This is a genomic window from uncultured Selenomonas sp. (genome assembly GCF_963528755.1).
GTDB lineage: Bacteria > Bacillota > Negativicutes > Selenomonadales > Selenomonadaceae > Selenomonas.
In genome coordinates this window covers 170,794-228,464 of record NZ_CAURXA010000003.1, presented here as the reverse complement: position 1 = coordinate 228,464, position 57,671 = coordinate 170,794, and the positions used below count along the sequence as shown (strand labels likewise).

The 57,671-nt window shown below is 60.5% G+C and carries 39 protein-coding genes, 1 pseudogene and 1 riboswitch (2 of these 41 only partly in view); of the genes and pseudogenes, 35 read left to right on the top strand and 5 right to left on the bottom strand.

Going from position 1 to position 57,671, the window contains the following annotated elements; translation table 11 throughout:
• The 5 genes from RWS31_RS04970 to RWS31_RS04950 form a co-directional block, all read left to right on the top strand.
• A protein-coding gene (locus RWS31_RS04970) for a D-alanyl-D-alanine carboxypeptidase family protein (protein WP_314596493.1) crosses the window boundary here: on the top strand, nucleotides 1–141 show its final stretch. 990 nt of this gene lie to the left of the window's left edge; the window shows 141 of its 1,131 coding nt (coding positions 991–1,131); its start codon lies beyond the left edge, outside the window; its stop codon occupies nucleotides 139–141.
• Between the two features lie 67 nt (nucleotides 142–208).
• Nucleotides 209–1,372 carry a YibE/F family protein gene (locus RWS31_RS04965; RefSeq protein WP_314596492.1) on the top strand — a complete coding sequence of 388 codons (1,164 nt, stop codon included), beginning with the start codon at nucleotides 209–211 and terminating at the stop codon, nucleotides 1,370–1,372.
• A gap of 11 nt (nucleotides 1,373–1,383) precedes the next feature.
• Nucleotides 1,384–1,815 carry a PaaI family thioesterase gene (locus RWS31_RS04960; RefSeq protein ID WP_294176722.1) on the top strand — a complete coding sequence of 144 codons (432 nt, stop codon included), beginning with the start codon at nucleotides 1,384–1,386 and terminating at the stop codon, nucleotides 1,813–1,815.
• A gap of 94 nt (nucleotides 1,816–1,909) precedes the next feature.
• On the top strand, nucleotides 1,910–3,049 hold the full coding sequence (locus RWS31_RS04955; RefSeq protein WP_314596491.1) for a hypothetical protein: 1,140 nt from the start codon (nucleotides 1,910–1,912) through the stop codon (nucleotides 3,047–3,049).
• A 108-nt stretch (nucleotides 3,050–3,157) separates the two neighbouring features.
• Entirely contained in the window at nucleotides 3,158–4,618 is a 1,461-nt protein-coding gene (locus RWS31_RS04950; protein WP_314596490.1) for a nicotinate phosphoribosyltransferase, read from the top strand.
• A gap of 46 nt (nucleotides 4,619–4,664) precedes the next feature.
• Here the strand turns inward: RWS31_RS04950 and RWS31_RS04945 are convergent, their stop codons facing one another.
• Entirely contained in the window at nucleotides 4,665–4,976 is a 312-nt protein-coding gene (locus RWS31_RS04945; RefSeq protein ID WP_314596489.1) for a type II toxin-antitoxin system RelE/ParE family toxin, read from the bottom strand.
• 2 nt (nucleotides 4,977–4,978) lie between these two features.
• Nucleotides 4,979–5,260 carry a type II toxin-antitoxin system Phd/YefM family antitoxin gene (locus tag RWS31_RS04940; protein ID WP_009645837.1) on the bottom strand — a complete coding sequence of 94 codons (282 nt, stop codon included), beginning with the start codon at nucleotides 5,258–5,260 and terminating at the stop codon, nucleotides 4,979–4,981.
• Between the two features lie 182 nt (nucleotides 5,261–5,442).
• A riboswitch (cobalamin riboswitch) is annotated at nucleotides 5,443–5,618 on the top strand.
• Between RWS31_RS04940 and RWS31_RS04935 the strand changes: the two genes are divergently transcribed.
• From RWS31_RS04935 to RWS31_RS04875, 13 genes are all read left to right on the top strand, one after another.
• Nucleotides 5,576–5,794 carry a hypothetical protein gene (locus RWS31_RS04935; RefSeq protein ID WP_314596488.1) on the top strand — a complete coding sequence of 73 codons (219 nt, stop codon included), beginning with the start codon at nucleotides 5,576–5,578 and terminating at the stop codon, nucleotides 5,792–5,794. (Overlaps the previous riboswitch by 43 nt.)
• Nucleotides 5,795–5,932: 138 nt before the next feature.
• Nucleotides 5,933–7,342: a DASS family sodium-coupled anion symporter gene (locus RWS31_RS04930; protein WP_314596487.1), complete on the top strand. Its 1,410-nt coding sequence runs from the start codon at nucleotides 5,933–5,935 to the stop codon at nucleotides 7,340–7,342.
• A 131-nt stretch (nucleotides 7,343–7,473) separates the two neighbouring features.
• Nucleotides 7,474–8,772: a PepSY-associated TM helix domain-containing protein gene (locus tag RWS31_RS04925; RefSeq protein ID WP_314596486.1), complete on the top strand. Its 1,299-nt coding sequence runs from the start codon at nucleotides 7,474–7,476 to the stop codon at nucleotides 8,770–8,772.
• A gap of 31 nt (nucleotides 8,773–8,803) precedes the next feature.
• Entirely contained in the window at nucleotides 8,804–9,739 is a 936-nt protein-coding gene (locus RWS31_RS04920; protein WP_314596485.1) for an ABC transporter permease, read from the top strand.
• 1 nt (nucleotide 9,740) lies between these two features.
• The gene (locus RWS31_RS04915; RefSeq protein WP_314596484.1) at nucleotides 9,741–10,586 is read left to right on the top strand and encodes an ABC transporter permease; all 846 of its coding nucleotides are present in this window, start codon (nucleotides 9,741–9,743) and stop codon (nucleotides 10,584–10,586) included.
• Nucleotides 10,583–11,398, top strand: coding sequence for an ABC transporter ATP-binding protein (locus RWS31_RS04910; RefSeq protein WP_314596483.1), 816 nt, complete (start codon nucleotides 10,583–10,585; stop codon nucleotides 11,396–11,398). Before RWS31_RS04915 ends, RWS31_RS04910 begins: the two co-directional genes overlap by 4 nt.
• Entirely contained in the window at nucleotides 11,395–12,156 is a 762-nt protein-coding gene (locus RWS31_RS04905) for a dipeptide/oligopeptide/nickel ABC transporter ATP-binding protein (RefSeq protein WP_314596482.1), read from the top strand. Before RWS31_RS04910 ends, RWS31_RS04905 begins: the two co-directional genes overlap by 4 nt.
• A gap of 212 nt (nucleotides 12,157–12,368) precedes the next feature.
• Nucleotides 12,369–13,880 (top strand): ABC transporter substrate-binding protein, encoded by a 1,512-nt coding sequence (locus tag RWS31_RS04900; protein WP_314596481.1) that lies wholly within the window; start codon nucleotides 12,369–12,371, stop codon nucleotides 13,878–13,880.
• Nucleotides 13,881–13,915: 35 nt separating this feature from the next.
• Nucleotides 13,916–15,241 carry an S-layer homology domain-containing protein gene (locus RWS31_RS04895; RefSeq protein ID WP_314596480.1) on the top strand — a complete coding sequence of 442 codons (1,326 nt, stop codon included), beginning with the start codon at nucleotides 13,916–13,918 and terminating at the stop codon, nucleotides 15,239–15,241.
• A gap of 156 nt (nucleotides 15,242–15,397) precedes the next feature.
• Nucleotides 15,398–16,471 carry a Fic family protein gene (locus tag RWS31_RS04890; RefSeq protein ID WP_314596479.1) on the top strand — a complete coding sequence of 358 codons (1,074 nt, stop codon included), beginning with the start codon at nucleotides 15,398–15,400 and terminating at the stop codon, nucleotides 16,469–16,471.
• 30 nt (nucleotides 16,472–16,501) lie between these two features.
• The gene (locus RWS31_RS04885) at nucleotides 16,502–18,040 is read left to right on the top strand and encodes an HD domain-containing protein (protein ID WP_314596478.1); all 1,539 of its coding nucleotides are present in this window, start codon (nucleotides 16,502–16,504) and stop codon (nucleotides 18,038–18,040) included.
• Nucleotides 18,041–18,052: 12 nt separating this feature from the next.
• On the top strand, nucleotides 18,053–20,074 hold the full coding sequence (gene ppk1 / locus RWS31_RS04880) for a polyphosphate kinase 1 (protein WP_314596477.1): 2,022 nt from the start codon (nucleotides 18,053–18,055) through the stop codon (nucleotides 20,072–20,074).
• Nucleotides 20,075–20,183: 109 nt separating this feature from the next.
• Entirely contained in the window at nucleotides 20,184–24,509 is a 4,326-nt protein-coding gene (locus RWS31_RS04875) for an autotransporter subunit beta (RefSeq protein ID WP_314596476.1), read from the top strand.
• 276 nt (nucleotides 24,510–24,785) lie between these two features.
• On the opposite strand, the gene RWS31_RS04870 is transcribed toward RWS31_RS04875, so the two are convergent.
• From RWS31_RS04870 to RWS31_RS04860, 3 genes are all read right to left on the bottom strand, one after another.
• Nucleotides 24,786–25,712 carry an MBL fold metallo-hydrolase gene (locus RWS31_RS04870; protein ID WP_399553735.1) on the bottom strand — a complete coding sequence of 309 codons (927 nt, stop codon included), beginning with the start codon at nucleotides 25,710–25,712 and terminating at the stop codon, nucleotides 24,786–24,788.
• A complete protein-coding gene (locus RWS31_RS04865; protein WP_314596475.1) occupies nucleotides 25,709–26,560 on the bottom strand; it encodes a hypothetical protein in 852 nt (283 codons plus the stop codon). Before RWS31_RS04865 ends, RWS31_RS04870 begins: the two co-directional genes overlap by 4 nt.
• A gap of 225 nt (nucleotides 26,561–26,785) precedes the next feature.
• Nucleotides 26,786–27,460, bottom strand: a complete 675-nt coding sequence (locus tag RWS31_RS04860; protein ID WP_314596474.1) for a uracil-DNA glycosylase — start codon at nucleotides 27,458–27,460, stop codon at nucleotides 26,786–26,788.
• A gap of 154 nt (nucleotides 27,461–27,614) precedes the next feature.
• On the opposite strand from RWS31_RS04860, the gene RWS31_RS04855 reads away from it, so the two are divergent.
• The 17 genes and pseudogenes from RWS31_RS04855 to RWS31_RS04775 all read left to right on the top strand — a co-directional run.
• Nucleotides 27,615–29,828, top strand: coding sequence for a GGDEF domain-containing protein (locus RWS31_RS04855; protein ID WP_314596473.1), 2,214 nt, complete (start codon nucleotides 27,615–27,617; stop codon nucleotides 29,826–29,828).
• Nucleotides 29,810–31,156 carry a tetratricopeptide repeat protein gene (locus RWS31_RS04850; protein ID WP_314596472.1) on the top strand — a complete coding sequence of 449 codons (1,347 nt, stop codon included), beginning with the start codon at nucleotides 29,810–29,812 and terminating at the stop codon, nucleotides 31,154–31,156. The genes RWS31_RS04855 and RWS31_RS04850 overlap by 19 nt, the downstream gene beginning before the upstream one ends.
• 915 nt (nucleotides 31,157–32,071) lie before the next feature.
• Nucleotides 32,072–33,886, top strand: a complete 1,815-nt coding sequence (locus tag RWS31_RS04845; RefSeq protein WP_314596471.1) for a ShlB/FhaC/HecB family hemolysin secretion/activation protein — start codon at nucleotides 32,072–32,074, stop codon at nucleotides 33,884–33,886.
• A gap of 157 nt (nucleotides 33,887–34,043) precedes the next feature.
• The gene (locus tag RWS31_RS04840; RefSeq protein ID WP_314596470.1) at nucleotides 34,044–44,744 is read left to right on the top strand and encodes a filamentous hemagglutinin N-terminal domain-containing protein; all 10,701 of its coding nucleotides are present in this window, start codon (nucleotides 34,044–34,046) and stop codon (nucleotides 44,742–44,744) included.
• 298 nt (nucleotides 44,745–45,042) lie between these two features.
• Nucleotides 45,043–45,309, top strand: coding sequence for an AbrB/MazE/SpoVT family DNA-binding domain-containing protein (locus RWS31_RS04835; protein ID WP_314596469.1), 267 nt, complete (start codon nucleotides 45,043–45,045; stop codon nucleotides 45,307–45,309).
• Nucleotides 45,306–45,707: a putative toxin-antitoxin system toxin component, PIN family gene (locus RWS31_RS04830; RefSeq protein ID WP_314596468.1), complete on the top strand. Its 402-nt coding sequence runs from the start codon at nucleotides 45,306–45,308 to the stop codon at nucleotides 45,705–45,707. Before RWS31_RS04835 ends, RWS31_RS04830 begins: the two co-directional genes overlap by 4 nt.
• 257 nt (nucleotides 45,708–45,964) lie before the next feature.
• Nucleotides 45,965–47,200 (top strand): S-layer homology domain-containing protein, encoded by a 1,236-nt coding sequence (locus RWS31_RS04825; protein ID WP_314596467.1) that lies wholly within the window; start codon nucleotides 45,965–45,967, stop codon nucleotides 47,198–47,200.
• A 265-nt stretch (nucleotides 47,201–47,465) separates the two neighbouring features.
• Nucleotides 47,466–50,102: a calcium-translocating P-type ATPase, PMCA-type gene (locus RWS31_RS04820; RefSeq protein ID WP_314596466.1), complete on the top strand. Its 2,637-nt coding sequence runs from the start codon at nucleotides 47,466–47,468 to the stop codon at nucleotides 50,100–50,102.
• Nucleotides 50,103–50,174: 72 nt separating this feature from the next.
• Nucleotides 50,175–50,723, top strand: a pseudogene (locus RWS31_RS11035) (TerD family protein); the annotation flags it as partial.
• 1,096 nt (nucleotides 50,724–51,819) lie between these two features.
• Nucleotides 51,820–52,425, top strand: a complete 606-nt coding sequence (locus RWS31_RS04810) for a TerD family protein (RefSeq protein ID WP_006192729.1) — start codon at nucleotides 51,820–51,822, stop codon at nucleotides 52,423–52,425.
• A gap of 156 nt (nucleotides 52,426–52,581) precedes the next feature.
• Complete coding sequence (locus RWS31_RS04805) at nucleotides 52,582–53,160, top strand: TerD family protein (protein ID WP_264918008.1); 579 nt, start codon at nucleotides 52,582–52,584, stop codon at nucleotides 53,158–53,160.
• 107 nt (nucleotides 53,161–53,267) lie between these two features.
• Nucleotides 53,268–53,957 (top strand): TIGR00266 family protein, encoded by a 690-nt coding sequence (locus tag RWS31_RS04800; protein ID WP_006192732.1) that lies wholly within the window; start codon nucleotides 53,268–53,270, stop codon nucleotides 53,955–53,957.
• 1 nt (nucleotide 53,958) lies between these two features.
• On the top strand, nucleotides 53,959–54,543 hold the full coding sequence (locus RWS31_RS04795; protein WP_265070494.1) for a TerD family protein: 585 nt from the start codon (nucleotides 53,959–53,961) through the stop codon (nucleotides 54,541–54,543).
• Between the two features lie 141 nt (nucleotides 54,544–54,684).
• Nucleotides 54,685–55,566 (top strand): TerD family protein, encoded by an 882-nt coding sequence (locus RWS31_RS04790; protein ID WP_314596464.1) that lies wholly within the window; start codon nucleotides 54,685–54,687, stop codon nucleotides 55,564–55,566.
• A gap of 51 nt (nucleotides 55,567–55,617) precedes the next feature.
• Nucleotides 55,618–56,622 (top strand): HpcH/HpaI aldolase/citrate lyase family protein, encoded by a 1,005-nt coding sequence (locus RWS31_RS04785; RefSeq protein WP_314596463.1) that lies wholly within the window; start codon nucleotides 55,618–55,620, stop codon nucleotides 56,620–56,622.
• A gap of 12 nt (nucleotides 56,623–56,634) precedes the next feature.
• On the top strand, nucleotides 56,635–57,651 hold the full coding sequence (locus tag RWS31_RS04780) for an ATP-grasp domain-containing protein (protein WP_314596462.1): 1,017 nt from the start codon (nucleotides 56,635–56,637) through the stop codon (nucleotides 57,649–57,651).
• Between the two features lie 10 nt (nucleotides 57,652–57,661).
• Nucleotides 57,662–57,671: the start of a phosphoribosyltransferase domain-containing protein gene (locus tag RWS31_RS04775; RefSeq protein ID WP_314596461.1), read on the top strand. It continues 1,115 nt past the right edge of the window; only the first 10 of its 1,125 coding nucleotides appear in the window; its start codon is at nucleotides 57,662–57,664; the stop codon falls past the right edge of the window.

Here is a 57,671-nt window from a genome sequence, read left to right as displayed (position 1 = left end):
GAGGGCGACCGCGTCGGCGATCTCGTCGTTTCCCACGGCGGCAAGGAGCTTACGCGCATCCCGCTGCGCGCAGAAAAGAGCGTCGGCAGAGGGCTGAGCATCGAGGGGCTTTGGGCGTATGTCCTCGGGCTGTTTGCGTGAGGGGAACGCACAGTCTATCTCTTCTCTATAGAAAGTTCAACACGATAAACCACCTTAGGAGACCACTATGAAAATCCAGCCGCAGCCGCGCCGTTTGGGCGCATTCCTTTCTTTTTGCTTTCTCATTGCCCTCGCCCTCTACGGGCTTTTCCACCTGCCGGGCGGAGAGGGGGACGATCCGCCGACGTGCAAGGCGCAGATTCTCGCCGTCGAGGAGAGTGCGAACGATATGGAGAAGTTCGCGCCGGGCAGCGAGAAATATTATGTGACGATCCGCCTCGAATCCGGCCCCAACGAGGGCGAGGAGGCGCGCATCGTCCACCGCACGCTCAACAATCCGGCCTTTGACATCCATCCGAAGGAGGGCGAGAACATCCTCGTGCGAGAGGAGCACGGCTCCTATGCCATCGTCGACTACGACCGTCTGCCCGGCGTGCTGTGGCTGCTCTTCGGCTTCGCGCTCGTCCTCATCCTCTTCGGCGGCGTGACGGGGCTCAAGGCTCTTCTCGTGCTGCTCTTCGCCGTCTTCCTCATCGCCAAGGGGCTCATATCGCTGATCCTCTTCTCGCCGACGCACATCCTCTTGTGGACGTTCCTCATCGGCTCTCTCATCACGCTCAGCACCCAACTCGTCGTCAATGGCTGCAACGTGAAGTCGGCGGGCGCGATCGTCGGCACGATCGGCGGCATTTTCGTCGCAGGTCTGCTCGCTCTCCTCGCGATCCACTTCACCTACCTGACGGGCATCGCTGAGGAGCACGCGGGTATGCTCAAGGTATTGTATCTGAAGGATGTTGATTTTCGCGAACTGCTCTTTTCGGGCATCGTCCTCGGTGCGCTCGGCGCGGTCATGGACGTCGCCGTCTCCATCGCGTCTGCGCAGTGCGAGATGAAGAACCTCGCGCCCAAGACGTCGTTCACCGTGCTCGTCGCTTCGGGACTCGCCGTCGGCCGCGACGTCATGGGCACGATGGCGAACACGCTCGTGCTCGCCTACATCGGCGGCGCACTGCCTTTGATGCTGCTGCTCTTCTCGCAGCCGAACCTCTCCTTCGTGCACGTCGCAAACCTTGACATGATCGCAACCGAGATCGTGCGTTCGCTCATCGGCAGCATCGGACTGCTCTTCGCCATTCCCATCACGGCGTATGCGACGGCGTTCCTCGTGACGCGGCCTGCGCCGAAAGAGCGTCTGCACAGGAGAACGCCGCAGGAACATCCGCAAGAATAAGGAGGTATCCCATGGACTTCCCTTTGACCCAAAGACAGCAGGAGATCATTCGCTTCTACCATCTCAATCCGTTCATCGAGTACCTGCATGCCGCCGTCGTGCCGAAGCCAGATGGCACGGTCGAGCTTCGTCTGATGATCGAGCCCGAGCATACGAACCTCTACAACATCGTGCACGGCGGCGTTTTGATGACGCTCGCCGACACGGCGATGGGCGCGGCCGCGCTCGCGCGAAACAAGAAGGTCGTGACGATGTCGCTCTCGATGGACTTCATGCACGCCGTGCCGCTGGCCAAGACGATCATCGCGACGGGCATCTGTCTGCACGACGGCAAGCACGCGATGACCTTGGAGAGCGAGATCAAGGATGAGGACGGCAAGATCTACGCCAAGGGACACGGCACGTTCTACGTGCTCGGCAAGTTCCTTGAAGACGAGGAGTAGTGCCGCGCTTTTAAGGAGTCTCGCTCCTTTGACGATAACAAGACGAAGGGATTTTTGCCCAAGGAAGCAGGCGCATACCCAAGGAGGGGACACGATGTTTGAATGGATTGGCAAGATCAGCGACTACACGGCGACGTGGAAGCTGAAGAAGGAAGCGAACTGGCGCATCAAGACCGGACAGTCAATCTCGCTCACGGACAGCAAGAAGGACTTTGCGGAGGAGGCGCGTCAAAGGAAGCCGCAGACCGTCGGCACGCTCGCCAAGGTCACGGATGCGACTCGGCTCGCCATCATCTCGCAGAAAGCGCGCGGCGGCAAGAAACTCACGCCCGAGGAGCTTCGCCTCCTGAAGGAAAATGACGAGGTGCTCTACCAGAAGGCGAAGAAAGCGGACGATGCACGCGAGGAACTGAAGGCTGCCTTGAAGCGTGCCAAGACGAAAGAAGCTGCACGCCGCATCCTCATGGACGCACAGCTCAAGGTCGCGATCGAGGCGATGGAGGCTGCAAAGAGCGGCGCAGGAAGCCTGCCCGCCGCCTCTGCGAACGGTGCGGGCGGTGCATCGTCGCCTGAAGCGGGCAGAGCTGTCGCCAACGATTCTGCCGCCGCGCCCGAAGGAGGAGCCTCGGGCTTTGGCGACGGAGCTGCCCCCGCTCTGGCTGGTGCAGGCGAGGCAGCGGCAGCAAAGGCCGCTCCTGCTGCACAGGCAGGGCAACAGGTGCAAGGCGGCGCGGCGAGCACAAACGGCAGTGCAGAAGGCGCACAGAATGGTGCGGCGGAAAAGGGCGCGGCGCACGACGGCAAGGCGCACGATGCCGGCGAGAAGAAACCGTCGTTCCTCGAAGAGCGCGTCGCCCAGCTCAAGGCAAGCTACAACCGCGCGATGGATGAGCTGGAAAACGCGAAGAACGCGAAATTCGACCTCGACGATACCTACATCATCGTCCTTCGCGCACTCGCCGATGAATGGCGCGAATTCACTTCATCGAAGGCTTGGGAGAAGCTTCCCGAGAACGAGCGCGAGGCGAAGCTGCGCGGCAAGCACGGCGCAGCGGGTGACTACGGCAGACGGGGCGGCGTGGATGCGCTTCTTTTGCTCGCGGATTCTTACAAGACTTCGGGCAAGGCGGAGATGCCGCAGCTCGTCGACCTCCTCGCGCATGTGGGCAACGAGACGGGCGCAGGCTTTTCCGTCGGTGAAAGGAAGATTGGCGGCATAGATACGAGACGCTGAAGAGGCACGAAGAAAATAAACGCCGCCAAAATGGCGGCGTTGGATTTATCCATTGACGGGGACGACCGATTGCCGCTTTTGCGGCGGCCGCCAGAAAGGACGATTTCGATGGCACAGTTTGAATCGCGCAACATCACGATGATGATGGATCTCTATGAGCTGACGATGGCCTACGGCTATTTCCGCGAAGGTGAGGAGGCTAGGAAAACACGCGCCTCCTTCGACGTCTTCTTCCGCCGCCACCCCGACGGCGGTGGCTTCTCGATCTTCGCGGGGCTTGAGCAGATCGTTGAATACATCGAGGCGATGCATTTCTCGCCTGCTGACATCGACTACCTGCGCTCGCTCTCGCTCTTCGACGAGGACTTCCTCGACTACCTAGCGCACTACCGCTTCACAGGCGACATCCGCGCGTTTCGCGAGGGCACGGTCATGTACCCCGAAGAGCCGATCCTCACCGTGACCGCGCCCATCATTGACGCGCAGCTCGTCGAGACGGCGCTCCTCGCCGAGATCAACCACCAGTCGCTCATCGCGACGAAGACGCGCCGCATCGTGCGGGCGGCGGGCGGCCGCGTCGTCTCCGACTTCGGCGCACGCCGCGCACACAACGTCGACGCCGCTGTCTACGGCGCACGCGCCGCCTACATTGGCGGCGCGGCCTCGACGGCGACGGTGCTCGCGGGCCAGCTCTTCGGCATCCCCGTCAGCGGTACAATGGCGCATAGCTGGGTCATGTACTATGACGACGAATACACGGCATTCAAGAAGTATGCCGAGACGTACCCTGACAACGCCGTCTTCCTCGTCGATACCTACGACGTCATACATTCGGGCATTCCGAACGCCATCCGCGCCGCCAAGGACGTGCTCGATCCGCTGGGCAAAAGGCTCAAGGGCGTGCGCATCGACTCGGGCGATCTCGCCTACCTCTCTAAGCGCGTGCGCACTATGCTCGACGCAGCGGGGCTTTCTGACTGCAAGATTATCGCCTCGAACAGTCTCGACGAGTATACGATCTCCTCGATCCTCAACGCGCAGGGGGGAAAGATCGATGCCTTCGGCGTAGGCGAACGCCTGATCACGTCGAAGAGCGAGCCGGTCTTCGGCGCGGTCTACAAGCTCGCTGCCGTGGAAAAGGACGGCGAGATTCTCGCGAAGATCAAAGTTTCCGAAACGGTTGAGAAGATCACGAACCCCGGCAGGAAAAAGGTCTACCGTATCTACGACGCAGAAGGCCACGCCATCGCCGACCTCCTGACGCTCGCCGACGAAACGCCCGACATGACGAAGCCCTATCGCTACATCGACCCCAAGAAGCCGTGGAAGCACCGCTTCTTCACGAACTGCACGGCGCGCGAGCTGCAGGAAGATGTCATCAAGAACGGCAAATTCGTGTCGAAGCAGCCCTCACTCGAAGAGATCCGCGCCTACGTCAAGGCACAACTCGACCGCGAGATCTGGCAGGAGGAGCAGCGCTTCGAGAACCCGCACACACACTACCTAGACATGAGCCCCGCCTACTACGAGATGAAGCTCGCACTCCTGAACGAGATGCAGCAGTATTGAAGGGACATCTTCCCTCGGGCTACGAAAACGGCTGACCGGCGACGCGTCAGATCAAGTTTAAGTAATCCCTTCGTCCATCTACGATGGCATAAACAATGACCATCCTGCGCTCCTTGTCGACTTTGTAAAACACGAGATGCTTCTCGGCAATCAGCACGCGATACCCTCTCGCTCGAAGAGCACCATAGCGGGGGAAAGAGCCGCTTTCCGGGAAGTCCGCCAGACGGCCGATCTTCTGCTTTAAGCGATCAAGAAACTCCAGAGCAGCCTCAACGCTTCCCGCAACCTCCGCGCGATAGAGGACGATGTCCCGCAGCTGTTCGTCAGCCTTTGCCGTGCGCACAATCTGATATGCCATCGCTATTCCCTTGAAAGGAGTTCCGCGCGGAGCGAATCGAAGCTCTCCTGCATCGGGGCGACCCGTCCGTTTCGGACATCTTCTTCCGCTTCCCCGAGGATTTCAAGAAGCTCGATCTGCGCTTTCATCTGCTGGTACTGCTCATATCCGAGAGACACCGTGTCTCCACGCCCGTTCACCGTGATGATCACGGCCTTGCGATCCTCCCGGCACTGCCGCGAAATCTCGCTGTATCTGCCGCGCAGGTCTGCTGAAGGGCGAATCGTTTCCGCTAATGACGACATAAAAATCCCTCCTATTGATATAGTCATATTATATCTGAATTTGACTATTGTCAAGAAGACAGTTTCAGCGTGAAAAGATGGAATCCGACGATGGTTGTTATCCGCTTGCCGCCATCTCTTGACAATAACCGAAAGCAATGATATTCTTCCTCTTGGAAGCCATCATTACGATAAACAACAAACAGCATATTGACGGATCAGGTGTCGCAAGACTCAATAGAGAAGCCGGAAGAGCCGGCGCGGTCCCGCCACTGTAACAGCGAGCGAATCTGCAGGAAAAGTCACTGGGGAAACCCGGGAAGGCGCAGAGGAGCGATGAACTGGAGCCAGGAGAACTGCCTGATCGACGATCACCGTCTGACCTGCGAGCGATGGGGAGGGGATCTGCGCCTTGCGATTGGTTCGCGTCTTTGGGATGCTGTTCCAGCGATGGTTTCGTGCGCACATGCAGCACGGCATGCGGTAAGGCAAGGATATTTTGCAGCCTTTCTTTCCTTTGCAGGAAAAGGGGCTGCTTTTATTTTGCGAATGTGAAAGGACGCAATGCGCCCTCCTCGCAAACGTCCAGCTGTATGCCTTGTACGTCCATCGCTTCCAAAGGTGCCGCAGAAAAATGCTTTCAGCAAATGGGGACTGCGGCTGAGAACTCATATTTTCAGATGGGGTGAAAACATGAACGCTAACAGAAGAAACGCTCTCCTCACGATCGGCGTCGGAATCGTCCTGTGGTTCCTGCCGATTCCTGACGGCGTCACACCGCTCGCCTGGCATTTGCTCGCGGTCTTTGTCGCGACGGTGCTCGGCTTTATCCTGCATCCGCTGCCCATCGGTGCGGTGGCCTTCATCGCGATTTCCTTTTCCGTCTGGGCGGGGCTTTTGAAGACCTCGGACGCCCTGGCGGGCTACGGCAACAGCACGATCTGGCTGATCGTCTGCGCCTTCCTCTATTCGCGCGGCTTCATCAAGAGCGGACTCGGCAAGCGCATCGCCTTTCGCATCATCGAGGCAATCGGCAAGAGTGCGCTGTCGCTCGGCTACGCCATCGCGCTGAGCGAACTTGTGATTTCGCCCGCGACGCCCTCGGCCACGGCACGCGGCGGCGGCATCCTCTATCCGATCGTGCGCTCCCTGGCAGAAGCTCTCGGCTCGAAGCCCGGCGAGAGTGCGCGGCGCATCGGCACTTATCTCATGCAGGTCGGCTACCATACGGATGCCGTGACCTGCACGATGTTCGTGACCTCGATGGCGGGCAACCCGCTCTGCGTGGCGCTCGCCGAAAAGACGCTGGGCGTCCATGTCACATGGATGGGCTGGGCGAGCGCTGCCATCGTGCCGGGACTCATCGCGCTCCTGCTCGTTCCCTATGTCATGATGAAGCTCTCTCCGCCCGAACTCGTGCACATTCCCGACGCGAAGGGACTGGCGCAGCGCGAATTGTCCGAAATGGGACCGATGAGCCTTGCCGAGAAAGGGCTGTCCGTCATCTTCGTCGCCTCCCTCGCGCTCTGGGCAAGTTCGGGACTCACGGGCATCGACGCGACACCCGTCGCCATGGGCGCGGTCTGCCTCATGATCATGCTCGACATCATCAACTGGCAGGACGTCATCAAGGAAAAAGGCGCGTGGGACGCGATGTTCTGGATGGGTTCTTTAATGACGCTCGCCTCGGCTCTCGCAAAATCCGGCATCATCACTTGGATTGCCAACGGCGCCGGCGCGGCGATTTCCTCGCTCGGTTTTGACTGGGTCATCTCCTGCCTCATTATCCTGCTTTTCTACACTTACATCCACTATGCGTTTGCCAGCGTCACGGCGCGCATCAGTGCGCTCTATGCGGCATTCATCGCCGTCAGCGTCACCGTCGGTGCACCGCCTCTTTTGGTCGCCATCGTCTTCGGCATTTTCGCTGACGTGCCGATTTCCCTCACGCACTACGGTAACGGTTGCGCCCCCATCTACTTTGGCGGCGACTATGTCTCGCAGGGCGAATGGTGGAAGAACGGCTTCATCATGACGACCATAACGACACTGATTTACCTGACGATCGGCGCGGCTTGGTGGAAAGTCTTGGGGCTTTGGTGAACTGCGGCAAACGAATTCTCAATCGGGAGGGAAGCCCGTGAAAGACAGGGCTTCCCTTCTATGGTGTTTCAGCCCGAGCCTGCATGAGACCGCCCGACATACAATCACTTTGCAAGAAAGGAATCTTTTTCATGTTGCTTCTCTATCGTCTGCACCGCTGGATCAGTGCGATCTGTGCAGCATTTTTTCTCCTACTTTGCCTCACGGGGCTGCCTCTTCTCTTCAAGGAGGAAATCACAGAGTGGAACCGCGTCGAGCCTCTGCCCCATGCGGGATCCTCCTCCTACCATGCGCTCTGGCAGGGAACTTCCGCCGGACTCGACAAGGTTCTGGAAGAGAATCCCGACAAGAAGGTGCAGGCCATCTCCGCCATGCCCGAGCATGGTCTTCTGCTCTACCGCATCGCTGACAAGGACAGTCACGGGCGCACGGGGCGCATGAGCATGGGCGGCACGCAGATCGCCTATTCGCCCATGACGGATCAGGCCGTTCCGTGGCGTAGCGGCGCAGTGAAGTCGCCTGCCGTCGCGAGCCTCATGCACACGCTGCACATCCTGCACCTGCGCCTCGCCATGGGGCAGGGCGGCATGATCTTCCTCGGCGTCATGTGCTTTTTCAGCTTCCTCTCCATTCTCGGCGGACTGCTGCTCTACCCGACGTTCATGCGCCGCCGCCTTTTCGGCGGCACGCGCGGCGGCGTCTCGGCGGGCAGCTCCTTCGACTGGCACAACTTCCTCGGCGTCGTCACAGCGGTCTGGGCAGGGCTTCTGACCTTGAGCGGCGTCGCCATCGTCATCTTCTCCGTGGGCTACGGCGCTTATCTCGCGGACGTCGACGCCCACGCGCCGCAGGGGGATGCTGCGAGCGTCCGCTACGAGGACATGCTCGCCTATGCGAAAGAAGCCTTCCCTGGGCAGGACGTCCTAAGCATGGAGGCCGCAACGGGCAAGCTCCCCGCGACACTCTATCTGACAGATGCGGCGCATCCCGCGATGTTCATGGGGCAGAAGGTGCTCTTTTCCCGCACGGCAGACGGCGAGCTCCTGCACTTCACAGAGCCGCTGCCGCGCTACTTGGCCGTCTGCGCCTCGCTGCTCGACCTCCACATCCACAACCATTCGACGATTCTCCTGAAGCTCTTTTGGGCGCTGCTCGACATCTTGACGATCACCGTCATCGTCACGGGCTTCCTTGGCTGGTGGCGTCGCTGCCACAGGCAGAAGGAGCGCCGTCCCGTCTTTGCTGACGGCAGAGGCCGCTCCCTCATGGCGTCCGTCTGGAAACTGCCGGCGCTCCTCGCGGGGCTTTCCCTCGTCGGCATGACGGCGCCGCTCTCGGACACCTTCCTCGGCAACACGAGCGGCTCTTTTGCCTGGCTTCTTGTCCTCGCCGTAAGCCTTGCTGCCTGGCTTCTCGCCAAGCGGCCGTAAGGCAGCGCAATCGAACAGAAAGGAAAGCTCTATGGCACGAATTCTCCTGCGTCGTCTCTTGATGATGCTCGTCATCCTCTTTTTGCTCTCGGTCATCACGTTCCTCCTCATGCACACGTCGGACTCCGATCCCGTGAAACTCTACATGATTCGCTCGGGAATCATCCCGACGCCCGAGCTGATCGCGGAGGTGCGCGCACGCTACGGACTCGACGAGCCGATCTGGGTGCAGTATTTCGTGTGGCTGCGCGACCTCCTCTCGGGCGATCTCGGCTACTCGCTGCTCTTCTCCATGCCCGTGGCGACGCTCTTAAAGGACGCGATACCAAATACGATTCTTCTGGCGGTTTCGGCAATGGGGCTTTCAATCCTCATCTCCGTGCCGCTCGCAGTTCTCGCATTCCGCTTCTATGCGCGGCCGCTCGACCTCATCATTCGCTTCGGCTCGTTCTTTGGTATCACGATACCAACGATCTGGCTGTCCTTGATCTTCATCTACATCTTTTCGGTCAAGCTGTCTTTGATACCGATCCATACGACGGGACTCACGGGGCTGATCCTGCCGTCTCTCGTACTCTCCTTCTACTACATGGGGCTGTATGTGCGCCGCCTGCGCGGTGCGCTCCTCGAAGAGCACAAAAAAGACTATGTGACGGGAGCGCGCGCCCTCGGGCTTTCCGATTCGCGCATCCTCTGGCGCTACATCATGCCGAACGCGCTGCCGAACATCATCACGATGTTCGGCCTGTCCTTCGGCAGTCTCTTGGGCGGCACGGTCGTCATCGAGGCGATCTTCGGCTGGCGCGGCATGGGCTTTTTGATGGTCGAGGCCATAAAGAACAACGATTTCACGCTCATGCAGGCCTACGTCCTCTGGGGCGCGGGCATCTTCATCCTCGTCAACCTCGCGGCGGACATCCTCTGCCTGTGGCTCAATCCCAAGGTGCGCGAACAGGAGGTGGGCTGACATGGGGCTCTTCTTCTCGCGCATGAGGCGCGACCCGCTCTTCTGCGTGCTCGCAGCTCTCCTTCTCCTATGGATCGCCGCGATGTTCGCCGTGCCGCCTTTCCTCCCCTACGACGCCTATACGAACGACATGGGCGCACGCCTCCTGCCGCCGTCGGCAGAGCATATCCTCGGTACGGATCAGCTCGGACGCGACCTTCTCGCGCGCGTCCTCGTCGGCGGTCAGGCGAGCCTTTCGGCGTCCCTTGTGAGCGGCATCCTGTCTGCCGTCTTCGGCATCGGCGTCGGCGCGGCGATGGCTCTGACGCGCGGCCGCATGCAGCTCATCTCAACGGGAATCGTCGACTTCTTCCTCGCCTTTCCGAGCCGCGTCTTCCTCGTCGCGCTCCTCGGCTTCCTGGGGCCGAACGTCGGCAACGTCATCCTCGCCGTCTTCATCACGACGTGGGCGGAGTATGCACGCATCGTGCGCACGATCGTGCGCACGGAGCGCGAAAAGCCTTACGTGCGCTACGCTGACGCGTCGGGCATCCCGTTTTCGCGGCGGCTCTTTCGCTATGTGCTGCCGAACGTCGTGCCGCAGATGTTCGTCTTCTTCTTCCAGCACTTGAGCGACATCGTGCTCATCGTCGCGGGACTATCGCTCATCGGCATCGGCATCCAGCCGCCGACGCCCGAATGGGGCATGCTCCTCATGGGATCGAAGGACTACATGCAGACGGCGCCGTGGCTTCTGATGTTCCCCGGACTTGCCATCTTCATCACGGTCATCCTCTTCAGCCTCATAGGCGACGAACTGCGCGACATCTTCGAGCCGCGCTGGGAAAGGAAGGGAGAGAAATCATGAGCGAAAAGAACACAGCCGCGCACAGCGCGAAATCCTCGCCGCATCTGCCCTTCCTCGCCGTCGATCACCTTTCCATTGATGTGGCGAAAAAGCGCGTCCTCGACGACGTGTCGCTCGCACTGGAAGCGGGCGAGGCGCTTTCCATCATCGGCGCAAGCGGCTCGGGCAAATCGACGCTCCTGCGCGCCATCCTCGGGCTTCTGCCGCACGAGGGCAAGGCGATCGCGGGCGACATCCTCTACCACGGCGCACCGCTTTTGAAGAACGCCGCGCTGCAAAAGGAATTGGCCGGGCGCGACTTCGCCATGGTCTTCCAGAATCCCGGCAACTACCTGAACCAAAACCTGCGCGTGCGCCGCCAGTACGAGGACTTCCTGCGTGCACACGGCGTTCTCAAGAAGGAGTGGCCGGCCTTGATGGAAGACCGCCTCAGAGCCGTCGGCTTCAGCGAGCCGAAGCGCGTGCTCAGCGCCTACCCGTTCCAACTGTCGGGCGGCGAGCGCCAGCGCACGGCGACGGCGATCACGCTCTCGCTCTCGCCGAAGCTTCTCCTGCTCGACGAGCCGACGAGTGCGCTCGACCCCATCGCTTCGCTCGAATTCCTCGACCGCATGAAGCTCCACCAGTCGCACGGCGCGGCGATCCTCTTCGTCACGCACAACATCCGCGCGGGCGCCTACCTCGGCGACCGCCTGCTGATCTTGAAGGACGGACGCGTCGTAGAAACCGGCCCGACGCAGGAAGTCATGGAAGCGCCGCAGGAAGCCTACACGAAGGAACTCTTGGCGGCAATCTTGGAGGTGAAGTCATGACGGCAGAAAAGAGGGCAGGCGAAATGCCCGACGTGCACGAAGATATGCCCGCGCTCCTTGAGGTCACGGACGTAAAGAAGGCCTTCGATACCCAGCGCGGCAGGCAAGAAGTCTTGCGCGGCGTATCGCTTCGCCTCGCGCCCGGCGAAGTCTGCGGCATCGTCGGCGCGAGCGGCTCGGGAAAGTCGACGCTCTTTCGCATCATCGCGGGTTCAGAGCTGCCCGACGAAGGCACAGTACAAAAAAGGGGCGTCGTGCGCATGGTCTTCCAAGATCCGCGCGAAGCCTTTTCGCCGCGCATGCAGATGCGCGACTTCTTCCGCACGGCGCTCGAAAAGGCAGACGATACGAAAGATGCGCTCGAAAGCCGCATCCTCGCCATGCTCGCCGAGGTGCATCTCGTGCCCGCCGTCCTCGCCGCCCTGCCGCACCAGCTTTCGGGCGGCGAGCTGCAGCGCGTCATCATCGCGCGAACGCTGCTCCAAGAGCCGGACATCGTGCTCTTCGATGAGCCGACGAGCGCACTCGATGTTATCACGCAGAAGGAAATCCTCGACCTCATCGCCGCGCTGCGCCGACGCTTCCGCTTCGCAGGACTCTTCGTCGGCCACGAACTCGGCGCCGTGCAGCATGTGGCGGAGCGCATCTATGTGCTCGCGGACGGCCGCTTCGTCGAGACGCTCGCGGCAAAAGACCTCGCCCATGCCAAGCACGAAGCGACGCTCGCGCTGCTGCACGCGAGTGGGCTTCTCGGCTGAGAGCACGCGATCTTGCCGAAGTCTGCCAAGCGGCGTCACCCCGCTTGTATCATAAATCGCAGGGACGCAGAACGACGAAACCGTGCGGTCAAGAGTAAGGGGCTGTGCGCGAATTCCTTGTCCTTTATCCGTTCCTGCAAGGAGACGGACGTGGAAGCGTCCGAGATTTATTCAGGAAAATGCTGCTGCATTTTCCACGGGGAGGTTTATTCATGAAACGTATCTTTACCGCAATCTTCCTCATCTGCACCCTCCTGGCCTTCACAGGCTGCGGCGGGGGCGGCATGAAGAGCAAGGCAGGGCATCTCAATCTCGCCCTTTGGTGGTTCGGCGAGACACTTGACCCCGCGCACGCCTGGGACGGCTGGACGCTGACGCGCATCGGCGCGGGCGAGACGCTCGTCGCCGTCAACGAGCACATGGAGTTCGTGCCGCAGCTCGCCGACAAATGGGAAAACGTCAATCCGACGACGTGGCGCTTCCACATCCGCCCGAACGTAAAGTTCCAGGACGGCACGGCGATGACGCCCGATCTGGTCAAGGCGTCGATCGAACGCACGCTCAAGGAAAATGACCGCGCGAAGAAGGCTCTGCACGCCAAAGAAATCCGCGTAGACGGAGAAAACATCGTCATCGAGACGGAAGCGCCCAACGCCTCCTTGATCTCGGCGCTTTCCGACCCGCTCTTCATCATCGTCAACACGCAGGCGGACATGTCGAAGGTCGCCTCCACGCCCGTTCTCACCGGACCTTATACCATCACGGAATGGAAGAAAGGCTCCGAGATTCAGATGAAGCGCAACGAGCACTATTGGGACGGCAAACCCGGGCTTGACACGGTCACGGTCAAACTCTTCGAAGACGACACCTCGCGTGCCATGGCTCTGCAGTCGGGCGAGATCGACCTCATGCAGCGCATGACGGAGGCAAACCGCAGCCTCTTCGCAGACAAGCCCGATTATACCATCTACGAGACGACAGGCGTGCGCGTCTTCATGGTCACGCCATACCAAGGCGATGGCATTTTCACGGACAAGAACCTCAGAAAAGCGCTCGCCTACATGCTCGACAACGACGCCCTCGCCAAGTCCTACGGCAATTCCGTAGCAGCGGGCGAGCCATTCCCGCCGAGCGTCCCCTACGGGCACACAGGACAGAAGGTCACGTACGATCCGGCGAAATCCGAGGCGCTCTTTGCGGCGGCAGGCTGGAAGAAGAACGCGCAGGGCATGTACGAAAAGGACGGCAAGTCCCTGACGCTCCGCTTCGCAACCTGGGGCACGAAGACAACGCTCTACGAAGCCATCGAATCGCAGCTTCGTGCCGGCGGCATCGATGTGAAGATGGTTCATGTGCAGGAGCCGGACAAGGTCGATGAAGTCGGCGGCTTCGACCTGCTCGAAGAAGATTGGTCCGTCGCGACGACGAACGATCCGTACCCGTGGCTGCGCGGCATGCTCTACTCGAAGAGCGGCAAAAACACGAACCACAGCCGCTATGCCAGCCCCGCCTTCGACGCCATCATAGACGAGATGGCCACGGCGCTCGATCCCGCACAGAAAGACGCCCTCGTCATGAAGGCGGCGCAGCAGATCATGGAAGATCAGCCCTCAATCTTCCTCATCGTGCCGACGACGACCGTCGTGGGCAAGTCGAACGTCAAGAACGTCAAGATCTTCCCGCTCGACTACTACCTGCTGACGAAGGACATCACGGTCGAATGACCCGGAAGCAAAAAGAAAATGAAAGGTTGTCGTTCATGAAAAAATATATATGCGGCGCAGCTCTCAGCGCCGCCATCCTCGCCTCTTCCGCCCTCGCCTCTGCGGCGGTGAACCCCTTCAGCGACGTGCCCGCCGATCACTGGGCGTATGATGCTGTCGCTCAGCTTGCCGACGACGGCGTCATCGAAGGGTACGGCGACGGCACTTACCGCGGCCAAAATGAAATCACGCGCTACGAGATGGCGCAAATGGTCGCCAAGGCCATGGCGAAGGAAGATCAGGTCAATGCACAGCAGAAGGCCATGATCGACCGCCTCGCTGCAGAATTTGTTGAAGAGTTGGGCACCCTCGGCGTTCGCGTCGAAAATCTTGAGCAAAAGGTGGACAACGTGAAGTGGGAGGGCGAGCTTCGCTACGTCCACCTCTCGCACCGCGACGAAAATGCCGCCGGCGCGACTGACGAGCATTCAGTCAACACGCTGCAGCTGCGCCTCCTGCCCGTCGCCACGGTCAACGATCACTGGAAAGTGCGCGCGCGTCTGACCGGCTCGGTGAAGCTTGCAGAAGATCAAGCGAGCAACGTCGCCCTGAGCTACCTCTACGCCGACGGCAACTACGGCAATCTGCGCATCCAAGCAGGCAAGATGTCGCACTTCTGGTCGTACTCCGACGACGGTCTCGTCGCCGACTCGTGGTTCTCGGGCGCGATCTTGACCTACGGCACAAAGACGAAGGTCATGGTCGAAGGCGGACGCTGGAACATGGGGAACGCCGCCCTCAGCATCTCTGGCAAGGACAAGCTCGGCGGCCGCACGGCCTCGGACTACACGGCGAATCACTACGCCATCGGCGTCGACCATGCGACGGGCAAACTGCAGGCCGGCGTCGCCTACCGCCACTATGATTCGGACGTGTTCCAATTCCTGCCCGCCTATCGCGACGGCGCCACGACGGACAAGGCGGGCATCCTCTCCGTCGGCGGCAAATACAAGTTTACGAAAGATGTCGCCCTCTCCGCGCACTACGCGAGGAATCTCGAAGCGGACAACTACAACCAGTCGGCAGACGTTCAGCTCAACTACAAAGGCTCGAACGTCGTGAGCCCCGGCTCGTGGGGCATGTACCTCGCCTATCGCCACCTCGGCGGTTACAGCACGCTCATGCCAACCTACGAGCTGCACCGCCAGACCTACAAGATCCCCGTGGCGGGCGGCGAGTACGGCACGAAAGGCTGGGTCATTGGCGTAAGTTACGCGCCCATGAAGAACACGAACATCGACATGGCCTACTTCCACGGCAAGTCACTCGGAAGCGACCGCAGCGCGAAGACCTTCTACACGCGCGTGCAGATGTTCTGGTAAGGCCTGGGAAAAGATTTATATGAAAACAGACGCCTCAGGAAAAATCCTGCGGCGTCTGTTGTTTTGCGGCAAAGACATGGACATCGTTCGTATGATCTCCATCAAATCGTTGTTATCTCCATCATTTGATGATAAAATGATGGAGATACGATCAATATGAAGGAGATCTTTATGCGAATCTTTGACTATAAGGAAGCACCCAAACGACTTATCACGCCCGAAATCGTTCGCCTTATTGCTTCCATCCATGAACATAAGGGACGTCAGGATCTATTTCTCGAAGCAAATACGGACGAACTGCACACGCTCCTGGATGCCGCTATGATTCAGAGCACCGGCTCTTCCAATCGCATCGAAGGTATCTTCACCAGCGATCAGCGGCTTAGAGAACTTGTCCGTAAAAAAGCAGAGCCGCACAATCGCTCGGAGCAGGAAATCGCAGGGTATCGTGAAGTGCTTGCGACTATTCACGAAAGCTACGATTACATCACGCCTGTTCCCAATGTTATCTTACAGATTCATCGGGACTTATATTCTTACTCCGCAGGAGCGAGCGGCGGCACTTACAAGAATGCCGACAATATCATTGCCGAAACGGATGCACAAGGGCAGCAAAAGACGCGATTCATTCCTGTTCCGGCGTTTCAGACAGCCGAAGCGTTGGAGTCCTTATGCGATAATTTCCGCCAAGCTTGGCGGGAAGGACTCATCGATCCGCTGCTTCTGATCCCCGTCTTCGTCTTGGATTTCCTTTGCATCCATCCCTTCAACGACGGAAACGGACGCATGAGCCGACTGTTGACGCTGCTGCTGCTCTATAAAGCCGGCTATATTGTCGGAAAGTACATCAGCATTGAGATGCTGATTGAAAGGACAAAGGAAACATATTATGAAGCACTGCAATCCAGTTCTCAAAAATGGCATGAAAATCAAAACACATATGAACCATTTGTAAAATATTTCCTGGGAATCATCCTGAAGGCCTATAACGAATTTGAAAATCGCATCCAATACTTGGGTAGAAAAAAATTCTCCAAAGGCGAGCGCATCAAGGCTGTCATCGAGCAAACACTGGGTAAAATTACTAAAAAAGAAATCATGGAGCATTGCCCCGACATCAGCAAGGTCACGATAGAACGCACCTTGACTCAGCTGGTAAGGGATGGCTTCATCACAAAAACGGGAGCAGGTCCATCTACGGCTTATGTCCGAAAAAACAGTATGCTATAATAGAACGAAAGAAAGGAGGCGACACGCCCCATGAAGCAGCGATTCACCTACGGCGTCGTGCATATCGGCTCTGTTCATACGAGCCTCCTCATCGCATCGTTCGCCGCGCTCGACGATGTCGAGATCATCGAGCGCGTGCGCAAGGAGACGCGGTTCGGCGAGGAGGTGTTCCGTCGCGGGCGGCTCTCCTTTGACTCGATTCGCGAGCTTTGCCGCATCCTCGCAGGCTTTCGCCGCCTTCTCACCGACTACGGCGTGACGCAGGTCTTCGCCATCGGCACGTCCGTCCTGCGCGAGGCGGAGAACCGCCTCGGCATCCTCGATCAGATTCGCATTCGCACAGGCTTTACGGTTGAAGTCGCCGACATGACGCAGGAGATCTACTACAAGTTCTTTGCCCTGAGCCACGAGCTTTTGGAGAACGCGGAGAACTTCGGCGAAAAGCCCGTGCTGCTCATGGACATCACGTCGAGCGGACTCGGCCTCACGGGCTGGCAGGCGGGCAGGCTGCTCTTTCAGCAGAACGTCGCGAGCGGCAGCCTGAGCATCCTTGAGCATTTCAGTGAGAAGGAACGCGAGAGCCTGACATTTCCCTCTGCCGTGCGCGACTACATCCACGCGACACTCTCGCCGCTCTGGCCGAGCATCGAGCATCATGCGATTCGCCATCTCGTGCTCTCGGGACTCGAAGCGCGCACCGTCGCCGCCCTCCTCGCGCCGGGCGCGAAAGGCGCGTATACATTCGTAGAGGGCGAGGACTTCCTGCGCTTCCTCGACTCCTTCGCGGGGCTGACGCCGCAGAAGCTCATGACGCGCTGCGCCATCACGGAAAGCCGCGCCCATCTCCTGATGCCGACACTGCTCCTCTACGGCGAAGTCGTGCGTGCGACGCGCGTCAAGGGCATGTTCCTCATGGGCACGACATTTCTCATGAGCTACAGCGTCTATCGCGGCGCACAGCTAGCAGAACTTTCGTGCCTCGCCGAGCAGGAAGAGCGCACCGTGCAGCTCGCACGCACGACGGCGGAGAAGTACGGCTCGACGAGAGAGCACTGCGCGCGCGTCGAGCGGGCGGCCACGGAGATCTTTTGCGCCTTGGGCGGCGCACATGGGCTTTCCTCGCGTGCACTCTTGCTGCTCAGACTCAGCGCAATCCTGCACGAGACGGGAAAGTTCATCAACCTGCGCCACTACAGCCTCTATTCCTATCAAATCATCATGGGCACCGACTTCTTCGGCGTTTCCGAGGCAGAAAAAGAAATCGTCGCGAGCGTCGCCTACTACTACAACCGCGAGAATCCCGGCAGCAAGGATGAGCACTATGCGCGCCTTTCGCACGAGCAGCAGGTCACGATGCTCAAGCTATGTGCCATCCTGCGGCTTGCGGACGCGCTCGACCAAGGGCACAGCGGCAAGATTGCAAAGCTCTCCGTCAAGCTCTCGAAGGAGGAGCTTTGCGTCCGCTTCGAGGCGGAAGAGGACATCTCCCTGATTCGCTGGACATTCGCACGCGCCGCCGCGCTCTTTCGTGAAATCTTCGGCATCGAGCCTGTCCTGTGCAAAGCGTGAGGAGGAATCGTCATGGACATGTTGAAAAGAGCCTATTTCCTGAACCGCGAATGTTCGTGGCTGAGCTTCAACCAGCGCGTCCTCAAGGAATCGACGCGCGAGGAGAATCCTCTGTTGGAGCGCCTGCGCTTCATCGCCATCGCCTGCTCGAACCTCGATGAATTCTTCATGATCCGCGTCGCCGGTTTAAAGCACCTCGTCGCGAGCGGCGTCGCGCACAAGGACATCGCGGGCCTTTCTCCCAGCGAGCAGATGCTTGCCGTCTCGCGCCAGGCGCACCGCCAATACCGCGCGATCTATCGCTGCCTCGCGCTCGTCACCCGGGAACTCGCCGCCGAGGGCATAGGCTTCGTGCGCCCCGAAGAGCTGACGGGAGAGCGAGCGCTGTGGCTCGCGGAGCTTTTCGAGCGCGAGATCTATCCCGTCGTCACGCCCATGGCGCTCGACCCCGCGCACCCCTTTCCCTTCCTCGCGAGCCGCAGCCTGAACCTCGCCGTGAAACTTCGTCATGCGGGCGAAAGCGCCGAGCGTCTCGCCATCGTTCCCGTGCCCGCGCCCGTGCTCGATCGCCTGTGGAAACTGCCGGGTGAGCCAACCTTCCTCTTTTTGGAGGACATTCTGCGCTTCTTCGCCGCACGCTTCTTCACAGGCTGGGAAATCGTGCAGACGGCAGCCTTCCGCCTCACGCGCGACGCCGACCTTGACATTCGCGACGACGTCGAAGACCTCTTGGCAGAAGTCGAGAAATCGCTCGAAAAAAGGCGCAAGGGCGCAGCCGTGCGCCTTGAGGTCGCCGAAGACTTTCCCTCCGATCTCCTCGATTTCCTCAAGGAGCAGCTTTCCCTGGAGGAAATGGACGTCTACCGCGCGAAAGGCCCTCTCGGCGCCGCATTCTTCGCCGCGCTCGCCAATCTCGCGGGCTTCGACCGCCTGCGCTACCCGCGCTTTTCCCCGCGCCCGGAAGAGCTTGCCGCCGAAGGCGACATCTGGCAGGCGATTGAAAAAGACGACATCCTCGTGCACCATCCATTCGACTCCTTCGCCATCGTGGAAGGCTTCCTCGCCCGTGCCGCCGCCGACGAGCGCACGCTCGCCATCAAGCAGACGCTCTACCGCGTCGCAGGCGACTCGCCCATCATCGCCGCGCTCGAAGAGGCCGCGAGAAACGGCAAGCAGGTCACCGTGCTCATGGAGGTCAAGGCGCGTTTCGACGAGGAGAACAACATTCTCATGGCGCGCCGTCTCGAAGAAGCAGGCTGCCACGTCATCTACGGCATCTTGGGGCTCAAGACGCACTCGAAGATCACGATGGTCATACGGCGTGAAGAAGACGGCATCCGCCGCTACTGCCATCTTGCGACGGGCAACTACAACGGCGCGACGGCGAAGATCTACACCGATGTCGGCCTCTTCACCGCCGACGTCCTCACGGGCGTCGACGCCTCGGCGTTCTTCAACTTTCTCTCGGGCTTCTCCGATCCGCCCGTCTGGAATCGCCTCGCCGTCGCCCCGCTGACGCTGAGGGAGCGCATCACCGAGAGCATCGAGAGGGAAATCGCGCACGCCAAGCGGGGTGAACGCGCCTACATCGCGGCGAAGATGAATTCTCTGCTCGACCGCTTCATTATCGCCAAACTCTACGAAGCCTCGGCGGCAGGCGTCGAAATCGACCTCATCGTGCGCGGCATCTGCGTGCTGCGTCCCGGACTCAAGGACGTCAGCGAAAACATCCGCGTGCGCAGCATCGTCGGCCGCTTCCTCGAGCACAGCCGCATCTTCTGCTTCTATAACGGCGGCAAGGAGGACGTCTTCCTCTCGTCCGCCGACTGGATGCCGAGGAATCTCAACAACCGCATCGAACTCATGACGCCCGTGCGCAAAAAGGCGCACAAGAAGCGCCTGCTCGCGCTCCTTGCCACATACCTCGCCGACAACACGCGCGCCTGGCTCATGCATCCCGACGGCAGCTACCGCCGCGTGCGCCGCGCCAAGGGCGAGAAACCGCGCGCCGCGCAGGAGGAGCTGATGAAATAATTTCGTTGTGACCCTCTGGTTGCTCAGATGGGAAGAAACTGCTATAATGAATCGAAATATCTAGTTATAGAAAAAGTTTCACGTCTAAAGACCCAAGAGGAGAAAACGAATGTCCAACAAGAAGTCCTCGCGCCCATCCTTGGCGCTTTTTACAGCGATTGCTCTGAGCGGCGGAGCATTCTTTGCGCCGTCCTTCGCCTCTGGGGCGGATGTGACGATCGACAGCACGCATCCGCCCCAGAGGAATGTGCCGAACCCCGATGATCCCAGTACGCCGAACAGTGCGGCGAGCGTCGGGACGGGCAGCGAGGATGCGTCGGGCAACAGCTTGACGGTCGATCGGTATCAAGAGGATACGCTGAGCGTCTTCGGTGGCGTCGCCCGAGGCACGGGAAACGCCGACGGTAATACGGTGCGCATCAAGGGCGCGATGACGGAGATCGCCTCCGTCTATGGCGGCGCGGCATGGGGTACAGGTCATGCGAGAGAGAATCGGGTTCGCTTCGATGCAGGGACGATGTCGTTTGCCGAATGGCTGGTCGGCGGCTACGTCGGACGCAGCGGCAGGGCGGAAGAGAACACCGTCGAGGTGAACGGCGGCAAGGCGGAGTCCCTTTACGGCGGCTTTTCCAACAGCACGAATGCGACGGGGCGAATCCATAAGAATCATGTCGTCATTCGGGGCGGGACGATTGCGGGCAAGGTCTATGGCGGCGCGTTCGGCGGCGCACATGCCACGGGCGATGTGACGCACAACACGGTCACGATCACGGGCGGCACATTGAAGAAAGACATATGCGGCGGCTCACTTGAAAAAGCGGATTCCACAGGCAATGTGGCGCACAACGAGGTCACCGTCGCGGGCGGGGTCTTCCGGAAGGACGTCTACGGCGGCTATACGCGGCGCGGCGGCGCTCTGACGGGGAATATCGTCACGATCACGGGCGGCGAGCTGAATAGCGTCTATGCTGCGTATTCCGCCGGCAATGTCAGCGAGATCAAGGGAAACGTCGTCAACCTCGGCGACGGGAAAAATGAGATGAAGGTGGGCTATCGGATCGCGAAGTATATCTTCGGCGCATCGGGCGGCAATCGTGCATCTTATGCGGACAATACGCTCAACGTCAAGGCGAGTGCCCGAGCGAAGAACATCGTCAATTTCGACAAGGTCAATTTCTATTTTACTGATACGCTGCAGCCGCGCCTCACGCTGCGCGATTCGACGGGCACGAAGTTCAAGAGCCTCAAGGATATCGCCATCTATGGCTCGCCGAGCACCCCTGCGGGCACGCTGATCGAGAACGACACGTCGGGCGGCGTCGTCGTGCGCGACGGCGTGAACACGGTCGTACGAACGGGCGATACGGCGGAGGTCACGCTGGAAAAGGACGCGACGGGCAGGAAGATTCTCTATTCGCGCTTGATCTTCAAGGGCGCGACGACGGCTGAGAGTGACGGCACGCATATATGGGGCGGCCGCTCTGCCATCGGCAACACGACGACGGGCAACGACGTCGCGCTCGCAAACGGCAGCTATGCGAACGCCTATGGCGGCTGGACGACGGGCACAGGCTCGGACGCCGCCGCCGACAGGCTCGGCGACAGCACGGGCAACAAGATCACCGTCAGCGGCACGGCTACGGTCACGGGCACGGTCTACGGCGGCTATACCGATGCCGCAGGCGGCAAGGCGTGGGGCAACAGCGTCACGATTGAGAGCGCCGTGCACGATGTCGTTGGAGGCGAAGGAGCGGGCGAAGCCTCGGGCAACATTGTGAACATCCGCGCGAACGCGGCAGCCGTCACGGGCGGCAGAGGTGCGGTGGCGAACGGCAACATCGTGAACCTAGGAAATGTCACGGTCGCCTCCGTCACGGGCGGCGAAGGTGCGACGACAAACAACAACGAAGTCCATCTCAACGGCAATGTGCGAGTCACAGACGCACTCAAAGGCGGCTCGCAGGCAAGCGGCATGGGCAATACGCTCAGCGTCAAGGGCAAGGGAAACAAGGCGGAGGCAATCACTGGCTTCCAGAAGCTGAAATTCGATGCTGCAGGCCTTGCCAAGGACGATACGATGCTCGAAGTCACAGGCATGGGCGAGACCGCGGTCGATTGGGCAAGCCTCACGGCGACGGGTACGGCGGCGAAGCCGCTCACGCTCCTCAAGAACGAACAGGGCATCAACCTCGCGCACTACACGGGCGCGGCGAAGTCCGAGACGAGCGATGAGGCGGAGATGAACATCGACGTTCGCAAGACGGGCGCACGCATCACTGCCATCACCTACGAGGGATATCGATTCAAGGGAGCGACACAAGCGACACGAGAAGGAAGAGACGCCTACGGCGGCCGCTCCAAGGTGGGCAATTCGACGCGCGAAAACGAGATCGCGCTTTCGAGCGGCACACACGCGAACGTCTATGGCGGCTGGACAAGCGGCGTAGGCACGACGGCTCTGGACAAGGGCGCGAGCTATGAGAACAAAGTCAAGATCAGCGGCACGGCGACGGTCACGGGCACGGTCTACGGCGGCTATACCGATGCTGCAGGCGGCAAGGCGCGGGGCAACACCGTCACGATCGAGAGTGCTGTGCACGATGTCGTCGGAGGCGAAGGCGCGGGCGAAGCCTCGGGCAACATTGTGAACATCCGCGCGAACGCGACAGCCGTCACAGGCGGCAGATCCACAGGCGCGGCTTCGAACAACCGCGTGACGCTCGGAAACATTACTGCCGTCCGTGTTGTAGGCGGCGACGGCGGGACGACCGCAGAGGGAAACACCGTCAGCCTCGATGGCACGACCGTCACGAATGATGTCATAGGCGGCAAAGGTGCGGCGGCGAACGGCAACGCTGTGAGCCTCAGCAATACGCACGTCAACGGTGCGGTCATGGGCGGCCATGGCACGGTGCAGAGTGACGGAAACACCGTCAGCTTGCAGAATACGGCGGTCAATGGTGCAGTCACGGGCGGTGAAGGCACGGCGACGAGCGGCAACATCATCCATCTGCGCAACACTGTCGTCAACGGCATCGTCACGGGCGGCACGGCGTCGGGCGGCGTGGACAACACGCTCGCCGTCTACTACAGTGCAGGCACATCCTCGATCCATGATTTCAAGGGGATCGAGAACCTCCGACTCGATGTCGAGGATGCCCCGACCGACGGTACGGCGCATCCCTTGCTCAAGCTCACGAATGTCAGCGGCGGCAGCAAGAATCTCACGAACATGACGCTCGACTTCCGTCGCAGCGGTGCCGCAAGGAAGCTTCAGGCAGGCGATTCATTCACACTGCTGGAGAACGCGAGCGGCAAGATCACCGTTGGCGAAGGTGTCACGATGAAGGGAACGGACGGCATCGCGCACGACTGCCTCTTTGCGATTGCGCCCGACAAGGCGCATCCTGAGAGACTCCGGGCGACCGTGACCAAGACGGGCGTTGGCGAGACGGCAAAATCCCCCGTGGAGACGCGTGCGGGTCTCGCGAACTTCGTCAACCAAAGCGCGGATTATCTTGTGGAGAGCGGTTTTACCGCCGCTGAAATGTCTGCCGAAAGTGGTGCGGAAAACGCAAGTGCCGACGACACGGCAGAATCATCTTCCAAGGACACGCAGCGCAGGACGGCTGCGGCAGATTCGGCGTCCTATCATCTATGGGCAGGTGCAGGGGCCAATGCCATGCGTGTGGAGAGTGGCTCCTACGTTGACTCCAAGGGCTGGAATCTCGGCGTTGGCTGGGCGCGTGAAGATGCGGCGAAGGGCGGCACGAAGCGACTCTTCAGCCCCTTCGTCGAATACGGACGCGGCACTTACGATTCCTATCTCGACAATGGCGCACACGGCAGCGGCAAGCTCAGCTATTTTGGCCTCGGTGTCCTGGGCAAGCTGACGCAGCAGGACGGCCTGTGGTTCGAAGCCTCCGCACGCGCAGGCCGTGCCAAGAGCGACTACAGCCTGCATGGCGAGAATGCCGGATACGACGGCTCGAATACCTACTATGGCATCCACCTCGGCGTCGGCAAGACCTTCGCGCTGCAGAAGGGCGCTTCCCTCGACGCCTATGTGCGCTATTTCTGGTCGCACCAGGACGGTATGTCGGTGAAACTGCGCGGCTCGGGCGATGCCTACGACTTCGCCGACGTCGACTCGCATCGCCTGCGCCTCGGCCTCCGCTACAGCAGGAAGGACAGGAGCACGGGTGAGTGCTATGCCGGGCTGGCCTGGGAGCATGAATTGGGCGGCGAGGCGAGCGCGAGCGTCGGCGGCGACGCAGCGCCCAGCCCGAGCCTCAAGGGATCGAGCTGTATGCTCGAAATCGGCTATCGCTTCCTGCCGCAAAATAGCCGCATTAGCTATGATTTCCACATCGATGGCTGGCAGGGAAAGCGCAAAGGACTCAGCGGCGGCGCTGCTATTCAATGGACATTCTAGAGCAGGTCTGACGCTCTGAAAAACAAAAACAGCCTCTTGCGACAGGGAGAATCCATGTCGTGAGAGGCTGTTTTTACTATGAAGCCCCAAGAGGTCAAGACGAAGGCGTAGAGCGATTGGCTAGGCTTCTGTAAGGGCGGCGCACAATGTCCACGAAGTGGACGTTTGTGCGTGTAGCTTATGCAGGAAAATCGCTATCGACGCATCGCGGTGCGCAGGCGTGACGGTCAAGAGCCGCATCCGCGCTCTGCGGCGGTGTGGCCGTCGACCGTCGACCTACGATTCTTGAAGAGCCATTTGCGTAGGGCGGCGCTCATCGAACCCCCAGCAGGTCGGCACATCCTGTGCCGCGAGCACGATGTTTTCCTGCTGGACGTTCTGCTGTGCGAGAATCGTGCGCACGGTTTCCTCGACGAGTTCGGGGCGGTTGTTCTCCTGACTCATGTGCGCGAGGAAAACGGCGCGCGGACGCTTCTTGAGGCGCACGAGCGCCCAGGCCGCCGCGCTGTTCGACAGGTGACCGCGGTTCGAGAGGATGCGCTGCTTCAAGTGCCACGGATAGGATCCGTGCTGCAGAAGTTCGCGGTCGTGGTTGGCTTCCAAGATCAAGGCGTCCGCGCCTTCGATGGCGGTCATGACGTCGTTTGTCAGAAAGCCGAGATCGGTCGCGAGCGCACACTTCTCGCTGCCGCAGACAGCGTAGCCGACGGGCGAGACGGCGTCGTGCAGCGTGGAAAAGCTCTTGATCGAGACCGCGCCGAGCATGACATTTCCAGTGAGCGGCGTGAACGTGTCCTCGGGCACGGCAAGGCTCTCCCTTATGGCGCGGAGCGTCGCGGGAGGCGCGAAGAGCGGCAGGTGATACTGCTTCAAGAGCGTTGGCAGTCCCTTGATGTGGTCGCTGTGTTCGTGCGTGATGAAGACGCCGTCGAGGGCGGCGGCATCAACGCCGAGGTCGGCGAGCGAGCGCGTGATGCGGCGTGCGCTGATGCCGGCGTCGATGAGGAGGCGCGCGCCGTCCAGCTCGATGTACGCAGCGTTTCCCTTGCTGCCGCTCGCGAGCATGGCGACGCGCAGGCCGCGCTCGGCGCTCTTCGGCACAGTCTCCTGCTGCTGCACAGGCTGCGCTGCCATCGCACAGGCGCGCGCCGCGAGAGACTCGGCGGCACGCAGGAAGCCGCTGCTCGTCATGGCGCCGCTCAAGGACGCTTGACCCCGTTCGGCAGAATGAGGAAGGAGGCGCTTCTTTTTTCAGCGAGGAGCGAGGGCGGCTCCTTTTGCGCATTTTCCTCGGCGTCCGCGATCATGGTCCGCTGGCTTGCTTCCTGCAGGCGCAGCAGCCCTTCCATGAGGCTGATGTCCTGCTTCTTTGCGAGCGTTTCCAAGGCGGTCGCCGCGTGCTGCAGGAATTTTTGCAGCTGGTGCGTCTGCTCGTCCTGCTTGCGCTCGCGCTCCTTCGCTGCCTCGCCGTTGTCGCGCTGTGCCGTATCCAAGGAAGCGATGCGCCCAGAAAGCGCTTCATGCTCGCGCTCGATGTCTTCGGCGATCTGCCCAGCCGTCTCCACGAGGCCGATCTCGATGGCGGAGTGGCGCTTTAGGAGGTCAGCGAATCCCTGCTCCTGCGTGCTCGCCACATACTGCAGGGTGAGCGCGAGGGAATCTTTGAGATCCTGCGCGCCCTTTTCCTGCGCTGTGTGCAGTGCGGCCATCTGACGTGCGATCTCCTTCTGTATCATCGTGCCGAGCGCGCTCGTGTCGATGCCGTGAACGCTGCGGAAGGCGGATAGGTCGCGCGGCAGGCTGCGGGCGAGAGCGTTGATCTCGCGCACGAGTCCCGCCTGCATCGCGTCGAGACGTTCAGCGAGCGTGCGCTCGACCTCGTCGATGCGGCTGAGGATGGAGCGCTCGCGACGGATCGAGTCGCGATCCTGCTGGCGGCGTGCGTCGTGCATGTCGTCGATCGCTTGCTCGAGCTCTTCGAGCCGCTTTTCCAAGTCCTTCTTGTCTTCCGCGGTGATCAGCCCTGCCCGCGAAAATATGCTCTTGCCCATCGAAATGCCCTCCAAAACGAAATGAACGGGACAGGTGAACCCGCTCTGTGAGAATGTCCGACACGCAGGCATTCCCTAGTCGATAATATGATACTATTTTGATGCCTGTTAACCAGTGTAACAAAATGTCGCTTTATGTGCAATAAAGTTTTGCAAATGTGCCGAATCGCAGCGTGAATTAACGTTATGTATCGCTTGCATTGGTCTCTGGTTGGTCGCTACAGATCAAACATCGGGCAGCTGCCAGTCGATCGGCGTCTGCCCCGTGCTTTCGAGGAACGCGTTGGCGCGGGAGAAGGGGCGGCTGCCGAAGAAGCCGCGGAAGGCGGACAGGGGACTCGGGTGCGCCGATTCGATGACGGCGTGCGGCGGGGCGGCGATCATCGCCTTCTTGCGGCGTGCGGGCGCACCCCAGAGGATGAAGACGAGGGGCTTTTCGCGTGCCGATAGCAGCTCTATGATGCGGTCGGTGAACTGCTCCCAGCCGTGCCCGTGGTGCGAGGCGGCGGCGTGGGCGCGTACGGTCAGCACGGTGTTCAAAAGCAGCACACCCTGCTTCGCCCACGGCGCGAGACAGCCGTTGTTCGGCGTCCTGCAGCCGAGATCGTTGGAAAGCTCCTCGAAGATGTTCTTGAGCGACGGCGGCGGCTCGACGCCCGCCTGCACGGAGAAGGAAAGTCCATGCGCCTGCCCCTCGCCGTGATAGGGATCCTGGCCGAGGATCACGACCTTCGTTTCGGCGTAGGATGTGTAGTGGAGCGCATTGAAGATCGCATACATGTCGGGAAAGATGCGGCGTGTGCGGTATTCTTCGATGAGGAAGCGGCGCAATTCCTGATAGTAGGGCTTTTTCATCTCGTCGGCGAGCAGGTCGCCCCAATCGTTCTGGAAAATCTTCATAGCGGTCTCTCCTTCTTCCATATTTCTTTTCCATCATTATAGCAAAGTCTGGGATTTTATGTAGTGAAAATTCAGGAAAAATCTGCTATACTATAGTCAGTGTCAAACTGTACATTGGGCGGTTCGTCCGAGAACTGCAGGAGAGGTGTTGGAAATGAATCCCATCATGCGCTGCGGCATCATCTTTTTTTTCTTCCTGCTCATGCTGCTTGCGCCGCAGTGTCTGCTCCATGCGATGGATTCTGGCCCTGTGCTGCGCGTCGGCTGTCTCGATGTCTCATCCTTTCCCGACGGTTCGCCCGAGCGGCTGCTGTTCAACTACGCGAAGCGTTATCTCAACGAGGTAGCGCGCAGCACGGGCTGGCAGTACGAATATGTGGAGATGGACGAGTGGATGGCGCGCGAGATGCTGCGCGAAGGGCGCATCGACATGTACTTCCCGGCGCGCGAGATGCCCAGTGACGAAGGTGCGTTCTCCTTCAGTGTGGACAGCGCGACGTATTCGATTCTCTCCCTCTATGTGCGTGAGGACTCCTCCCTTGAGACGAACAACCCCGCCGTGCTGGCCAACATGCGGATCGGCGTGCTTCAGGACGGCCTGTATTCCTATGCGCTGACGCCGCTCGTGCGCGAGCAGGGCGTGCGCGTAGACATCGTCGAGCATCAGACCGCCGAGAGGCTGCACGAGGCGCTCGCGCGGGGCGAAGTCGACGCCATTTTGGACAGCGCGAGCCGTCGAAAGGACGGAGAGAAGCTGCTCCTGCGCGTGGCGCTTATGCCCGCGAAGTTCATCGCGGCGAAGAAGCGGGAAGGGCTGCTGAAAAATCTCAGCGATACGATTCTTTATACGGAAAGGGTCAATCCGAGTTTCGAGACGTATCTGGGCAAGGCCTTTCTCGATCGGGCGCAGAACCAGCTCGTGCGCTTCAATGCGTCGGAAAATGCCTACCTGGCGTCCGCGCCCGACCTGCGCGTCGTCTACATCGGCGGCCATGAGCCAGTCTTTGGTGACCGTCTGGAAAACGGTGTGCCCACGGGCATCTATCCGAGCATCCTGCAGGCGCTCGGCGATACGCTCGGCCTGCGCTTTCGATTCGTGCGCGCCGAGGACAACGAACATGCTCTGAAGATGCTGCGCGAGGGCGAGGCGGACATCTTCTTCTGCGTCTACAACAACCTGCCGTCGATGCGGGATCTTTTCTTCACGGCGACCTTTGCGACGGAAGATTTCTCCTACGTCGTGCGGCGCGGCGCGGGCGACGTGCCGACGGGGACAGCGCGGGTCGCACTGCCGCGCTGGTTTCACGGCATGCGTACCTACCTGAATATGCAGCATCCGAACTGGCAGATTGTGCCGGTTGACGAGCCTGCCGACTGCCTGCGCATGATCGAGGAGGGCGGCTGTGATTTCGCGCTTCTGCCGTCGCTCTTTCTGCAGCAGAGCAGCCTCCTGTCGATGCACCCGAGCCTTGTCGTGCTCGCGAGTCATTCGGCGGAGATCCCCGTGAGCATCGCGATCTCGGGCGAGCAGCCGCGCGTCCTGCAGTCCGTTCTGACGAAGGGCATCTTGAAGATGGATCCGCGCCGCGTGCAGGAGATCGTCAACGAGCACATGATGGGGCGTCTGACGCTGACCGCTATCGTCGCGCGCTATCCGATGCAGACGGTGGCGCTCGCCGTCATCTTCCTGCTCTCCGTGTTCGTCGCCGTGTTCCTCATTGAGCGCTCGCGTGCACAGAGACGCCAGTCGGAGGTGCTGCTCGCGAAGAATGAGGAGCTGGAAAAGGCGGTCGAGGAGCAGAAGAAGCTGATGCGTGCGCGCGACATCTACAAGCAGGAGGCGGAAATAGACCCATTGACGGGGCTTTTGAACAAGAAGGCGATCCAGTCCGCCTGCGAGGAGATGCTGGCAGGCTCCTTGAAGGAAGGGGCGGTTCATGCGTTCTTCGTCATGGATCTCGACCACTTCAAGGAAATGAACGACACCTACGGCCATCAGGCGGGTGACGACGTTTTGCGCCGCTTTGCGCAGGAGGTGCGCTCCATCTTCCGTCAGTCGGATCACGTCGGGCGTTTCGGCGGCGATGAGTTTACTGTGCTCATGCCGAATGTGACGACACTTGTCGCCGTCGAGCGCCACGCGCGTCAGCTCATGACGGCGGCGCAGGAGCTTGAGGTGCGCGATGACCGCTCGTTGCTCTCCGTGAGCATCGGCATAGCGCTCGCGCCCCTGCACGGCACGACCTACGACGATCTCTTCATGGCGGCGGATGCGGCGCTCTATGATGTGAAGCGTGCGGGACGCAACGGCTGGAAGATTTATGATGCGAAAGAGGATGGAGGGGTTTTATGCCCGAAGGAAGAATGATGGGGAAGATGCGGCGTCTTCTGGCGGGAGTTTCCCTGGCGGCGCTTCTCGCCGCATGTGCGGGAGCGCCCCTGCCGTCCGTGGTGCAGGCGGCGCAAGGGACGCCCGTCTTCGCCGTGCAAGGCGCACAGGCGGTGACGGACATGGGCGCGAAGAAGGACGCCGCTGCGCCCGTGTTCGTCGCCCGCCCGCACTTTGCGCCAGATCTTCCCGCCGAGGTCAACGAGAAGGCGGCGTCAGAGGTGCGCTTCTTTATTGCCGAGCCGCTGACCGAGCCGATCTTGGAGGAGGAGGCGCCGCCCGAGAGCGTCGAGATCATGGGCGCGGCGGAAGCGACGCCCGAGCAGATGGCGGCTTTCATCCGGCGGCGCAACCCGCAGCCGAAGCTTGCCTGCTCCGTCGAGGAAATCGTGCGACTCTACTACGAGGAGGCAGGGGCGGAAGGCGTGCGTGCCGACATCGCCCTTTGCCAGGCCTTGAAGGAGACGGGATTCTTCGCCTACGGCGGCGACGTCCTGCCCGCGCAGAACAACTACTGCGGTCTCGGCGCGACGGGCAACAAGGCGAAGGGCGCGTACTTCGCCACGCCGCAGGAAGGCGTGCGCGCCCACATTCAGCACCTCATGGCATACGCGACGACCGAGAGGCCGCACGCACCGCTCGTCGATCCGCGCTACGATCTCGTGCGCCTCTACCGCACCGACATCTACGGCAAGATCAAGAGGTGGACGGGACTCAACGGCGTCTGGGCCGTGCCGGGCACCTCTTACGGGCAGGACATCCTGCTGCTCTGCCGCGAGGCGACGACGCCCGACGCGAGTGACGCCTCGCTCGCCTTCGCCGAGAAGAAGCTCGCCGAAAAGAAAAATGCCGCCGCCTACGTCTATCGCGCCATCGTCTTTGCGAAGCGCGGCGAGAGCGAGAGGGCGGCAGCTGACTTGGAGGCGGCTCTTCGGCTCTCGCCGAAGAGCGCGGCAGCGCTCTATGATCGTGCACTCTTCTTCGCGGCAGCGGGCGATGAAAAGCGTGCGAAGGCCGACCTCGAAGCACTGATCAAGGCGCATCCCGACTTCGCCTACGCATGGTACAACCTCGGTGTCATGAACCTCAAGGCGGGCAGGAACGATGCTGCGATGCGAGAGTTCGAGCGCGTGCTCGCCCTCGTGCCGCAGTCGGCGAACGCCCAGAGCAACATCGGCATCGCCCTTGTGCGCGAGAAGAAGTACCGAGACGCGTGGCGAGCCTTCGCGCAAGCCGCTGAGATCAACACGACGAACCCGACGGTGCTGATGAATCAGATCGTCTTCGCCGCGTGCCTGAAAGAATAGGCGCGGGCTTAGGAAGCGCTGATAAAATGAGGTCGCCCAGATTTGCACAGATGCGCTGTATCTATCGAGGAGACAAACCGCAGGCGTAGCGGTGCTACGTCGAGGATTTGTCGACGACGAGAGGACAGCGCAGATGTGTGAAGATGGGTGGCTGAATTTATCAGTGATTCCTTGACGCAAGGCGCAGCGTGTCGTATAATGAACGTGAAAAGGGTGCTACCGATAAACGGCCAGCCCCCGTAAGACTTAATTGAGAGAATCCCCCGCCCAAGTCGGAAGCTAGTGGCGGGGGATTCTTATTTTACCATGAAACCCCAAGAGGTCAAGCCGAAGGCGTAGACCGATTGGCTAGGTTTCTGTAAGGCGTGAGGACATATGTACAGCGTGCCTCTTTGATGAGACCATCGCAGGAAGCGGCGTAAAGGCAAACCATATCACTTGGAGTGACGGCTGAACATATGTCCTGAAAGTTTGCTTTTAGCGCAACGATGGAGATCGTTACGAGGAAAACGAACGACAAGAAATCGTACAGTTCCATAAGCAACGCCCCCTTTCTGATTGACTCAAGAAGCAAGCTTGAATCAGTCGGATGTGGCAATGTCCCACGAATCGCACGCGAAGGGCGTGGTTCGCGCCGGACGTTAACCATTGAGGGGCTAAGAATCGGCCGCCTACCGTCTGAGTAGCACCATCTGTATTATAGCATACGGCAGGCAATTTGGGGATGTCATTTGAAATGAGAACCCTCGCCCATGCATGGGTCAAAACTCCTGATTTTTACAAGACTACACAGAAATAGCTAATATCTACTAGGAAAAAAGCCCGCTGTATGCTAATATATAGCATACAAGTGCGGTTGATACTTTTGCAAACCGTCGTGAAGAACGATTGCAAGTCATGGAAGGAACGATGCGAATGAAGATGCAGGATGCAGAGAAAATGCGGCACAGGCCTTTTGTCGCAAAGCGATGCGGGCGTCTGTCCTTTGCCGTCACACTCGCTTTGCTCAGCGCTGTGCTCGCCCCTTTTTGCGCTGAAGCGGGAACGGTTTCAGATGCGGCGGGCGATGCACAGCGTGCCATGGTGCGTGCAGCGGCGGGCGAAGCGCCGATGATGGGCGCGAGCGCCGCCGACGTGCCGAAGACCGAGGGAGCGGAGGCAGCCGCCTCGCCGAACGTGACGCAGACGGGCGTGGAAGCCCCTGCGCCGCGGCAGGCAGAGCAGCGGGCTGCGGAGAGCGCGATCCTCGTGCGCCGCTACACGTTCTCGGGCGAGAACCCCGTGACGGATGAAGAGCTTCGTGCGCTCCTGCAGCCGCACAAGCTCAAGTACGCGCGTCTCACCGACCTCGAAGCGCAGGCGGCGGAGATCACGAAATACCTGCGTTCCAAAGGGTACTTCGTCGCCTTCGCCTACCTCGCGCCGCAGGACTTCGCGGAGGGTGCGGTCGACTTCACGATCGTGCCCGGCCGCTACGACAAGATCATCATCAACAACCATTCTTATCTGACAGAAAATGCTGTTCGCCGCGAAATGGGGCTTTCCTCGGGCGAACTCGTGAAGAAAGCGCCGCTCAACCGCGGCGTCTGGCTGACGAACGACCTTTCGCGCGTCGAGGCGCGCACACAGATCAAGGCGGGCAGCCGCCAGGGCACGTCGGACATCGTCATCGACGTCAAGAACAAGGGCAACCGCATGTGGGGCTACGTCGGCGTCGACAACGGCGGCTACCGCTATACGGGACGCTACCAGTACAGCGCCTTCGTCAACTACGCGAGTCCGTTCCGCGAGGGCGACCTCTTCTCCGTCGGCGGCATCGTGTCGAACGGCGGCATGTGGTCGGGATCGGCTTCCTACTCGACGCCGATCGCCAAGCAGGGCGAACGCGTCGGCGTCAGCTACGCACGCTCGCACTATACGCTAGGCGGCGCGTTCTCTGCGCTCGACTACACGGGCACGTCGGAGACCGTGAGCCTTTGGTGGCAGCACAATTTCCGGCGCAGCCGCGACTTCAACCTCTACGGCACGCTGCGCTTCGACTGGAAGGATCTTGAGGACGAAGCGAAGGGCATGGCGTACAAGAATCCCAAGGGAGCGAAAAACTGGGTCATCGGCATCAACGGCGACAACCTCGACCATATCTGGACGGGCGGCCGCAACACCTTCGCGCTCAATTACACGTATGGTGATCTCTCCATCGACGATGCTGTGCAGCGCCAGTACGATGCAGCTACCGCACGGACGGCAGGTCATTTCGGCAAGTGGAATTTGAACTTGACGCGCCTGCAGCACATAGACGATCGTCTCTCGCTCTACCTCTCGTACAGCCGCCAGTGGGCGAACAAGAACCTCGATTCCTCGGAGAAATTCTCGCTCGGCGGGCCTTACGGCGTACGCGCCTACCCCGTCGGCGAAGCGTCGGGCGACGACGGCTGGCGCTGGACTTCGGAGCTTCGCTGGAACTTGCCGACGCGCGAGGGCGACGAGAATATATGGCAGCTGATTGCCTTCGTCGATGGCGGTCATGTGAAGCTCTATCACGACGGCTGGGCGGGCTATACAGGGCCGCAGAGCCGCAGCCTCTACGGCGCGGGCGTCGGCGTGAATTGGAGCAATCAGGCGAACTGGGTCGCGCATCTGCACTACGCTTGGAAGATCAGCCATGAAGAGGCGGTCTCCGACACGGATCGCAGCGGCAGATTCTGGTTCCAACTGTATAAATTCTTCTAAAACGACAATAGAGAGCCGGGCGGTCGGCATGGCTTGACCTCCCGGACGTTCAAGGGAAGCGCTGATAAAATGAGGTCGCCCAGATGTGTGAAGATGGGTGGCTGAATTTATCAGTGATTCCCCAATATCGGTTTCAGACGAAAAAGGAGAAATACCCATGCGCTTCATGAAAAAGCAGCGCCGCGTGAGGAAAGAGCGCGGCGAGAGCAATCCCTTCCTGCTGCGCCTGCAGGAGAACGTGCGCCGCGCCCTCTTGGGCGGCGTCGGTATCGTGGCGGCGGGCGCAGCCCTCGTTGGCACGAGCAGCCCTGCCAGCGCCTTGCCGCAGGGCGGCGAAGTCGCGGCGGGCGCTGCCGACATCGCTAAGAGCCAGGCGGAGATGGCGATTCATCAGGCGACGGAGAACGCCGTCATCAACTGGCAGAGCTTCAACATCGCGGCAAACGAGCGCGTCAATATCTATCAGCCGAACGCGCAGGCGGCGCTTCTTAACCGCGTGCTCGGCAACAATCCCTCTGAAATCTTCGGCACGCTTACGGCGAACGGGCGAGTCTTCCTCGTGAACCCTGCGGGCGTCTTTTTTGCGCCCGGCGCACAGGTCGATGCGGGCGCGATCGCAGCCTCGACGATGAACATTACGAACGCCGATTTCATGGCGGGCAAGTATGCCTTCGTCGGTACGCCGAATGACGGCAAGGTCATCAATCGCGGCACGCTTCGTGCGGCGGATGCGGGTGCAGTCGCGCTTCTCGGCAAGGATGTTGTCAATGAAGGCGTCATCGTCGCCAAGAAGGGCGCAGCGGTTCTCGCAGCGGCCGAGGACGTCACGCTCGACTTTACGGGCGACGGCAAGGTCGCGGTCGTGCCGTCGAAAGCGGCGATGAAAGAGAGCGTCACGAACAAGGGTATCGTCGAAGCGGACGGCGGACTCGTCTTCATGACGGCGGCGACGGGAGACGCGCTTGTTTCCTCTGCCGTCAATCAGGAAGGCATCGTGCGTGCCGCGAGCCTTGACGGCAAGGCGGGCGCCGTCCGCATGACGGCGAACGACGTGCGCCTTGCGGCGGGCAGCGTGACGGACGTGAGCGGCGCTGTGGCCGGCACGGTCGAGATCGGCGGCGGCTGGCAGGGCGCGGGCGACCTCGCGCACGCGAAGAATGTCACGATCGAGCGCGGCGCATCTGTGCGTGCCGATGCGGCGGCAGCGGATGCCGCGGGCGGCACGGTCGCCGTCTGGTCGGACGGCAGGACGAAGTTTGCGGGCGAGATCACGGCACGCGGCAAAGGCACGGGCGCGGGCGGCGCGGTCGAGACCTCGGGCAAGAAGGTGCAGATCACAGGAAGCGTCAATGCCTCGTCCGAAGCGGGCAAGGCGGGCGAGTGGCTGATCGATCCCGGCGATATTGAGGTCAAGACGCGTGCGACGGGCGACCCTGAAGCCGGCTCTCAGGCGGATGTGCAGACCGTCACCAATTCGCTGAACGGCGGCACATCGGTAACCATTCAGACGGCGAACCTCACGGAAACGAACGACAACTCCATTACCGTATCGGATGCCATCACGAAGACGGCGGGCGGCGACGCGACCCTTTCCTTGAAAGCAACGGGCAGTGTCAACATCAATGCCGATATCACGTCGACGGCGGGCAAACTCAATGTGGACATCACCTCCGATACGAACCACCGTGCGGGCGGCAGTGTCAGCGCTGCGAGCGGAAAGAATATCAAGACGCTCGGCGGCAATGTCAAGATCGGCGGCGGTCTTGTCGAAGATGGTGTCGGCTTTGCCAACTCGCAGAGTGCGGGCGAAGCGGGCATCACACTCAACGGCGTCACGATTGACACGACGGACGGCGCCACGGCGAGCGGCAATGTCGAACTTGCAGGCAGCACGACAGCAAACGCGGCGGGCGTATCGCTCACGAGCGCGACGATCACGGCGGGCGCGGGAAAGGTCACGCTCGTCGGCAAATCCACGGGCGGCGGCAAGGGTATCGCCCTCGGCGGGAACATCACGACGCGCTCGGTCGAACTGCGCACGGATTCCCTCGACCTCTCGGGCACGATCACGGGCGACAGCGACTCCGCAGGCACGGCGAAGGTTTGGACGCTTTCGGATGGCAAGACCATCAACTTTGGCACAGGCACGGGCGGACTTGATCTCGCAGGCGATACGTTCACGAGCACGGGAAAGATTCGGAACTTCAAGAAGAATACGGTCGGCGACGCCGCGAAAAAGGCGAATATCATCGCAAACGGCGTGACGGCGGACGAAGATCTGGAAATGTATACGGGTGCAGGCACGCTGACGGTCAGCGGCGCGGTGAATATCGCTTCGACGCACGCGCTGACGCTTGGCTCGAAGAATGCCATCACGGGCGCGGGCGTCATCACGACGGACAAGGCCGTGCTTGAGGCGGCGGATGCAAATGTGAATCTCACGGGCGCGAACGCCGTCAATAAGCTCGACGGCAAGGCAAAGGGCTTGACCTTTAAGAACAGCGGCAATCTGACCGTTGGCGGTGAAACGGGGTTGGTGACAGCAGCGGGCGGCGCGAGTCTCGACGTGACGGGCGATCTCACGGTAGGCGCACACGGCATGACGAACGCGGCGGGTGCGATGAATCTCAAAGCGAGCGGCACGCTCAAGCTCGATGCGAATGCCGAGGTCAAATCGACGGGCGCGGCGGCGACATCACTCGAAGCGGCGACGGTCAATTTCGACACGTCGAGCAAGGTATCGACAGCGGGCGGTACGATCAATGTCAAGACGGATGCGCTGACGCTCCCCGCAGGAGCGCAGGGCACTCTTTCGAGTGCAAACGGAAAAGTTACGGTTGAAACGAAAACGGCGGGCAAGACGATCGCCGTCGGTTCTTCGAGTGCTGATGTCCACATGAATGACCTCGATTTCATCAACTCCGGCACGGGCGAAGTCCATCTGGGCAATGCGTCTACGGGCAATGTCGAAATCGGTGCGTCAGATGTAAAAGCGCCGCTGACGGTAGAATCGGGCGCGACCATCAAATTCTCGGGTGCAATGACGAACGCAGGCGGCAAGGACACGACGTTCAAGGCGAACACCATCGACTTTGCTTCGGGTGCGAATCTCGCCTCGGGCGCGGGCACGATGACGATGACGGCGAACAGCGTCACGAACTGGAACGATGCCGCGTTCGCCGATACGAACAGCGCGGGCACGTTCGTTCTGAAGCCCAAGACGGCAGGAAACTTCACCGTCGGCGGCACGGCAGGCCTTGTGACGGATGCAGGCTTTGGAAAACTAGCGGCGGGCAATTTCCGCAATGTCAGCATCGGAGACAAGGCAAACGCAGGCATGGCTACGATTGACACCATTTCGAGCGGCAACCTGCCCAAGTATACGAGCATTTTGACGCAGGGCAAGATCGACATCACGGGCGCAGTCAACGGTGCGCCGACGGATACGCTCGCGCTCCATGCCGATGCTCCGGGCACGACGCTCGGCGATGGGCTTTCCCAGAGTGCGCCAATCACGGTCGGCAACCTGCTGCTCCTCGGCAAAGGCTCTATGGATCTCAGCACGCAGCCGAATGCGATCCAGAACATCGCCGCCGATATGTCGGATGGCAGTTTGAAGCTCAAGAACAATACCCACATGAAGGTCGCCGTCGTTGAAGACCGCACGGTAAATCCTGCGAAGAACGTCGACGGACTCAAGACGAAATCGACGGACATCCAGATGGCGGCGGGGCAGAAACTCACGGTCGAGGGTAAGCTGACCTCGACGGACGACACGAAGCTCGAAGCTGACGATCTCGATCTCGGGAATAACAAGGTCAACGTCGACAAGAAGCTCACGCTCGAAAAGGCGACGAAGGCGCAGGCCATCAACGTTGGCACGGGCGCGAACGACTGGAACATCAACAACGCGAACTACGGCAAGATCAAGATCGGCGGCGCGACGCAGACGGGCGATGTCAATATCAAGGGCGCAACGTTCAAGAAGCCCTCGGACATCGAGACCACGGGCAAGGTCACGCTGACGGGCGCGACGAAGGCGGGCGCGGATGGTAAGTCCGACATGAAGATCAAGGCGCATACGGCAGAACTGCCGACGGCAAGCGATACGCTCGCTGTCAAGAACCTCGATCTCGACCTCTCGGGCGGTATCGATCTCGGTCTTGGCAAGATCAACGGACAAAAGGACGGCAAGGTCACGGCGAAGGGCGCATCGGCGAGTCAGGACATCTATATCAGTGACAATGCCGCAGACGCTCCTGCCACGGAGTTCCGCATCGCCTACCGTACGATCAACAATACGCTCGATGGCTTCGGCGGCTTCGATGTCGCGGGCGAGAAGCATGTCTACTTCTACGGCGGTGCGGTCAAGAAGTCCATCAATGCGGCTGGCAAGCTCGGCGTCGAGGTGCGCGACAATCTCACCATCGAGGGCAAGGGTACGAAGCTCAAGATCGGTGCAGATCCGACGCAGGCAGGGCACGATCCCGACTCGGTCATCACGGGCGGCTTCACCGTCAAGCAGGGTAAGACTGTCCATGTGAAAGGCGTCGACGGCACAAGCAAGGAAACCGGCGCAGAGATCAATATCCAGACGGGCGACAACATCCATCTCGAGCAGGGAGCTACTCTGAAGGTCGAGGGCAACTATGCACAGGCGACGCTCAATGCACGAAGCGGTGACGTCGTGCTGAACGAGGATGCCAAGGTGCAGGTCGCTCCCGGCTCCACACCCGTCTGGGTCGATGTCACGGGTAACAAGCTGCAGCTCGACGCACGCGCTCAGCTCGACTCGGGCACCGATACCGTCGGTGCGCTCCGTGTGCATACGGACGAGATCGTCACGCCGGCGGCGGACGACAATACGACGAATATCGTCGGCAAGAGCGGACTCGTTATCACGCGCAAGACGGCGGGCGATCTGACGCTCAACAACTCTTCGACGGGCGCAGGGCTTCATGTCACGAGTGACCAGATCAACGGCAAGCTCTTTGGCAATCAGTTCAGTGAGCTTGTTCTCGGCGACAATCGCAGCCAGACGGTCACGATTGATGGCCTTGAGGCAAATAACCGCGTCGTCGTCAAGACGGCGGAGACGGGCAAGGCAGTCATCGGCGCGGGCGGACTCAAGGTCGGCACCGATGGATCGGGCAAGCCCTACAACGTGACGCTGACGACAGGCGCGATTGAGAACTCGGGCGGCACGGGCGTCATGAACATCGCTTCGGGCAGTGCGCTGAACCTCTATACGAACAATATCACGAACCTCGCGGCGCACGGGAGCAGTCCGTCCGTCACGGGCACGGGCACGCTCGGCATCGGAACGTACAACGGCTCGAAGACCATCGGACTCGGCGACGGTGCGACGGGCGATCTGCAGCTGACGAACAATAAGTTCACACAAGTATTCGGCCCGAACTTCTCGCATTACGCCATCGGCAACAGCACGCAGGGCACGATCAATGTGAAAAATTCTTCCCTCGGGAAGGACGTGACACTGCAGGCGGATAACATCAACTTCGCAGGGGATATGACGCTCGCGGCGGGCAAGACGCTCGTTGTCAACGCCAAGACGGCGGCGAACCAGACGGCGGGCAAGATCAAGGCGACGAAGCTCGCCGCCGTCGGCGGCAACATCGCGCTTGAAAAGGACAACGAAATCGGCACGCTCGCCGCCGACGCGCTCTCCGTCAAGGTCAAGTCCGATGCGCTGACCATCGGCGCGATCACGACGCCTGCGGGCGCATCCGTCCCCTCGCGCACGATCACGGGCGTCAAGGCTGGTGAGTCCGGCGGCACGGCGGGCGACGTCGTGCTTTCGGCGGACGCCATGACCTTCACCGAAGGCGTCGAGGGCAAGGGCAATCTCACCGTGCAGCAGGCAAATGCGGCGACGAACCTCAACGTCGGCGCGACGGGTACAGGGCTGACCCTGCCCGCGAATCTCTTCGGTGGCAATAAGATCAAGGACGGCTTCAAGCACGTCTACCTCGGTCGCGAAGACGCGACGGGCGCGACGAATGTCGGCGGCAATCTGAACTTCGTCGATCCGACGACGATTCGCTCCGGTGCGACGGCAGGCTCGATGACGGTTGACGGTTCGGCAAACATTCAGACGAACGGCAACGATTTTGCACTCGAATCGAAGAATCTGACGACGGCGGCGGGAAGCAATGTCGATACGGGCACGGGCGCACTCACACTCAAGACCGACGCGATCGACCTCAACGGCAAGATGAAGGGCAAGAAGGCGCTCAATATCCTGCCGATCTCGCACAACCGCGACATCAAGCTCGGCGGCACGGTGAACGATCCGGCGAAGCTCTCGCTGCTCGACAAGTATTTCAATGGCGACAACCGTCAGTTCTGGGAGTATGAGATCATCAACATCGGTGACCGCGGGGGCGGCGGACGCCTCTACCAGAGCGGCACGATTGATATGCCGTTTACCGTCAAGATTCAGCAGGCGATTACGAGCGGTTCGGGCGGCGTCAACCTCTCCGGTTCGATCAAGACGCACGGCAGGGACTACACCGTTGCCAGCCGCGAGGTCAATCTCGACGATGCGCATATCAATGCCGACGGCGCTGACCGCGATCATGACGGCAATGTCGCCATCCATGCGGATACGCTCAACACGGCGAACGGCAGCACGATCACGGGGCACGGCGATGTGTCCTTCGACACCTATACGCCGGGCAAGACGCTCAACTTCGGCACGCCCGGCGCGGGTGGCTCTGCCTCCGATCCCACGCTTCCGTCTGACATCTTCAGCGGCACGGGACTCCTGCGTAAGAACCTCGACGGCAAAGGCTTCCGCAAAATCCGCATCGGCGGCACGAATGCAGGGGATATCAAGGTCGGCAACGTCGACCTGCCCGAAGGTCTTGCCGATGCTGTATCCATCAAGACGGGCGGCAATGTGACCTCGACGGGCGTCTTGAAATCCGTTCCGACGCTCGAAGTGGATGCACATAACGTAAATCTCACGGGCGCGAATGAGATCAAGAACCTTGGCAATATCACGTCTGCGACGGGCGTTTCCGTCGAGACGAAGGGCGGAACGAATGTCACGGGGATTATCAAGGGAAATAATGCCGCCATCAATATCAAGAATAAGGACGGCGGCAACGTCACGATCGCGCCCGGCGGGCAGATCGTCGGCACGGGCACGTCCGATGTCCTCATCGAGGCGAAGGGCGGCGCGTTCAAGAACAAGGCCGGCGCGAATGCCATCAAGACCGCGCCTGGTCAGCGCTATGTCGTCCATACGGAGGACTCCGTCGAGAACGAGATCGACGGGCTTGTATTCCAGTTCCGCAAATACGGCGTGGACTACAGCAACCGCAGCTCCTTCCCCGTTCCTGCGGGTCAGAACGCGATGTTTTACAAGTACCAGCCTGAACTCAAGCTCTATTCGACGCGCACCTACGGCGACGATAACTCAGCCTTCTTCAACTCGACGGCAGGCTTCCATATCGCAGACGACGGCAACGTCAAGCGCCGTGCGCTCGACAAGACGGAGGTTGACTATATCCGTGCCCATGTGGGTGACTCGGGCACGCATAACTTTGGCACGACGAAGCATACAAATGTCAATGCCGACGTCAATACGGCGGACGGTACAGTGACGAATGCAATGACCGATGTCAATATGCGTTCGGGTGCGCATACCTACGGCTCGAATTCGACCATTGCCAATGAGAAGATCACCTATCAGGGACATAACGACCTCAACTACAAGATTACGGTCGACTACCGCATCGTGCCGCGCGTCGTCACGGTCACGGGCAAGACATCGACCGTAAACTACGACGGCAATCCGCACAGCTATACGGGCAACGCGGGCGTCACATTCTCGAATTTCGCGAACGGTCAGACGGAAAACACGTCGGGACTGCTCTCGGGGGCTGTTTCCTATACCCCGATTGCGGATGCGGCGAAGACATCGGGCTACGCGCAGGGCGCTGTCCATGCGGGCGAGTACAGTGTTGACCTGAAAAACAGCACGCTCTCCGCGACGAACTACAAGTTCAAGTACGTTCCGGGCAAGCTCACCATCAAGCCCATCGACATCCACTTCACCGCGCCGAGCGGCGAGCGCATTTATGGCACGGCAAACGACAGCGTGACCATGACGTCGAGCACGACGCATACGGGCACGCTCCTTGCGGGCGACAGCTTCGCCAAGTATACGGTCACGGCGACCAACGGCACGAATGACGTCACCGAGCGCACGGGCGTCGGCAACTACACGATGACCTTGAAGGGCGCGGCGCTCGCCACGGGCAGCCGCAGCCTTGCGACGGACTACCATATCACGTCCGATCCCGGCACGCTGACCATCAAGAAGCGTGCGCTGACCATTACAGCGGGCGATAAGAGCCGCGCTTACGGCGACGCCAATGCAACGGCAGGCTATATCAATCACACGGCGAAGGTCAACGTCGCTGCGACTACCGCAACGACGGGACTCGTCAACGGCGACACCATCGACGATGTGACGGAGACGATCGACCCGACGGCGACCGTCACGACGAATGCGGGAACGGCAGGTCTTTGGACAAAGGCGAGCGCCGCGCATTTCTCGCAGGGTACGGCGGCGAATTATGACATCACTTACGTCAACGGATACTTCAACATCACGAAGCGTGCCCTGACGCTCGCCGCAGGCGACAAGAGCCGCATCTATGGCACGGCGAACAGCACCGCAAATTATGTGAATGGTACGGGGCTGTATCGCGTTTCGGCGGGAAGTCTCGTCAACGGCGATACGGTTTCGACCGTCACGGAGACGATTGATTCGCGTGCGACCGTCACGACGGACGCACGCACGGCAGGACTCAAGACGAAGATTGCAAATGCCGTCTTCGGCACGGGCAATGCCAATAACTATGACGTCCGCTACGAGGACGGCTCTTTCGCCGTCACGCCGCGTGACTTGACGCTTCGTGCGGGCAGCAAGACACGCATCTACGGCACGGAGAACACGACTGCCGTCTATACGGGCGGCACGACGAAGTTCCGTGCCGACGCCGCGACCGCCACGACGGGACTCGTGAACGGTGACGCGGTCGCTGATGTCGATGAATCGACGGACGCCCTCGTTACGACGAACGCTGGCACGGCGGGACTCAAGACGCAGATTGCCAATGCACGCCTCATGGGCAATCGTAAGGCGTCGAATTACAACATTCACTACGTCGACGGCGGCTTTGCAATCACGAAGCGCGACCTCTATATCCAGGCGGGCGACAAGAGCCGCGCCTACGGCGCGGCGAACAGTCTGGCGCACTATGTGAACGGCACGAGTCGGATCAATGTGCGCCAGACCGATGCGACGACGGGACTTGCGAACGGCGATCGGATTTCCTCCATTACGGAGACGATCGATCCGCTGGCGACCGTCACGACGGATGCGGGCACGCCGCACCTCTGGACGCGCGTCTCTGATGTGCAGTTCGGCTCGGGGCTTGCCTCGAACTACGCGATTCACTATGCGGACGGCAGTTTTGCCATCGTGCCGCGCGATGTCCTCGTCACGGCGGGCAGCGCTTCGCGCGACTACGGTGAGCCGAATCCCGTCGTCACTGAATACACGGTCGAGCGCGGCGACTATATGTCAGAGCGCGGCCTCTTGGCGGGCGACAACCTCACGGGCGTCACGACCTACTACGATGCCGCCATCACGCCGCAGACGGCGGCGGGGCTTCATGCAGGCGTCATCCACGTCGATCCTGCCTCCGTCAATGCAGGCTATCAGGGTGCGACGGCGCTTTCCAACTACCGCTTCAGCTATGCGCCTGGCACATTGAAGATCAATCTGCGCGGCTTCGACATGAGCACGCCCGAGGGCAGGGCGGTAACGACGGGCAGCATCACAGCGTCCCAGATCGTAGCGAACCTCAGTCATGGTCACATGGGCGGTGTCGGCGGCATGTCGGGCGGCATTGGTGGCACGAGGGCAAGCGGCAGCAGTGTCGGCGGCATGAGCGTGGGCGGCGGTGCAGGAAGCATCGGCGGCACGACGGGCGGCGGTGCGGGCAGCTTCGGCGGTACAAGCGCAAGCGGAGGCAGCGCCGGCAGCTTTGGCGGCACGGGCGGCGTCGGCGGCAAGACCGTCGGTGCGAGCAATGGCGGCGGTACGAGCACAAGTGCAGGAAGCAGCACAAGTGCAGGCAGCAGTGCCAGCACCGGCAGCAGCAATACCAGCGCTGGCATAGGCACAGCTGCAGGCGTACCGTCTGCTGAGCAGCTGCACGATACATCGTTTGCCGACGGTGTCGCCGTCGACATGCCGAAAGATCTGGCGGCGACGAGCTGGCAGAGCCGTGTCGTCGTCGCGTCGGGCGGCGCCTCCGAAGCGCACGACTACGTCGAAGGTGCGGATGGCTCCTTCGGCTTCGACCTCGCCAAGACGCGCGGCAACTACGGGATCCACGACGAGATTCCGGGCGGCACGGCAGAAGCCATCCCCGTCCTCTTCACGGACGGCGGCTCTCGTGACCTTGACGGCATCTACTCCATCAACTATGGCGCAGGCAAGCTCGCCATCAAGCCCGCCTCGAAGAAGGTCGAGATTCCCGATCCCAAGGAAATCCGAAGCTCTGCAGAAAAAGCGCTGAGCTTCCTCTACCAGACGCAGAACGGCGCCTTCCAAGTCACCTTCGGCAACGGCATCGTCACGCTCTACCCGAAGGACGATGCGGCGCTCAACATCGTCGTCGGCAAGGACAAGAAGGCAGAGCGCGCCGTCCTCGCCTCCGGCCTCCTGACCGCCATCGAGGACCTCGGCGTGACCCCCGTGGAGATCCGCGCCGTCTACATCTTCAAGGAACTCGGCGAAAGCGCAGAATAAGCTGGCCGCAGACCATAGAAAAAAGCCCCGTAAAGGGGCTTTTTTTCTATGCTGTATGTTGCGTTTCACCTGTGTCAATGCTATAGTGAAATAAAGAGCCATACATTAGCGTGAAAGCCCAAGAAGTCAAGGAAGCGCTGATAAAATGAGGTCGCCCAGATGTGTGAAAATGGGTGCTGAATTTATCAGTGATTCCTCAAGCCAAAGGGCGCAGGCTGATTGGTGAACTTTCATTAAGGGTGGCGCACTTTTGGCCACAAAGTGGACGTTTGTGCGTGTAGTTTGCGGAGGTGGGAATATGGGTGCGGTGGTATTGACGGTATTGCCGAATGGACAGGTGAGCCTTCCGAGTGAAATGTGCAGGAAGCTCTCGATTGAAAGCGGAGCAAAGTTGGTAGCCTATGCTTCCGAGGATGGGATCGTCTTGAAGCCCATCGCAAATTCGCCTGATCAAGATTTTGCAGAGCGACTCGATGAGGCGAGGGAATGGGCCGCATCGGTTGGCTATCAGGAATCGGATGTCGATGATATCATCAAGGAAGTCAGAAAGAGAAAGCGTCCATGAGAATTGTCATTGATACGAATGTGGTCATATCGGGTACGTTCTTCGGCGGCTATCCGCGCAAGGTGATAGAGTCTGTCGGTAAGAATGGACTCTATGCCTGTGCGACGCTGGAGATTGTAGACGAGTATGAAGAAATCGTCGATGAAATGATCCGACGAAAACAGGGGCATCTTCGTCGTGATATATTAAAGCCTTTTATTGGCGGCTTGAAAATGATTGATTCGTTCACGAAGGTGGAAGTCAGCCGCGATCCGGATGATGATAAGTTTATCTCCTGTGCAGTCGATGCAAAAGCGCTATACGTTGTCAGTGGTGACAAAGATTTATTGGAGATTGGGCGTTATCGGTTCGTGGAAATTTTGACAGCAGCAGAATTTTGTGCGCAGCATCTTCGCTGAGTTTTGTACCTATGCGCGGGATGCTCAGTATTCCTGGACTCGAAGTCATATACCTCTGCTGTTTTTAGGACGAAAACCCCTATTTTCCCCTTCATGATTTTTTCATTTGCGTTTTCCTTCGAGCTGTGCTATTCTAGTCTCACGAACCGAGGAAACGAGAGAGGTCGAGCTTGAGGAAACATGGACACTCAGAGGAAGCCTCCTTGAAACTTTGGTTCAAAGCCAAATTTCTATCTATCTTAAAGGAGGAGTTTCTCATGAAGAAGACTCTCACAGCAGCGCTCACGACGGCTCTTGTCGTCGGTGCAGCCTCGACGACGTTCGCTGCGGCGAACCCGTTCAGCGATGTTCCTGCCGACCATTGGGCATACGATGCAGTAGCCCAGCTCGCCGATGACGGCGTCATCGAGGGCTACGGCGACGGCACGTTCCGCGGCCAGAACGAGATCACGCGTTACGAGATGGCGCAGATGGTCGCGAAGGCCATGGCGAAGGAAGACCAGGTCAATGCACAGCAGAAGGCCATGATCGACCGTCTTGCCGCTGAGTTCAGCGAAGAGCTCAACAACCTCGGCGTCCGCGTCTCGAACCTCGAGAACCGCATTGACAACGTCAAGTGGGAAGGCAAGCTGCAGTACGAGTACACGCGTACGAAGGTTGATGGCGTGGATGCGGATACGGATCATGATCTCAAGTTCCGCCTTGAGCCGACGGCTACGGTCAACGATCATTGGAAGGTCAAGGCTCGTCTTGATGCACATTGGAATCCTGACAGCGATCAGGGCAAGGAAGATGACAATGGCAACCCTGACAGCAACGTCAAGCTCAAGCGTGCCTATGTCGCTGGTCACTACGGCATCACGCACATCAATGCTGGCTTGATTCCCTACTACTCCGAGCAGGGTGTTGTGTTCGATGGCGAGTTCTCGGGTGCTAGCGTCACGGTCGGTGCAGGTCAGACGCTTTCTGGCACGTTGCTTGCTGGCCGCGCGAGAGAGATTGACGGAACTGCTACTACTGCGCCTTCGAACGTGCAGGGTGTGAATATCACGTGGAAGCCTTCGGAACAGTTCTCGGGAGCCGCTGAGTACTACCGCGCATCGTTGGGCGACGAGTACAACAATATCTGGGGCGTTGGTGCGACGTACAACTTTGCCAAGACGGCTTCTCTGAACGGCGGCTATTGGAAGAATACGACGCCGAATAATTCGGATACTGACCGCGCTTGGAACGCCCAGCTTTCCTACAAGGGCGCTGAGCAGGAGAATATGCACAGCTTTGGTCTCTTCGTTGCCTATCGTCGTCTTGGTAAAGAGGTTGCTTTCAACCCGACCTTTGATGCTATCAAGTCTGGCGAGAAGGGCTGGGAAGTCGGCGGAGACTACACGTTCGCGAAGAATGTCGTCGGCACGCTCAAGTACTTCAACGGTAGGTACATTACGACCGATACGAAGCTCAACCGCTTCTACGGCTCGCTCGAGTACTTCTTCTAAGAAGTCGAAAAGCATCGTGCTTCGGCACGGTGATGAAAGAACCCCCGCATTCGCGGGGGTTCTTTTTGCGTCTCACTCTCGCAGCTGGAAATCGGCTGCGAGTCTGTTTTCACGTGCGCCTAGCGTAGATCGTGCCGCTTTTAGATGACATCGTCGTACTCTCCTCGCTTTCGGCTTGACCGATTGACCTTTCATGCTATAATGATAGCAGCCACCTTCGTCTCGACAAGGCGGCTGTTCGAGCAGACAGGTTAGGAGAGATTATATGAAGATTCAAGGTTTGACAGATGAAGAGGTGCGCGTCTCGCGCGAGCGGCACGGTACGAACGGTATCACGGAGCAGAAGGGCGAGGGCTTCTGGGAGAAGCTCAAGGGGAGCTTTGACGATCCGATCATCAAGATTCTCTGCGTGGCGCTCGCCATCAACGTCGTTTTCGCGATCCTTGGGCAGGTCGCATGGTATGAGTCTGTGGGCATCGCGCTCGCCGTGATCCTCGCGACGACGGTCGCGACGTATTCGGAGTATCAGAACGAGAATGCCTTCCAAAAGCTGCAGGAGGAAGCGTCGCTGATCAAGTGTAAGGTGTACCGCAACGGCACGCTGACGGAGATTCCCATCGACGAGATCGTCATGGGCGATTTCGTGCTGCTGCAGACGGGCGACAAGATCCCGGCGGACGGCGTGATCTGTGACGGCTCGATCCAGGTCGATCAGTCGGTATTGAACGGCGAGGCGAAGGAAGCGGCGAAGACGCCGGTTCCGGAGGGCGATACGGAAGCGGAGAAAAGCTCGGATTTCCTCCACCCGCACAAGGTGTTCCGCGGCTCCGTCGTCTGCGGCGGCAACGCCGTGATGCGCACGACGACGCTCGGCGATAAGACGTTCTACGGCAAGATCGCGGGCGAACTGCAGGCGGATGAGGATCGCGACACGCCACTCAAGGTGAAGCTCTCGAACCTCGCGCATCAGATCAGCAACTTCGGCTACATCGGCGGCGTGGCAATCGCCATCGCCTTCATGTTTCAGCGCCTCGTCATCCACAACGGCTTCGATATGGCGCGTATCATAGCGTACTGTTCGAACTGGCTCGTCGTCGCGCATGACCTCGTCGACGCGGTCATGCTCGCCGTCATCATCATCGTCGTCGCCGTGCCCGAGGGTCTGCCGCTGATGATCGCCATCGTCTCGGCGCAGAACATGGGCAAGATGCTCAAGGACAACGTGCTCGTGCGGAAGATCTCGGGCATCGAGACGGCAGGCAGCTTGAACCTCCTTTTCAGCGACAAGACGGGCACGATCACGAAGGGACAGCTCGAAGCCGTCGCCTTCGTCGACGGTGCAGGCACGCAGTATGCCGCTTACAGCGAGCTGGGCGCGGGACTTAAAAAGCTCGTGAACCTCAGCGTGCGCTACAATACGAGCGCCGTCATCAACGGCAGGGAAGCCGTCGGCGGCAACGCGACGGAGCATGCGATCTTCGGCTTCGTCGCGGCAGACAGCGCGGCGATGGACGAGAAGATCAAGAATGCCGTGCCTTTCAGCAGCAAGAACAAGTACTCGCTCTCGGAGGTCACGGGCGAGTACAGCGTGACCTTGGCGAAGGGAGCACCCGAGAAGATCCTCGCGCTCTGCGACTCGTATTACGATGCGAATGGCGAGAAGAAGCCGCTGACGAATAGGGTGGCGATCACGGACTGTATCGACGCCCTTGCGGCGCGTGCCATCCGCGTGCTGGCGCTCGCCGTCTACGAGGGTGCGATTCCTGCGGACGGTACGCTTCCAGCGAGCGGCCTCGTCTTCGTCGGTGCAGTCGGCATCCGCGACGAGGTGCGTCCCGAGTCCGTCGAGGCGATCCGCCGCGTGCACAGTGCGGGCGTGCAGGTCGTCATGATCACGGGTGACCGCCAGGACACGGCGAGCGCCATCGCGAGGGAAGCGGGTCTTCTCTCGCGCGATGATGATGTCGCCATGACGAGCGACGAGCTTGCCGCGCTCGACGATGCGGCGGTCAAGGAGCTTCTGCCGCGCCTTCGCGTCGTGGCGCGTGCGCTTCCGACCGACAAGAGCCGCCTCGTGCGCCTCGCGCAGGAGATGAACCTCGTCGTCGGCATGACGGGCGACGGCGTCAACGACTCGCCCGCCTTGAAGAAGGCGGACGTCGGCTTCGCCATGGGAAGCGGCACGGAAGTCGCGAAGGAGGCGAGCGATATCGTCATCCTCGACGACAACTTCAAGTCGCTCGCGCGTGCGATCCTTTACGGGCGCACGATCTATAACAGCATCCGGAAATTCATCGTGTTCCAGCTGACGATCAACGTCGCGGCTGTCATGATTTCTTTCGCTGCGCCCCTTCTCGGCATGGAGACGCCGCTTTCCATCACGCAGTTCCTCTGGATCAACCTCGTCATGGATACGCTCGCGGCGCTCGCCTTCGGCGGCGAGCCGGCTCTGCGCCGCTTCATGGACGAAAAGCCCAAGCAGCGCGATGAAAGCATCATCAGCAAGTACATGGTGTCCTCCATCGGCGTCGGCTCTCTTTGGTGCTTCGCGCTGAGCCTCTACTTCCTCATGAGCGGCGCGGCGCACGCCTATTTCCGCCCCGACGAGGCGAATCACTACCTGCTGACGGGCTACTTCGCGTTCTTCATCTTCATGGCGGTGTTCAATGCGTTCAACGCACGCACCGACTCGAAGAATCTCTTTGACAATATCTCGCACAATCCGGGCTTCCTGCGCGTCATGGGCTTGATCGTCGTGATCCAGGTCGCCATGACGTATCTCGGCGGCGAGATCCTGCATTGCTATGGCCTGACGCCTATGGAGTGGGCGTTCGTACTCGGCATGGCGGTGACGATCGTGCCGATCGATCTGCTGCGCAAGATGGTCGTGGGCAAGGCGTAATTCAATATTGGCAAGGCGGCGTCGGTGGAGAGTATCGACGCCGCCGCTCTATACTCTACGGGAGGGAAAAGCATGGGCATGAACATCAGCAAGGGACAGAAAGCCGATCTGACGAAGAACAACGCGGGGCTTCGAAGCGTGCTCGTCGGCATGGGCTGGCAGGCGAATTCTGCCATCGACCTCGACACGGCGGCGTTTTTGCTCGGCGCGGGGGGAAAAGTCGCGGGCGATGCGGACTTCGTGTTCTACGGCAACGCGCGTCACGCGTCGGGCGCGGTCGAGCATATCGCTGCGCCTTCGGGCGGCGACAAGCAGCAGGTGCGCGTCGATCTCGCCGCCGTTCCCGCGTCGGTCGAAAAAATCGCCGTGACGGCGACGATCTACGATGCGGACGCCAGGCGGCAGAATTTCTCCCAGGTCGCGGGCGCGTACATCCGCGTCCTCGATGCGGCGAGCGGCGCGGAGCTTCTGCGCTACGATCTCGGCCAGGGCTTTTCCGTGGAGACGGCGATCGTCGTCGGCGAGCTGTACCGCTACAAGGGCGAGTGGAAGTTCAATGCCGTCGGTGCGGGATTCAGCGGCGGCTTGGAGGCGCTGTGCAAAAACTTCGGCGTCGAGGTCGGCGAGGGGCAGGGAGCCGCGCCCACCGCGCCGCCGACCGCACCGCCCGCGCCGCCGACTGTACAGCCGCGTCCCGCCGCACCGCCTGCACCTACGGCATCGCCCGCGCCCGCCGCGCCGCCCGCACAGCGTCCGCCGCTGAATCTCGGCAGGTCTGGCGCCGCGCCCGCACCGCACCAGCCGCTGAACCTCGGCAGACCCGGCGGCGCACCGCCTGTGCCGCCTGTACCGACTGCCGCGCCGCCCGTGCAGCCACCGACTGCGCCGAAGAAGGTCGAGCTCAAGAAGGGGCAGAAGGTCAGCCTCGTCAAGGGCGGCGGCGGACTCGGCGAGATCTCCATCAACCTCAACTGGCATCAGCAGCCGCAGACGAAGAAGCAGGGGCTTCTCGCCTCCATTTTCGGCGGCGGGGGAGGAGCGGGCGGCATCGACCTCGACCTCGGCTGCCTCTACGAGCTGCAGGACGGCGAGATCGGCTGCGTGCAGGCGCTTGGCAATGACTTCGGCAGCCTTTCACGCCGCCCCTGGATCGCGCTCGACGGCGACGACCGCACGGGCAGTAACGCGGCCGGCGAGACGCTTCGCGTCAACGGCAAGATGGCGTCGAAGATCAAGCGCATCCTCGTCTACACATTCATCTACGAGGGCGTTGCCAACTGGCAGCAGGCGGACGGTGTCGTGACCGTCAAGTGCCCGGGCAGCCCCGACATCATCGTGCGCATGGACGAGTACGGCTCATCGAAGGCGATGTGCGCGATCGCCATGCTCGAAAACATCAACGACACCTTCAGCGTCGAGAAGCTCGTGCATTTCTTCAGCGGACACAAGAGCATGGACAAGGCGTATCACTGGGGTCTGCGCTGGGAGCCGGGCAGCAAGGACTGAGCATGCGGCATTTCGCCGCGGGCAGCCGCTTTGCTTCGACGGAAGGCGATGGGTGTATGAAAGAAATTTTCATCAAAGCCATGAAGGGAAAAGGCGGCGGCGGGGCGAATTCTTCTAAATAAGGGAAATTGTTTTCATGGAGCGGCGCTTGCAGAGTGGCTGCTCCACAGGAGATATTCTTATCGCAAGGAGAAATCAAGGAGGCAGGCATATGGGCGTGAATCTGCAAAAAGGACAGAAGGTAAACTTGAAGAAGTCGGACGGTCAGGCGCTCTCGCGCATCCGCATCGGACTCGGCTGGGATCCCGTCGAGCAGAAGAAAGGCGGGCTTTTCGGCTCGATCTTCGGCGGCTCTGCACCCGACATCGACTGCGATGCGAGCGTGATCGTCTGCAAGGGCGGCCGCCTCTCGGGGAAGAAGGACGTCGTCTACTTCGGCAACCTCAAGCATCCGTCTGGTGCGATCGTCCATACGGGCGACAACCTCACGGGAGAGGGCGAGGGCGACGATGAGCAGATTCTCGTCGATCTTACGGCTGTGCCCGCAGATTATGACAAACTTGTCTTCGTCGTCAACATCTACGACTGCGAGTCGAGAAAGCAGGACTTCGGCATGATCGCGAACGCCTTCATCCGTATATGCGACGAGCGGACAGGCGAGGAGTTTTGCCGCTACAATCTCTCGGAGAGCTACGCGGGCATGACGGCGATGATCTTCGGCGAGATCTACCGCTATAACGGCGAGTGGAAGTTCAATGCCATCGGGCAGGGCACGAAGGACAAGGGACTGAACGAGCTGGCGCGGCGCTATCAGTAAGACATCATGCCCTTGCGGCTTGATATAGGGAACGGTTCGTTTGTTCCCATGAAGCGGCACGATATGTGCCCGGGCAGGAAAATCGCCCGCTCTGCCGCGCGTTTCGGCCGTGCGGCTGCAGGCGGCTTCCGCATGTACGCATAAGGAGGAATCTTCATGGCAATCAGTTTGAAAAAGGGACAGAAAGTTGATCTGACGAAGGGCAATCCGGGTCTCTCGAAGCTCCTGATCGGCCTCGGCTGGGACACGAACAAGTACGACGGCGGCTCCGACTTCGACCTCGACGCCTCGGCGTTCCTTCTCGGACCGAACGAGAAGGTCACGAGCGATGCGGACTTCGTTTTCTACGGCAATCTCAAGCACGCATCGGGCGCCGTCGAGCATACGGGCGACAACCTCACGGGCGAGGGCGAGGGTGACGACGAGCAGATCAAGGTCGATCTTTCGAAGGTGCCGGCTTCCATCGACAAGATCGATTTCACGGTCACGATCTACGAGGCCGATGAGCGCAAGCAGAACTTCGGCCAGGTGTCGAACGCCTTCATCCGCGTCGTCAACGAGGCGACGGGAGAGGAACTCATCCGCTTCGACCTCGGCGAGGACTTCTCCATCGAGACGGCGGTCGTCGTCGGCAGGCTCTACCGCCAGGGTGCGGAGTGGAAATTCAACGCCATCGGCTCGGGCTACAGCGGCGGCCTCGGCGCACTCGGCAAGGCTTACGGCGTCAACGTATAAGCGCATTCTTTTGTTGGGCGAGCCTTCCCATGGGGGAAGGCGAGAGAAGGGGGCTGTGCATAAGTCTCTCGGACTCGTGCACAGCTTCTTCCATCGAAAGGGGTGCGATGATGGAATACAAGATCTTATATCCGGAGGCTTTTCCCGTGGTCGAGTGCTCGCTGCGCCACGGCGAGGCGATCAAGGCGGAATCCGATGCGATGATCGCGATGGATGCGACCGTCGACGTCGAGGGAAAGATGGAGGGCGGCGTGCTCGGCGGCATCATGCGCCGCGTCTTCACGGGCGAGAGCTTTTTCCTGCAGCGTCTCGTCGCCTCGCGCGGTGCGGGCAAGGTGCTCTTCGGCCATCCTTTGCCCGGCGGCATCATGGACGTCGCCTTGGACGGCTCCTACGGCATGATCGTGCAGAAGGGCGGCTTCCTTGCGGCGGAGGAGACGGTCAACATCGACTCGAAGATGCAGGGCCTCATGCAGGGATTCTTCTCGCAGGAGGGCTTCTTCCTCTTGAAGCTCACGGGCAAGGGCATCGCCTTCTTGAGCAGCTACGGCGTCATTCACGTGCTGAACCTCGAAGCGGGCGAGGAGGTCATCGTGGACAATGGCCACCTCGTCGCATGGCCCGATTACATGAACTACAAGATCGAAAAGGCGTCGAACGGCTGGATTTCGAGCGTCATGTCGGGCGAATGCCTCGTGTGCCGCTTCCGCGGGCCCGGTCCCGTGCTCATCCAGACGAGGAATCCGTCGGGCTTCGAGACGTGGATTCAGGAGATCGTGAGAAAGGGAGGAAAATGACATGGCGGTGAATCTTTCCAAGGGACAGCGCGTGAGCCTCGACAAGGGCATGACGATGGCGCTCGTCGGCCTCGGCTGGGACGTCAACCAGTACGACGGCGGCGCGGACTTCGACCTCGACGCCTCGGCGTTCCTCTTGGGCGCGAACGGCAAGGTGCGAAAGGACGAGGACTTCATCTTCTACGGCAACCTCGACAGCCCGGACGGCTCGGTGCATCATACGGGCGACAACCTCACGGGCGAGGGCGAGGGCGACGACGAGGTTCTGACGATCGACTTTACGAAAGTGCCGGCGGACGTCGACAAGATCGCCATCACCGTGACGATTTACGAGGCGCAGGTGCGCAAGCAGAATTTCGGACAGGTATCGAACGCCTACGTGCGCGTCGCGCGCATGGCGAACGCGCAGGATATGCAGGGTACGGAGGTTCTGCGCTTCGATCTCATGGAGGAGTTCTCCGTCGAGACGGCGCTCGTCGTCTGCGAGATCTATCGGCACAACGGCGAGTGGAAGTTCAACGCGGTCGGCGCGGGCTATCAGGGCGGTTTGGAAGCCCTTTGCCGCGCGTACGGCGTGAATGTCTGATAAAGCACTGGAAAAAAACGGGAGGCCTTGCGCCTCCCGTTTTTGGGGTGTTCTTTTCGGCAATTTCCAGGCGCGGCTCTGAAGTGGAGTTCCGAGCCGCGTGCGGGAGTCTGCCGAAATCCGACGCAGGAGGCGGATGCGATGGAAAGGGAACAGGCGAGGGGAGAAAGTGCAATGGGAACGGCGGGCGCCTCCTTGGCGGCGCTGCCGAAGTTCATCGACCTCGGCGCATTCGCGCCCGAGTGCGAGAACAGCTTCGCCGTCGCCGCATCGCCTGAGGCGGAGGTGCGCGTGACGGCGGAGATCGCGGATGCACGTGTTTCTCCCGAGGTCTTGCCGGCGGGGGCGGGCGGCTTCCTTCTGACGCTTCCCGCGATGCGCGCGGGCTCTGTCGTCTACGGCGCTCTCAGCATGCGCTCGGCGAGCGAGGAGCGGCGCATATTCATCGCGGGCGAGGCGCGTGCGGGTGCGCCGGAAAGACGCGCGAGAAGCCCCGAGCCGCCGCTTCCTCAGCTTGTGCGCGGCGAGCGGCTGCGGCTTGCAGGAAGCGAGAAGCTCGCCTTCCGCTACGAGGACGAAGGCCGCGAGCCGGGCGTCGAGGTCGACGCCTACGTGTTTCGCCTCTATGCGGGCGGGCGCGTACATGGCGATGAGGATTTGATCTTCTTTGGCAACGCACGCGCGGACGATGACAGCATCGAAGTGGATACGGCGGGCGACATTGGTGCGAGCGTCGACATCGCCAAGGTTGGCATGGCCGTCGAGCGCCTCGTCCTGTGCTTCTCGGTCTACGACGACGGCACGGGCAGGGATTTCTCGCATGTGCGTGCGCCGCGCCTGACGATCGCGGAGGACGGCGTGCCGAAGTACAGCTTTTATCTCGACGGCCTGCGGCGCGAGAAGACGGTGAACGCGGCGGAGATTTATCGCCATCGCGGCGCATGGAAGCTCAAGCTCGTCGGCGCAGGCTACGAGGCGGGACTCGCGAGACTCTGCGAGGACTACGGACTCAGCGTGGAATAGAGAGGGGGCGCGGCTTATCCGTGCTTCCTAAAGATGGAGGTTTTACCCTGAATGGAAGATAGGGAAATCTTGCAGTATAAGGTGGGCGGGCTTCTCTACATGCCCGCCAATCAGAAGAACATCGTGGAGAAGATTCAGCGGCGGGAAAATGAGCATCTGACGGCCATCTGCTTCTGTCTGGAGGACGCGATCGGCGATACGGCGGTCGAGGACGCCGAGCGAGTCCTGCGCACGAATCTCACGGCGCTCAAGGAGGCCTGCAAAGAGGAGCGGCGCGAAATGCCGCTGCTCTTCGTGCGCGTGCGCACCGCCGATCACATGGAGCATTTTCTTGATTTCGTGGGCGCGGCGGGCGACATTCTGACAGGCTACGTCCTGCCCAAGGTGAACCTCGGCAATGTCGAAGCCTACATGGAGCTGATGCGATCGGTCAATGACGGCGCGGCGAAGAAGCGCTACCTCATGCCTGTCCTCGAAAGTCCTTCTATCGCCGACATCAAGAGCCGCGCCGCCGTCCTCGGTGAGCTCAAGGCGATCTTCGACGCACACAGGGAATACGTGCTGAACATCCGCGTCGGCGGCAACGATTTCAGCAATCTCTACGGTGTGCGCCGCTCGATCACGCACACGATCTACGAGGTCGGCGTCGTGCGCGACATCCTCATCGACATTCTGAACATCTTCGCGCGTGACTACATCGTCTCCGGCCCCGTCTGGAACTACTTCGGCGACGACCCTGCGGGCGCGTGGGCGGCGGGACTCAAGAGGGAGCTGGAACTCGACCGCTTGAGCGGCTTCATCGGCAAGACGGTCATCCACCCCGCGCAGCTCCCCTTCGTCTTCGAGAGCCTGAAGGCAGAGCGTGCCGACTACGAGGACGCGAAGATGATCGCCAATTGGCAGGACGGGAAGGCGGGCGTGAAGAAGAGCTGGGACGGCACGCGCATGAACGAGGTCAAGACGCATGCCAAGTGGGCAAAGCGCGTGCTGACGCTCGCAGAAATCTATGGCGTCAAGGATGATGGGGCGGCAGCCGCCGCCGAGAGCAAAAGGTAAGGGGAAGTCTTTATGCGTATATGGTTCAACCAATGGTTCAGCACGGCCTACCATCTGATCGAGCTGATGCGGGCGGGATCGCCCGGGAAGTTCACGTTCGTCGGCTCAAGCGCCAATCCCAATGCACTCTATCGTCTCGTTTCCGACGAGTGGTATACGGAGCCTGCGCTTCCCGTTTCCGAAGAGTATGTGGAGTATTGCCTGGAATTCTGCAAGGCGCATCATATCGATGTATTCTTCCCGCGACGCGCCCTGACGCTGCTCTCGCGCTATCGTGAGGAATTTCTTGCGGCGGGCACGAAGCTCGCCGTCGGCAGCGATTATAAGATCATGCGGCTCCTCGACGACAAGGCGGCGACGTACGCTTTCTTCGAGGCGCGTGATGCCTCCCTCGTGCCCGCGCATCTCATCGCCGGCACGTACGAGGAATTCTGCGCCGCCTACGAGACGCTGCGGCCGCACTGCAGGCGCGTCTGCTACAAGCTCACGAAGGACGAGGGAGCCGAGACCTTTCGCGTCATCGACGATACGCTTCTGCGCTCGGGCGACGTGCGCCGCAAGCCCGGCATGAAGCTGACGTGGGACATGGCGCGCACGGTCGTTCGGGGCTACGACTTTTCCGTGCCCTTCATGCTCATGCCGTACCTCGAAGGGCAGGAGATCAGCGTCGACTGCCTGCGGACGCCCGGCGAGGAGATCATCATCCCGCGTTTCAAGACGAACCACCGCTATTCGGAAGTCCGTTTCGATGAGGAGATCGTCGAGAAATGCCGCACGATGATGAACCTCCTGCAGATCGATGTGCCGATCAACATCCAGTTCAAGGGCGACGGAGAGAAGTACTGCCTGTTGGAAATCAATCCGCGCATGTCGGGCGGCCTGCAGCTCTCGTGCCTCGCTACGGGCATCAACGTGCCCGATATCGCCGTCCATCAGCTTCTCGGCGAGGAAAAGCCGTGGCAGTACCCCGACCGCCAAAAGGTTTATCGCGTGGCGAATCTTGAGACGCCGAAGCGGCTCAAGGCATGAGGCGGGCGCGATGAAGTACA

Excerpts from the sequence above, each read along its gene's own strand:
- RWS31_RS04915 (WP_314596484.1), top strand. The coding sequence starts at position 9,741 with ATGGGGCTCTTCTTCTCGCGCATGAGGCGCGACCCGCTCTTCTGCGTG.
- RWS31_RS04820 (WP_314596466.1), top strand. The coding sequence starts at position 47,466 with ATGAAGATTCAAGGTTTGACAGATGAAGAGGTGCGCGTCTCGCGCGAG.
- RWS31_RS04830 (WP_314596468.1), top strand. The coding sequence starts at position 45,306 with ATGAGAATTGTCATTGATACGAATGTGGTCATATCGGGTACGTTCTTC.
- RWS31_RS04895 (WP_314596480.1), top strand. The coding sequence starts at position 13,916 with ATGAAAAAATATATATGCGGCGCAGCTCTCAGCGCCGCCATCCTCGCC.
- RWS31_RS04910 (WP_314596483.1), top strand. The coding sequence starts at position 10,583 with ATGAGCGAAAAGAACACAGCCGCGCACAGCGCGAAATCCTCGCCGCAT.
- RWS31_RS04920 (WP_314596485.1), top strand. The coding sequence starts at position 8,804 with ATGGCACGAATTCTCCTGCGTCGTCTCTTGATGATGCTCGTCATCCTC.
- RWS31_RS04780 (WP_314596462.1), top strand. The coding sequence starts at position 56,635 with ATGCGTATATGGTTCAACCAATGGTTCAGCACGGCCTACCATCTGATC.
- RWS31_RS04825 (WP_314596467.1), top strand. The coding sequence starts at position 45,965 with ATGAAGAAGACTCTCACAGCAGCGCTCACGACGGCTCTTGTCGTCGGT.
- RWS31_RS04795 (WP_265070494.1), top strand. The coding sequence starts at position 53,959 with ATGGCGGTGAATCTTTCCAAGGGACAGCGCGTGAGCCTCGACAAGGGC.
- RWS31_RS04855 (WP_314596473.1), top strand. The coding sequence starts at position 27,615 with ATGAATCCCATCATGCGCTGCGGCATCATCTTTTTTTTCTTCCTGCTC.
- RWS31_RS04810 (WP_006192729.1), top strand. The coding sequence starts at position 51,820 with ATGGGCGTGAATCTGCAAAAAGGACAGAAGGTAAACTTGAAGAAGTCG.
- RWS31_RS04930 (WP_314596487.1), top strand. The coding sequence starts at position 5,933 with ATGAACGCTAACAGAAGAAACGCTCTCCTCACGATCGGCGTCGGAATC.
- RWS31_RS04785 (WP_314596463.1), top strand. The coding sequence starts at position 55,618 with ATGGAAGATAGGGAAATCTTGCAGTATAAGGTGGGCGGGCTTCTCTAC.
- RWS31_RS04900 (WP_314596481.1), top strand. The coding sequence starts at position 12,369 with ATGAAACGTATCTTTACCGCAATCTTCCTCATCTGCACCCTCCTGGCC.
- RWS31_RS04965 (WP_314596492.1), top strand. The coding sequence starts at position 209 with ATGAAAATCCAGCCGCAGCCGCGCCGTTTGGGCGCATTCCTTTCTTTT.
- RWS31_RS04950 (WP_314596490.1), top strand. The coding sequence starts at position 3,158 with ATGGCACAGTTTGAATCGCGCAACATCACGATGATGATGGATCTCTAT.
- RWS31_RS04840 (WP_314596470.1), top strand. The coding sequence starts at position 34,044 with ATGCGCTTCATGAAAAAGCAGCGCCGCGTGAGGAAAGAGCGCGGCGAG.
- RWS31_RS04860 (WP_314596474.1), bottom strand. The coding sequence starts at position 27,460 with ATGAAGATTTTCCAGAACGATTGGGGCGACCTGCTCGCCGACGAGATG.
- RWS31_RS04925 (WP_314596486.1), top strand. The coding sequence starts at position 7,474 with ATGTTGCTTCTCTATCGTCTGCACCGCTGGATCAGTGCGATCTGTGCA.
- RWS31_RS04875 (WP_314596476.1), top strand. The coding sequence starts at position 20,184 with ATGTCCAACAAGAAGTCCTCGCGCCCATCCTTGGCGCTTTTTACAGCG.
- ppk1 (WP_314596477.1), top strand. The coding sequence starts at position 18,053 with ATGGACATGTTGAAAAGAGCCTATTTCCTGAACCGCGAATGTTCGTGG.
- RWS31_RS04955 (WP_314596491.1), top strand. The coding sequence starts at position 1,910 with ATGTTTGAATGGATTGGCAAGATCAGCGACTACACGGCGACGTGGAAG.
- RWS31_RS04960 (WP_294176722.1), top strand. The coding sequence starts at position 1,384 with ATGGACTTCCCTTTGACCCAAAGACAGCAGGAGATCATTCGCTTCTAC.
- RWS31_RS04885 (WP_314596478.1), top strand. The coding sequence starts at position 16,502 with ATGAAGCAGCGATTCACCTACGGCGTCGTGCATATCGGCTCTGTTCAT.
- RWS31_RS04890 (WP_314596479.1), top strand. The coding sequence starts at position 15,398 with ATGAAGGAGATCTTTATGCGAATCTTTGACTATAAGGAAGCACCCAAA.
- RWS31_RS04845 (WP_314596471.1), top strand. The coding sequence starts at position 32,072 with ATGAAGATGCAGGATGCAGAGAAAATGCGGCACAGGCCTTTTGTCGCA.
- RWS31_RS04850 (WP_314596472.1), top strand. The coding sequence starts at position 29,810 with ATGCCCGAAGGAAGAATGATGGGGAAGATGCGGCGTCTTCTGGCGGGA.
- RWS31_RS04805 (WP_264918008.1), top strand. The coding sequence starts at position 52,582 with ATGGCAATCAGTTTGAAAAAGGGACAGAAAGTTGATCTGACGAAGGGC.
- RWS31_RS04790 (WP_314596464.1), top strand. The coding sequence starts at position 54,685 with ATGGAAAGGGAACAGGCGAGGGGAGAAAGTGCAATGGGAACGGCGGGC.
- RWS31_RS04905 (WP_314596482.1), top strand. The coding sequence starts at position 11,395 with ATGACGGCAGAAAAGAGGGCAGGCGAAATGCCCGACGTGCACGAAGAT.
- RWS31_RS04940 (WP_009645837.1), bottom strand. The coding sequence starts at position 5,260 with ATGTCGTCATTAGCGGAAACGATTCGCCCTTCAGCAGACCTGCGCGGC.
- RWS31_RS04935 (WP_314596488.1), top strand. The coding sequence starts at position 5,576 with ATGAACTGGAGCCAGGAGAACTGCCTGATCGACGATCACCGTCTGACC.
- RWS31_RS04800 (WP_006192732.1), top strand. The coding sequence starts at position 53,268 with ATGATGGAATACAAGATCTTATATCCGGAGGCTTTTCCCGTGGTCGAG.
- RWS31_RS04945 (WP_314596489.1), bottom strand. The coding sequence starts at position 4,976 with ATGGCATATCAGATTGTGCGCACGGCAAAGGCTGACGAACAGCTGCGG.
- RWS31_RS04835 (WP_314596469.1), top strand. The coding sequence starts at position 45,043 with ATGGGTGCGGTGGTATTGACGGTATTGCCGAATGGACAGGTGAGCCTT.
- RWS31_RS04865 (WP_314596475.1), bottom strand. The coding sequence starts at position 26,560 with ATGGGCAAGAGCATATTTTCGCGGGCAGGGCTGATCACCGCGGAAGAC.